The organism is Kitasatospora sp. NPDC058492, from assembly GCF_042720685.1.
In the GTDB taxonomy this organism is placed as follows: domain Bacteria; phylum Actinomycetota; class Actinomycetes; order Streptomycetales; family Streptomycetaceae; genus Kitasatospora.
Map to the genome: position 1 here is coordinate 135,533 of NZ_JBHXMU010000004.1, position 57,671 is coordinate 193,203.

General features: G+C 75.5%; 42 protein-coding genes and 1 riboswitch (2 of these 43 running past the window's edge). Of the genes, 17 read left to right on the top strand and 25 right to left on the bottom strand.

What is annotated here, in order from left to right; translation table 11 throughout:
• Positions 1-215, bottom strand: the 5' portion of a protein-coding gene (locus ACFWPI_RS04405; protein WP_380369126.1) for a lipase maturation factor family protein. Its footprint begins 1,375 nt before the window's first position; the window shows 215 of its 1,590 coding nt (coding positions 1-215); it begins with the start codon at positions 213-215; the stop codon falls past the left edge of the window.
• A 227-nt stretch (positions 216-442) separates the two neighbouring features.
• Entirely contained in the window at positions 443-1,516 is a 1,074-nt protein-coding gene (locus ACFWPI_RS04410; protein ID WP_380336013.1) for a GAF domain-containing protein, read from the bottom strand.
• 426 nt (positions 1,517-1,942) lie between these two features.
• Between ACFWPI_RS04410 and ACFWPI_RS04415 the strand changes: the two genes are divergently transcribed.
• From ACFWPI_RS04415 to ACFWPI_RS04435, 5 genes are all read left to right on the top strand, one after another.
• On the top strand, positions 1,943-3,211 hold the full coding sequence (locus tag ACFWPI_RS04415; protein WP_380369123.1) for an acyl-CoA dehydrogenase family protein: 1,269 nt from the start codon (positions 1,943-1,945) through the stop codon (positions 3,209-3,211).
• A 476-nt stretch (positions 3,212-3,687) separates the two neighbouring features.
• On the top strand, positions 3,688-5,844 hold the full coding sequence (locus ACFWPI_RS04420) for a sensor histidine kinase (RefSeq protein WP_380368998.1): 2,157 nt from the start codon (positions 3,688-3,690) through the stop codon (positions 5,842-5,844).
• Complete coding sequence (locus tag ACFWPI_RS04425; protein ID WP_350874986.1) at positions 5,841-6,272, top strand: roadblock/LC7 domain-containing protein; 432 nt, start codon at positions 5,841-5,843, stop codon at positions 6,270-6,272. Before ACFWPI_RS04420 ends, ACFWPI_RS04425 begins: the two co-directional genes overlap by 4 nt.
• Positions 6,269-6,649 (top strand): DUF742 domain-containing protein, encoded by a 381-nt coding sequence (locus ACFWPI_RS04430; protein WP_063349858.1) that lies wholly within the window; start codon positions 6,269-6,271, stop codon positions 6,647-6,649. Before ACFWPI_RS04425 ends, ACFWPI_RS04430 begins: the two co-directional genes overlap by 4 nt.
• A 53-nt stretch (positions 6,650-6,702) precedes the next feature.
• Positions 6,703-7,278, top strand: a complete 576-nt coding sequence (locus ACFWPI_RS04435) for an ATP/GTP-binding protein (protein WP_063349857.1) — start codon at positions 6,703-6,705, stop codon at positions 7,276-7,278.
• A 143-nt stretch (positions 7,279-7,421) separates the two neighbouring features.
• Here the strand turns inward: ACFWPI_RS04435 and ACFWPI_RS04440 are convergent, their stop codons facing one another.
• The 8 genes from ACFWPI_RS04440 to ACFWPI_RS04475 form a co-directional block, all read right to left on the bottom strand.
• Positions 7,422-7,901 (bottom strand): MarR family winged helix-turn-helix transcriptional regulator, encoded by a 480-nt coding sequence (locus tag ACFWPI_RS04440; protein WP_380368993.1) that lies wholly within the window; start codon positions 7,899-7,901, stop codon positions 7,422-7,424.
• Positions 7,902-8,001: 100 nt separating this feature from the next.
• The gene (locus ACFWPI_RS04445) at positions 8,002-10,020 is read right to left on the bottom strand and encodes a hypothetical protein (RefSeq protein ID WP_380424574.1); all 2,019 of its coding nucleotides are present in this window, start codon (positions 10,018-10,020) and stop codon (positions 8,002-8,004) included.
• Positions 10,021-10,022: 2 nt separating this feature from the next.
• A complete protein-coding gene (locus ACFWPI_RS04450; protein ID WP_380368987.1) occupies positions 10,023-13,844 on the bottom strand; it encodes a DUF5682 family protein in 3,822 nt (1,273 codons plus the stop codon).
• Positions 13,845-13,848: 4 nt separating this feature from the next.
• Positions 13,849-15,063 carry an AAA family ATPase gene (locus ACFWPI_RS04455; protein ID WP_380368985.1) on the bottom strand — a complete coding sequence of 405 codons (1,215 nt, stop codon included), beginning with the start codon at positions 15,061-15,063 and terminating at the stop codon, positions 13,849-13,851.
• Positions 15,060-20,213, bottom strand: coding sequence for a hypothetical protein (locus ACFWPI_RS04460; protein WP_380368982.1), 5,154 nt, complete (start codon positions 20,211-20,213; stop codon positions 15,060-15,062). The genes ACFWPI_RS04455 and ACFWPI_RS04460 overlap by 4 nt, the downstream gene beginning before the upstream one ends.
• Entirely contained in the window at positions 20,210-21,067 is an 858-nt protein-coding gene (locus ACFWPI_RS04465) for a DUF4132 domain-containing protein (RefSeq protein ID WP_380368979.1), read from the bottom strand. Before ACFWPI_RS04465 ends, ACFWPI_RS04460 begins: the two co-directional genes overlap by 4 nt.
• A gap of 191 nt (positions 21,068-21,258) precedes the next feature.
• Complete coding sequence (locus ACFWPI_RS04470; protein WP_380368976.1) at positions 21,259-22,044, bottom strand: ABC transporter ATP-binding protein; 786 nt, start codon at positions 22,042-22,044, stop codon at positions 21,259-21,261.
• Between the two features lie 135 nt (positions 22,045-22,179).
• Positions 22,180-23,205, bottom strand: a complete 1,026-nt coding sequence (locus ACFWPI_RS04475) for an ABC transporter substrate-binding protein (RefSeq protein ID WP_380368973.1) — start codon at positions 23,203-23,205, stop codon at positions 22,180-22,182.
• 105 nt (positions 23,206-23,310) lie between these two features.
• Here ACFWPI_RS04475 and fhuB point away from each other — a divergent pair, with 105 nt between their 5' ends.
• The 3 genes from fhuB to ACFWPI_RS04490 all read left to right on the top strand — a co-directional run bounded on the left by fhuB (position 23,311) and on the right by ACFWPI_RS04490 (position 27,621).
• Positions 23,311-25,476, top strand: coding sequence for a Fe(3+)-hydroxamate ABC transporter permease FhuB (gene fhuB, locus ACFWPI_RS04480; RefSeq protein ID WP_380368970.1), 2,166 nt, complete (start codon positions 23,311-23,313; stop codon positions 25,474-25,476).
• A 21-nt stretch (positions 25,477-25,497) separates the two neighbouring features.
• Complete coding sequence (gene fes, locus ACFWPI_RS04485) at positions 25,498-26,613, top strand: enterochelin esterase (protein WP_380368967.1); 1,116 nt, start codon at positions 25,498-25,500, stop codon at positions 26,611-26,613.
• Between the two features lie 80 nt (positions 26,614-26,693).
• Positions 26,694-26,754, top strand: a riboswitch (guanidine-III (ykkC-III) riboswitch).
• A 12-nt stretch (positions 26,755-26,766) separates the two neighbouring features.
• Positions 26,767-27,621 carry an MBL fold metallo-hydrolase gene (locus tag ACFWPI_RS04490; RefSeq protein ID WP_063349849.1) on the top strand — a complete coding sequence of 285 codons (855 nt, stop codon included), beginning with the start codon at positions 26,767-26,769 and terminating at the stop codon, positions 27,619-27,621.
• A 24-nt stretch (positions 27,622-27,645) separates the two neighbouring features.
• Here ACFWPI_RS04490 and ACFWPI_RS04495 read toward each other — a convergent pair whose 3' ends face one another.
• From ACFWPI_RS04495 to ACFWPI_RS04510, 4 genes are read right to left on the bottom strand one after another with little or no spacing between them, the layout of a single operon-like run.
• A complete protein-coding gene (locus ACFWPI_RS04495; protein WP_380368963.1) occupies positions 27,646-28,197 on the bottom strand; it encodes a Uma2 family endonuclease in 552 nt (183 codons plus the stop codon).
• A gap of 47 nt (positions 28,198-28,244) precedes the next feature.
• Positions 28,245-29,633, bottom strand: coding sequence for a DHA2 family efflux MFS transporter permease subunit (locus ACFWPI_RS04500; protein WP_380368960.1), 1,389 nt, complete (start codon positions 29,631-29,633; stop codon positions 28,245-28,247).
• Complete coding sequence (locus tag ACFWPI_RS04505) at positions 29,630-29,815, bottom strand: MbtH family protein (RefSeq protein ID WP_063349847.1); 186 nt, start codon at positions 29,813-29,815, stop codon at positions 29,630-29,632. Before ACFWPI_RS04505 ends, ACFWPI_RS04500 begins: the two co-directional genes overlap by 4 nt.
• Positions 29,808-37,169 (bottom strand): amino acid adenylation domain-containing protein, encoded by a 7,362-nt coding sequence (locus tag ACFWPI_RS04510; protein ID WP_380368957.1) that lies wholly within the window; start codon positions 37,167-37,169, stop codon positions 29,808-29,810. Before ACFWPI_RS04510 ends, ACFWPI_RS04505 begins: the two co-directional genes overlap by 8 nt.
• A gap of 124 nt (positions 37,170-37,293) precedes the next feature.
• Between ACFWPI_RS04510 and ACFWPI_RS04515 the strand changes: the two genes are divergently transcribed.
• Positions 37,294-38,418: an amidohydrolase gene (locus tag ACFWPI_RS04515; RefSeq protein ID WP_380368954.1), complete on the top strand. Its 1,125-nt coding sequence runs from the start codon at positions 37,294-37,296 to the stop codon at positions 38,416-38,418.
• Positions 38,419-38,581: 163 nt separating this feature from the next.
• On the opposite strand, the gene ACFWPI_RS04520 is transcribed toward ACFWPI_RS04515, so the two are convergent.
• The 7 genes from ACFWPI_RS04520 to ACFWPI_RS04550 form a co-directional block, all read right to left on the bottom strand.
• Positions 38,582-39,346 (bottom strand): AMP-binding protein, encoded by a 765-nt coding sequence (locus ACFWPI_RS04520; protein ID WP_380368951.1) that lies wholly within the window; start codon positions 39,344-39,346, stop codon positions 38,582-38,584.
• A complete protein-coding gene (locus tag ACFWPI_RS04525) occupies positions 39,346-39,570 on the bottom strand; it encodes a phosphopantetheine-binding protein (RefSeq protein WP_063349844.1) in 225 nt (74 codons plus the stop codon). The genes ACFWPI_RS04520 and ACFWPI_RS04525 overlap by 1 nt, the downstream gene beginning before the upstream one ends.
• Positions 39,571-39,575: 5 nt before the next feature.
• Positions 39,576-40,217, bottom strand: coding sequence for an isochorismatase family protein (locus tag ACFWPI_RS04530; RefSeq protein WP_380368947.1), 642 nt, complete (start codon positions 40,215-40,217; stop codon positions 39,576-39,578).
• Positions 40,218-40,230: 13 nt separating this feature from the next.
• A complete protein-coding gene (locus ACFWPI_RS04535; protein WP_380368945.1) occupies positions 40,231-41,922 on the bottom strand; it encodes a (2,3-dihydroxybenzoyl)adenylate synthase in 1,692 nt (563 codons plus the stop codon).
• A gap of 20 nt (positions 41,923-41,942) precedes the next feature.
• Entirely contained in the window at positions 41,943-43,094 is a 1,152-nt protein-coding gene (gene dhbC, locus ACFWPI_RS04540; protein ID WP_380369120.1) for an isochorismate synthase DhbC, read from the bottom strand.
• Between the two features lie 278 nt (positions 43,095-43,372).
• Positions 43,373-44,158 carry a 2,3-dihydro-2,3-dihydroxybenzoate dehydrogenase gene (locus ACFWPI_RS04545; RefSeq protein ID WP_380368942.1) on the bottom strand — a complete coding sequence of 262 codons (786 nt, stop codon included), beginning with the start codon at positions 44,156-44,158 and terminating at the stop codon, positions 43,373-43,375.
• A gap of 286 nt (positions 44,159-44,444) precedes the next feature.
• A complete protein-coding gene (locus ACFWPI_RS04550) occupies positions 44,445-45,629 on the bottom strand; it encodes a CapA family protein (RefSeq protein ID WP_380368939.1) in 1,185 nt (394 codons plus the stop codon).
• A gap of 299 nt (positions 45,630-45,928) precedes the next feature.
• Here ACFWPI_RS04550 and ACFWPI_RS04555 point away from each other — a divergent pair, with 299 nt between their 5' ends.
• The 3 genes from ACFWPI_RS04555 (at position 45,929) to ACFWPI_RS04565 (ending at position 48,927) form a co-directional block, all read left to right on the top strand.
• Positions 45,929-47,152, top strand: a complete 1,224-nt coding sequence (locus ACFWPI_RS04555) for a M48 family metalloprotease (RefSeq protein WP_380368936.1) — start codon at positions 45,929-45,931, stop codon at positions 47,150-47,152.
• A 31-nt stretch (positions 47,153-47,183) separates the two neighbouring features.
• Positions 47,184-47,606, top strand: coding sequence for a MarR family winged helix-turn-helix transcriptional regulator (locus tag ACFWPI_RS04560; protein ID WP_063349838.1), 423 nt, complete (start codon positions 47,184-47,186; stop codon positions 47,604-47,606).
• Between the two features lie 109 nt (positions 47,607-47,715).
• Complete coding sequence (locus tag ACFWPI_RS04565) at positions 47,716-48,927, top strand: PP2C family protein-serine/threonine phosphatase (RefSeq protein WP_380368933.1); 1,212 nt, start codon at positions 47,716-47,718, stop codon at positions 48,925-48,927.
• A gap of 14 nt (positions 48,928-48,941) precedes the next feature.
• On the opposite strand, the gene ACFWPI_RS04570 is transcribed toward ACFWPI_RS04565, so the two are convergent.
• Entirely contained in the window at positions 48,942-49,748 is an 807-nt protein-coding gene (locus ACFWPI_RS04570; protein ID WP_380368930.1) for a GNAT family N-acetyltransferase, read from the bottom strand.
• Between the two features lie 96 nt (positions 49,749-49,844).
• Positions 49,845-50,264 carry a MerR family transcriptional regulator gene (locus ACFWPI_RS04575; protein WP_380368927.1) on the bottom strand — a complete coding sequence of 140 codons (420 nt, stop codon included), beginning with the start codon at positions 50,262-50,264 and terminating at the stop codon, positions 49,845-49,847.
• Between the two features lie 120 nt (positions 50,265-50,384).
• Between ACFWPI_RS04575 and ACFWPI_RS04580 the strand changes: the two genes are divergently transcribed.
• Positions 50,385-51,374, top strand: a complete 990-nt coding sequence (locus tag ACFWPI_RS04580; protein ID WP_380368924.1) for an NAD(P)-binding domain-containing protein — start codon at positions 50,385-50,387, stop codon at positions 51,372-51,374.
• Between the two features lie 3 nt (positions 51,375-51,377).
• Here the strand turns inward: ACFWPI_RS04580 and ACFWPI_RS04585 are convergent, their stop codons facing one another.
• Entirely contained in the window at positions 51,378-52,166 is a 789-nt protein-coding gene (locus tag ACFWPI_RS04585) for an SDR family oxidoreductase (protein WP_363366819.1), read from the bottom strand.
• A 115-nt stretch (positions 52,167-52,281) separates the two neighbouring features.
• On the bottom strand, positions 52,282-53,211 hold the full coding sequence (locus ACFWPI_RS04590) for an NADP-dependent oxidoreductase (RefSeq protein WP_380368919.1): 930 nt from the start codon (positions 53,209-53,211) through the stop codon (positions 52,282-52,284).
• A gap of 166 nt (positions 53,212-53,377) precedes the next feature.
• Between ACFWPI_RS04590 and ACFWPI_RS04595 the strand changes: the two genes are divergently transcribed.
• The 4 genes from ACFWPI_RS04595 to ACFWPI_RS04610 all read left to right on the top strand — a co-directional run.
• Positions 53,378-54,808, top strand: coding sequence for a LuxR C-terminal-related transcriptional regulator (locus tag ACFWPI_RS04595; RefSeq protein WP_380368917.1), 1,431 nt, complete (start codon positions 53,378-53,380; stop codon positions 54,806-54,808).
• Positions 54,809-54,821: 13 nt separating this feature from the next.
• A complete protein-coding gene (locus ACFWPI_RS04600) occupies positions 54,822-55,304 on the top strand; it encodes a protein-tyrosine phosphatase family protein (RefSeq protein WP_380368914.1) in 483 nt (160 codons plus the stop codon).
• Between the two features lie 252 nt (positions 55,305-55,556).
• Positions 55,557-56,312 carry a (5-formylfuran-3-yl)methyl phosphate synthase gene (locus ACFWPI_RS04605; protein ID WP_063349831.1) on the top strand — a complete coding sequence of 252 codons (756 nt, stop codon included), beginning with the start codon at positions 55,557-55,559 and terminating at the stop codon, positions 56,310-56,312.
• 8 nt (positions 56,313-56,320) lie between these two features.
• Positions 56,321-57,671 carry the 5' portion of an aldehyde dehydrogenase family protein gene (locus ACFWPI_RS04610; RefSeq protein ID WP_380368909.1) on the top strand. It continues 53 nt past the right edge of the window, so the window shows 1,351 of its 1,404 coding nt (coding positions 1-1,351); the start codon lies at positions 56,321-56,323; its stop codon lies beyond the right edge, outside the window.

A 57,671-nucleotide genomic window follows, 5' to 3' on the forward strand; every position in this document is an offset into this window, starting at 1 on the left:
AAGAAGCGGTCGCTGTAGTGGAGGTGGAACAGTCCGGGCGAGTGGCGGAACGGGACCCGGGCGGTGAAGCGGGGCACCGGCAGCATGCCGTCGCTGCCGATGAGGGCGCGGAACTGTGCGGCGGCGGCGAGGAATCCGATCAGGTAGAGGCCTGCGAGCAGGCGTTGGACGAGCAGTCGGCTCAACCAGTAGTCGGGGGCGGCGAACCAGTCCATGCGGCCCATGCCTACCATCGGCGGCCGCCGGGCGGGACGCGGCCGGGGCGCGGGCGGGGACGGTTCACCCGCTCGGGCCCGCCCCCGGACGGCACCGTGGCGGGGAGCCTCTCCTCGGGGGTGAGAGGCGCCCCGCCACGGTGGTGGGTGGTGCGCGGTGGTACGGATCGACGAGCAGTGGTGCGGAGGGGGACGGCGACGCCGCACGCGGACGGCGGGTCGGCGGCTCAGCTCGGCAGGACGAGACCGGACTCCCCGGCGATGCCCGGGCGGCCGACGGGGGTGGCACCGTTCTGTTGGAGCCGGTCGACCAGCAGGGCGGCCAGCGTGCCGAGTTCCTCCTCCGTGCGGGACTGCGCGGTGACGTCCATGCCGACGGTGAGGACACCGTTGACCTGGCCGGTGCGCGCGGCCCGCAGCGGGGTGCAGGTGAAACTGAAGATCTGCTGGCCGCGCTGGACGTCGGGGCGGCCTGACTGGATCCGGACGTCGTTGAGGACGGTGCTGCGCCCGGTGTGGTAGGCCTCGACGATGACCTGCTGGAGGCCGGCGGCGCCGAGCTGCGGGTAGGCCAGGCCGATCGCGCCGTACGCCACCGGGGCGCCGAAGGTGTCGGCGTGCTGGGCGTTGGCGTAGCGGATCTCCTGACCGGGGCCGTCGGTCAGCATGATGGGGAACGGGGAGCCGTCGAAGGCGGCGAACATCTCCTGCTGCTGGGCGAGCAGGTTGTCGCGCAGCCGGATCTCGGAGAGCAGTGCCTCGGCGAGGTGCTGGATGTCGCGCAGCCGCTCGCGCCCCCACTGCCGGGGTTCCCGGTCGAGGACGCAGACGGTGCCGATGACGGTGTTGGTGTCGTCGACGAGCGGGGCGCCGAGGTAGGCGCGCACGCCCAGTTCGTCGACGACCGGGTTTCCGGAGAACCGGGGGTAGGCGAGGATGTCGTCGAGCGCGAGGGGGGACCGCTGGGCGACGACATGCGGGCAGAAGCCGTGACTCAGCGGCATCTGACGGGTGGGAAGGTCGAAGGCGATGCCCCGATCGGCCCAGGAAGCGCCTTCATCGACCGCGACGTCGTTCGAGTTTGGCGGAATGTAGAGCCCCCGGAACATCTGGCGCTCGTCGTTGATGAAGTTGACCATCGCGATGGGAGCGCGGGTGATGCTGGCGGCCAGGTGGGCGAAGCGGTCGAAGGCCTCGTCCGCGGACGGTTCGTTGAGACCAAGGCTGCGCAGCCTGCGGGTCCGCTCGGACTCCCCGGCGGCACCCGGGAACTGGCCTTGAGTGCTCATCACATCAGTCATGGCGCACATGTAATCAGACATCCGGGCGGTTCGGTGCTCCCGGTCCGGCTCATCACCGTTGCTGATGGACAGTCAAAGCCGCATGTGAGCGGCCGCTCAGCAGGTTGCCACGGCGGGGCAAGATCACTTCCCACTCAGAGCCATGGCAAAACTCCTCAGCGTAAGGACGGGCCGATTTCCGCCAATCCAAGATCGACTCTGGGTCAGCACAGGAGGCCCATACGACAATGAGCCCTGCCGAAGACACGGGCGGCATTCCCAACCCCGGGGAGGACGCCCCGAGTTCCGCATGCACCGATTGCAAAGGGGCAGTCGGCCGCCACCACCTCGAACCCCCACTCATTCCCGGGGAGCGGCTGGAGCGACTTCGACAGCACGGACGGAGGCACGGCACATCCACTGACAAGAGAGGACCCCAGCATGGCGATGGACTACTTCACCGACGAGCGCCACGAGAGTCTCCGAGCGGAGGTCCGGGAGTTCGCGGAGAAGGAGGTACGCCCGCACGTGGCCCGAATGGAGGCCGAACGGACCGTCGAGTTCGAACTGTCGCGGGAGATCGCCCGGCGGGGCTGGATCGGGGTGACCATTCCGCGCGAATTCGGCGGACTGGGACTGGGGCACCTCGCCAAGACCATCATCGTGGAGGAACTCGCCCGGATCAGCGGCGCCATGGGTGCGATGGCGCAGGCCTCACAGCTCGGAGTCGCCAAGGTCATCCACTTCGGCTCGGACGCCCAACGGCGCAAGTGGCTGCCGAGGTTCGCCTCCGGCGAGTCGCTGCCGACCATCGCCGTCACGGAACCGGAGTGCGGCGGCCACGTGCTCGGCATGTCCGGCACCGCCCGCCGCGAGGGCGACCAGTACGTGCTCAACGGCCGCAAGTGGTTCGTCGGCAACTCCCACATCGGCGACGTGCACGGCGTGGTCTTCCGCACCGGCGAGGGCAGCAGGGGCCTGTCCGCGTTCCTGGTCGAGAGCGAGCGCCCCGGCTTCCGCGTCGGCGAACTCGGCTCGCAGAGCGGCCTGCACGGCTTCAGCTTCGGCGAGATCGTCTTCGAGGACTGCCGCATCCCCGTCGGCAACCGGCTGGGCCTGGAGGGCCAGGGCCTGGACGTCGCCTACTCCTCCTCCACCCTCTACGGCCGGCTCAACCTCGCCGCCGTCGCGCTCGGGATCCACACCGCGATCGTCCAGGACACCGCGCGCTTCGCCGAGGAGCGGGTGCTCTACGGCAAGCCGATCAACCGACTGCCCAACATCGCGCTGAAGCTCGGCGAGATGCAGTCCAGGCTGATGACGGCCAAGTTGGCCGCCTACCACGCCTCGCACCTGCTCGACCACGGCAAGGCCTGCGACGCCGAGCTGATGAACGCCAAACTCATCAACACCGAGTACGCGCTGGACTCCGCGCGCAACGCCATGGAGATCCACGCCGCCCGGGGCCTGCAAGCCGAGTTCAGCATCGAGCGCTACCTGCGCGACGCCACCCACGTCTACCCGCCGGCCGGGACCTCGGACGTCCAGCGGCTGCGGCTCGGGCAGGTCGCCTCCGGCACCTACGGCAAGCAGTGGTCGGCGGAGCTGTCCGACCTGGCGAGCTGGGCGTGGAGCGAACTGTCCCAGCGGGAGGCCGCGGTGGAGCTGCAGGCCATCGGGGGCGGGCAGGTGGTACCGATACCGCTGGCGGGCTGAATCGGTACTGCGCGCCCTCGGGGCCGGACGCCCTCGGAGCCGGGCACCCTCGGGGCCGGGCACCCTCGGGGCCGGGCACCCGAACCGAGAGGGCGGACGTTCGGCACGGCGGCGACTTGACCTGTTCCTGACGACTCTCCGGGAGGTTCTCCCGGCCCCCGGAGAGCCGTCCGCGCGCCGTCCACGTGCCACCCGCGACCGACGTGAGCTGCGACTTTCCGCCGGCGGACACTCCCCCCGGACTCCTCCACCATCGTCACCACCCGTCCACAGATCGTCAGTTGATGTTGCGATGAGGGCACCTGGGACTGATAGCGTTCCTGCCGTCGGCGGCCGTGCTGCACCCCCGCCCGGACGATGACACCGCGTCACCCCGTCCGGCCACCCCGGCCGTGGCGCCCTGAAGCCCCGGCCGGACCGCGTACAGGCCGGCCCGCCGTTCGGCCCAGCGACTCGGCCCTGCAACAAGGAATCAGATGCCAGGCATATCGGCCCCCCGCACGGCCCACCGCGCCGGCCGGTCCGGCTCGCTCCGCAGCTCGCTCCTCGCCCTCGTACTGGTGCCCAGCCTGGGCCTCGCCGCCGCCTGGGGCTACGCCGCCTACCTGCTGCGCGGCACCGAACACCGCACCGCCCTGATCGCCGGAAGCGCCGTCGTCGCCCTGGTCCTGCTGATCAGCCTGGCCCACGGCATCCGGACCGCGCGGGCCCTGTCCGCCCGCCTCGGCGCACTGCGCACCGACACCCTCTCGCTCGCCCAGGACGAGATCCCCGAGGTCGTCGGACGGCTGCGCGCCGGGGAGCCCGTGCCCACACCGCCCGCCTGGTCACCGTCCCGCCGGACCGGCGACGAGGTCCAGCAGACCTCCGACGGCCTCGCCGCCGTCCGCCAGGCCGCCGTCGCCGCCATCATCCACCAGGCCCAGGGCCGCGAGGGGACGAAGAAGGTCTTCCTCAACATCGCCCGCCGCACCCAGATCCTGATCCACCGACAGATCAGCATGCTCGACGCCCTGGAGCGCGAGCACGAGGAACCCGAGCTGCTGCGCGAACTGTTCGCGGTCGACCACCTCGCCACCCGGATGCGGCGCAACGCCGAGAACCTCGTCATCCTCGGTGGTGCCCTGCCCGCCCGGCGCTGGCGCAACGCCGTGCCCATGGTCAACGTGCTGCGCAGCGCCGTCTCCGAGACCGAGAACTACGCCCGCGTCGTCGTCCAGGGCGTGCCGCGCGCCTCACTCAGCGGACAGGCCGTCGCCGACGTCATCCACCTGATCGCCGAACTCATCGAGAACGGCACCACCTTCTCCCCGCCGTACACCCAGGTGCAGGTCTCCGCGCAGGAAGTCCCCAAGGGCCTGGCGGTCGAGGTCGAGGACCGCGGCCTCGGCATGGGCGAGGACGAGTACGAGCGGCTCAACGACTACCTGGCCAACCCGCCCGAGCTGGACGTCTCCGCCCTCGGCGACGACCTGCGCCTCGGCCTGTTCGTCGTCGCACGGCTGGCCGCCCGGCACGACATCCAGGTCACCCTGCGGCCCTCGCCCTACGGCGGCACCCGGGCCGTGGTGCTGGTGCCGTCGGTGCTGCTGGAGCAGGCCGACCAGCCGGCCGCCATGGCCGGACTGCCGTCCGGCGCGCGGGTCACCCGGACCCCTGTCCCCGAGCCCGTGCGGGCGGCGGGCGGCAACGACCCCGGCGGTCCGGACGGGGGGCTGACCGGCGCGCTCGCCGGAGTGCTCGGCGGGCTGATCGGCACCGGGCCGGGCGCTCCGACGCCCGGGGCCGAGCCGGGTGCGCCCGGCGGGCCCGGGGCTGGTGGTGTGGCCAGTGGCCTGGTGGTGCCTGGTGTTCCCGGGGGGCCTGGTGTTCCTGGTGCGGGTGGCAGCGGTGTGATCATCGGCGAACTGCTCGCCCAGTACCCCCTGGACGGCGGCCCGACCGAGGGAACCGCCCCCGGCCCGGCCAACGGCGGTCTGCCGGTCGGCGCCGAGATACCCGGTCTGCCCGGGGCCGTGGTCGTCCCCCGGCCCGTCTTCCCGCGCCCGTACGAGGTCCCGTCCGACATCCCGCCCGGTGGGCCGCCGGCCGACGGCCGTGCTGCGGACGTGCCGGCCGGAACCACGGCCGGAACCACGGCCGGGCCCACGACCGGGCCCTTCGACGGTGCCACCGCCGAGCCTCCTGCGCCCGCGCACGGACCCGCCCAGGAGGAGCACTCGGACCACGGCCCAAACGGCGAACTGCGCACCCCGCGGGTCCTGCCGCAGCGGGTCCGCAACGCCAGCCTCGCCGAGCAGCTCCGCGAGGCCCACGCTCCCGGCGCCATGCTGCCCCCCGTGGTCGGCCCGCCGCCCCCGGCCGGGCCCTGGCACGGAGCCACCGGAGCCGCCGGACAAACCGGGGCCACCGGAGGAACCCGGGCCGCCAGGGCCGACGAACCGTCGCCACAGCGCTCCCGCACCACCATGGCCGCCATCCAGCGCGGCACCCGGACCGCCCGCGCGGCCGACCCCGACGCGCCGACCACCCCCACCGCCCCCCAGGCGCCCGCCGCGCCCCACCTCCCGGCCGCACCTTCCGCCGCCTGGGAGGCCTCCGCCGTTCAGGAAGCCAAGGAACAGCAGCGATGACGCAGCACACCGACACCCAGCGCGACCTCAACTGGCTGCTGGACCAGCTGGTGGCGCGGGTACCCGAGACCCGGCACGCCATCGTCCTCTCCGAGGACGGCCTGCTGGTCGGCACGTCCCAGGGCCTCGACCGGGCCGACGCCGAACACCTCTCCGCCGTCGCCTCCGGTCTGCAGAGCCTCGCCCGCGGCGCCGGCCACCGCTTCAACGGCGGCCGGGTCCGGCAGACCGTGGTCGAGATGGACCAGCTGTTCCTGTTCGTCACCACCGCCGGGCAGGGCGCCCGGCTCGCCGTCCTCACCAGCGAGCAGGTGGACGCCGGGCTGATGGCCTACGAGATCAACATGCTGGTCAAGCAGGTCGGCCAGTACCTCACCGCGGCACCGCGCAGCGACGCAGGCCAGGCCGGCGCGGGTGGCGGTGCGTGACCGCCGACGCCGAGGAGGCCTGGTTCTACGACAAGGACGCAGGCCATCTGGTCCGCCCCTACGCGATCACCAACGGGCGCACCGGCCCGGTCCGTGACGGATTCGCGCTGATCACCCTGGTGGTCACCTCCGACCCGCGTACCGACACCAGCCGGCTCACGCCCGAACCGGCCGCGATCCTCGACCTGTGCCGCGAACGCCCGCTGGCCGTGGCCGAGATCGCGGCCACCCTCGACCTGCCCGTCAGCGTCGTCAAGGTGCTGCTCGACGACCTCGCCGAGGCCCGGCTGATCCTCACCCGCGCCCCGGTCCAGCTCGCCGAGGCGCCGGACATCTCGCTGATCCAGGCCGTGATCGAGGGCGTCCGCCGGCTCTGACCCGGCGGACCCGACCGCCCCGCACCTCTCAGTCCCACTCCAGGAGACCCGAATTGACGACCCAGAGCCTGGTGCCGGGCGCGGTCAAGATCCTCGTCGCCGGCGGCTTCGGCGTCGGCAAGACCACCATGGTCGGCTCGGTCAGCGAGATCGAACCGCTGCAGACCGAGGAGCGGATGACCCGCGCCAGCATCGGGGTCGACAGCCTCGACGGCGTCCAGGGCAAGTCCACCACCACCGTGGCGATGGACTTCGGGCGGATCACCGTCCGCGAGGACCTGGTGCTCTACCTGTTCGGCACACCCGGCCAGTTCCGGTTCTGGTTCATGTGGGACGACCTCGCGCTCGGCGCCCTCGGGGCGATCGTCCTCGCCGACACCCGGCGGCTCGAATCCAGCTTCGCCGCCGTGGACTTCTTCGAGCAGCGCGGCATCCCGTTCGCGATCGGCGTCAACTGCTTCCACGGCCGCCGCGACGCCAGCCCCGAGGACGTCCGGCGCGCCCTCGACCTCGGCCCCGAGGTCCCGATCGTGCTCTGCGACGTGCGGGAGCGGGCGTCCAGCAAGGAACTGCTGCTCGCCCTGCTCGACCAGGTGCACCGCAACGCCCTGTCCGCCGGGCGGCGTTGAGCGTCCGGGCCGTGCGGGGTCGCCGGGGGTGGCGCCGGACTTGATGTCGGGGTCGGGGTCGGGGTCGGGGTTCAGGCGTTGGCCGGGGTTCAGGCGTTGGCCGGGGTTCAGGCGTTGGCCGGGGTTCAGGCGTTGGCCGGGGTTCAGGCGTTGGCCGGGGGGCGGCCGGTGAGCCCGGCCGGGTCGTCGAGTCCGGAGAGGGCGTGGACCAGCGGCGCCAGCTCCGGCACCTCGGCGGCCTGCGCCAGGGTCGCCTCCAGGGTGGCGTCGTGCACCGGGCGGGCGGCCGTCAGCAGGGTGCGGCCCTCCGGCGTCAGCTCGGTGTAGATCCCGCGCCGGTCGTCGGCGCAGAGGTAGCGGCTGAGCAGCCCACGGTCCTCCAGCCTGGTCACCAGGCGGGTCGTCGCGCTGCTGCTCAGCGCCGCGGCGCGGGCCAGCTGCTGCATCCGCATGTGCCACCCGTCCTGCCGCGACAGGGCGTCCAGCACCGTGTACTCGACCACCGAGAGCCGGTGCTCCGCCTGCAACGCCTTCTCCAGCGCCGCGTCGATCAGCCCGTGCAGCGCGGCGAGAGTCCGCCAGCCACGGGCCCGGACCTCGGCCGCGTCGTCGCGGATACCCATCGCTCGCCTTCCCTTCCACTTCCCTGCACGTCTCGTGACGTCTTCCCTGGGACAAGTATGCCAGCCGGCGCGGATTAGCTGTCTGTGCAAATAGTTTTCCTTATACCTCCCCTCGATGCCGGTCCATGGCGAGCTCCCCGGCCCAGGCGGCGGCGCAGAGCGCGGCGGCCAGTTCCTCCGTGTAGGAGGCGGCCGCCAGCCAGGACCCGGCGAAGGCGTCGTGGTCGTCCGGGACAACCCGGCCGAACACGTCGCGGCGCCGGTCGGCCGCGGCAGCCCGCAGGGCGTCCAGGAGATCGGCGGCCGTCACCAGCCCGGCGGCGCGCAGCAGGCTCCCGTCGGCGGCCGCCGTGGCCGCGCTCGGGGCCAGGGCATGGCGCCCGGTGGTGACCGCCTGCTCGACCCGGCGGCCGAGCACGTGGACGGGCGGACCGTACGGGGCCTCGCTCGGGAGACCGACCGGAAAACCGGGCACGGCATCGGTGGGGGCGGCGGTCCGGAGGTTGGTGGTCTGAAGGTCGGCAGCCTGGAGGTCGGCGGTCTGGAGGCGTTCGAGGCCGAGATTGACCCGGTCGGCCCGGTCCGCGGGGACGGCGAGCGAGGGAAGGCCGGGGTCCTCGGGGGCCGTCGAGGGCTCCGGGGGTGTGCCGATCGCGAGCAGGCGAAGCTCCGGACGGTCCGATCGCTCCAGACGGCCGATCACCCGCAGCCGCAGGCCGGGCGCGGTGGCGAGCAGTGCGAGGTTCGCCCGGAAGGCCAGCCCCGGGTGCTCGTGCCCCGTGCACAGACCGACCACCAAGCCGCCGTCGACACCATCGGCACCGCCCTCGCAGCGCGCCAGCAGCCTCGGCACCCCGCCCGGGCCGACCGGAGCCGGGCCCAGCAGAGTCACGTCCAGGAACAGCAGGTCGCTCCCGGCCGGGCGGCCCTCGTACGGCAGCGACTCCGCCGCGAGCGCCCGCGCCACCTGGGCGGCCGCCGGTTCGGCCCAGAGCGCGGCCACCGGCTCCGCCGTCCACGCCGCGCCCGCCGCCCGGACCGCCCGGACGGAAGCACCCGCGCCCAGCCGCCCGGCGGCGGACCGGGTGGCGCCCTGGACGGCCAGCCCGGCACGGCTGAACTCCCGGTGGCTGAGCGGGGCCTCCCCCAGCCGGACCGTCCGGTTGCCCGCCCCGACCGCCTGCGGGGCGGCGGCCGCCGCGTCACCGTGCGGCATCACCTCGGCCACCGTGCTGAGCCGGCCCCCGGCGTCCACCGCCCAACTCACCACCCCCGCATGCGTGGCCGTCAGCACCGGCTCGGTGAACAGCCCGTACAGCCGCAAGCCGCCCTCCTCGCCGTACGCCTGGCGGGCGGTGCCGCGCAGCTCGGCGACCGGGCCGGAGCCGGTGCTCAGGGCGGTGGTGAGGTCCAGCAGCTCGCGCAGACCGGCCACCAGGTCCGCCAGCCGGTGCTCCGGCGCCCCGGACCGGGCCGCGCGCACCCTCGTCACCACCACGACCGCCGCAGCCGCCGGGCGGTACAACCCCGCCAGCCGCGCCCGGTGGGCCGCCCGCAGCAACTCGGCCTGCGCGACCGCCCCCGCGCCGCTCACCCCGGCGGCCAGCACGGCGCACCCGGCCCGGTGGAGGTGGCGGGCCGCCGCCACCTCCACCGGGGTGGGCCCGGCCTCGGGCTGCGCCTCCTGTGACTTCTGTGACTCCCGTGGCTCCCGTCGCTCCTGCGGCTCCTCCGAGGGCGCTGGGGCCGCCTCGGTCGGCGCGACCTCCTCGGGCTCCTCGGGCTCCTCGGGCTCCTCGGGCTCCTCCGCCAGATCGGCCAGCTCGGCCAACGGGCAGAGCATGACCGCAGCGGCCCGGTGCACGCAGGCCGGGGCCAGCAGGCAGCCGCAGCGGACGCCGGCCGCATCCGCGACCACCGCGCCCGGGGCGTGCAGCACGAGCGCCGTCTCCTCGTCCACCTCCACCCGCCACTCGTCACCGCAACGGGTCACCGGCCGCTCCGCCAGCTTCGCCGCCGCGCCGTCCAGCCGCTTCTGCAACCGGGCGCTCAACCCGGCCACCACCTCCGCGACCACCTCCGGCCGGACCGCCGGCCAGCCGCTCGTCCGCTCCGCCACGCTCATCGCACCTTCTCCCCCACCCAGCGGGCCAGTTCCAGCGGACTCAACGCCGCCACGGGCATACCGGCCGCGACCAACTGGCCCGCGACCGCCTTCGAATAGCGGGCCGTCCCCGTGTCGTCCAGCGCGGCGCAGCCGAGCAGGTGCACACCGGAATCCACCAGTGCCCGGGTCTGGGCCAGCAACCCGCCCACCGGGCCGCCCTCCTCGAAGTCGCTGACCACCACGACCAGCGTCCGGGACGGCACCGTCACCAGCTTCCGCGCATACCGCAGCCCGCCCGCGATGCTGGTGCCACCACCGATCCGCACCTCCAGCAGCACACTCAGCGGATCCTCCACCCGCTCGGTCAGGTCGACGATCTCGGTGGAGAACGCCACGAAGTGGGTGCTCAGCGAAGGCACCCCGGCCAGGATCGACGCCGTCAGCGCCGCCCAGACCGTCGACGCCTCCATCGACCCGGAGACGTCCACGACCAGGATCAGCCGCCAGTCGGCCGCCTGCCGGGCCCTGGTCCGGAACACCGGACGCTCGGGCACGATGAGTGTGCCGCCGTCCCCCGACGGGCGGGCCGTGGCGAGATTGGCGCGAATGGTCCGGTCCAGGTCCAGTCCGCCACCCGGCCGACGCGTCGGCCGCGGCACGCTGATCCCGGTCAGCGCCGGACGCAGCCTGGTCGCCAACGCGCGCGTCAACTCGTCCACCAGACGCCGCACCAGCGGACGCAGCCGCGCCACCCTCGCCTCCGGCAGGCCGCCCGCATGCTCCAACACCGTGCGCAGCAAGTCGACCGACGGGCGGACGGCACCCGGCTCGATCGCCTCCAGGACGTCCGTCCGGCCCTGCGCCACGGCGGCCGCCAGCACCTCCTCCCGGACGCCCGGCCCGAACAGCGCCGACAGTTCCTCGGCCCACTCCCGCACCCCCGGGAAGGGCGCCTCGCGGCCGCCCCGCCCGGACCGCCCGTCCAGGCCCGGGCCGGAGCCCTCGCCTCGCCCGCTGCCGTACAACTCGTCCAGGGCGGTGGCGAGTCGGGCGCACCGCCCGCTCAGGCCACCGCTGCCGGGGCGGCCGAGGAGCAGCCGCCAGCGCTCGGCCGGGGCGAGGGCGTGCCGCGTGGCGACGGGCACGGAAGGGAGCGGCTCGACGCGGTGCGGTGGCTCGGGCGCCGGATCGCCCCCGGGCGCCGACAGCAGGCCACGCCGGGCCAGCGCCGCGCGGGCGGCCAGATCCGCGCGGACCCAGCCGGCCACCACCGCCGGCGGGACCTCCTCGGGCAGGCCCGCGAGCCGGGTGCCCAGGCGTTCCTCGACCAGGACCAGCAACCGGTCCCGGGCGGCCGGGCTGAGCGTGTCGAAGCCCCCGCGCAACGCCGGCAGCCGGTCCAGGAAGGCGGCGTCGGGCAGCGAGGTGATCCGCTCCAGCACGGGCTCCAGCGCCTCCGGCGCGGTGGCGAACAGGCCCTCCGCCGCCGTCAGCAGGCCGACCAGCCCCCGCCCGAGCGCGTGCCGGGCCTCCGGGCCGGTCGCCCCGTCCACCCACGAAGCCGCCCGCCCGCCCAGCGCCTCCGCCCGCTCCCGCCCCAGCAGCACCCGCACCGCTCCGGCTGCGCCTCGCACCAACGGACTCCCCCGGTCCGCGAGTTCGGCCAGCACGTGCCCCAGCCGCAACCCGCCGTCCAGATCCGCCCGCCGCGCCAGCTCCACCAGCGCCCGCGCATCCGCCGGATCGTCCGACCCGCCCAACCCCTCCAACTGCCGCACGGCCGCCACGGTCAACACCTCGCCCACCGCCCCCAACCGCCCCGTCGGCCCGGCCGACGCCCCGCCCGCACCGGGCAACGGCGCGGAGCCGTCGGGGAACGCGGCGAGGTGCGCCGGCTCCTGCCGGCCGGGCTCGGCGGACCCGCCGGGGGCGGCGCCCAGGTCGGGCGACGACACGGGGGCGCCGGGGGTGTCGCGGGTGTCGCGGGTGTCGGGTGGGGGGTAGCCCGGGAGGTGGCCGGCGGTGAGGCGGTCGAGGAGGGCCAGGGCGTCGAGGAGTTCGGGGAGGGTGCCGGAGGACGGGAGGACGGTGGCGAGTTGGGTGAGGCGGGTGTCCGCGAGGGCCGGGAGGCCGCAGGCGGCCGCGTCGGTGAGGCCTTGGAGGACCTCGCGGGCGGTGGGGCCGTCGGCCTGCTGTTCACGGCGGAGGCGTTCGCGCAGGGTGCCTTCGGCGGCCTGCGCGGGGGTCACGCCTCGGGCGCCCGCGACGGTGAGCATGGCGGCAGTGGCCGGGGTCCAGTGGAGGCGCCAGCGCGTGCCGATGGCTTCGGTGCCGCCCGCGCCGGTGGTGGTGACGGGGTCGGCGTAGGGGACCCCGCAGGCGGTGAGGCGGTGGAGGAGGATCTCGCGGCGGCGGTCGAGGGGGGTGCGCAGCGGATCGAGGCGGAGTTCGCGGGGCTCGGGGTCGGCGGGGCCGGGGAGGCCGAGGTCGGCGAGGAGGGTTTCGACGGCGGGGGCGAGCCCGCTGCGCGGGGCCGCGGGGGTGGCGCGGCCGGTTCGGGTGCCGACCAGGACGCGTTCGAGGGCGCGGGCGACGGCCCGGCCGCGGCCGAGGGGTTCGCCTTGGGCGAGGACGGTCTGGACGGCTTCGACGAGTTCGCCGCGGCCGGGGGCGGCGTGGCCGCGCAGGCGGGCGAGGTCTCCGGCGAGGCGGACGATCTCGCGGGCGTCGGCCGGGCCGGAGGGGTGGTCCTGGCTGCGCAGTGCTTCGCAGATCCGGACGGCGGTGGTGGTGAGGGCCCGGGTGAGGCGGTCGGGGTCGCCGCCGGCGTCGAGGACGGTGTGCTGCCACTCGGGATCGCGGATGCCCGCCGGATAGCCGGAGCGGGCGTCGAGCAGCGGGTAGGTGTAGGGGATCAGGGAGAGGGCGTGCCCGAGGTGGTCCGGGTGCGGCGGTTCCTCGGTGGCGGCGGGCCCGTCGAGCAGGGCGGGCGCGTGGAAGGCGCCGACGACGGCGGCGACCCGGCGCCCGTCGGCCGCCGCGGCCCGGATCCGGGCACGCATCCAGGCTTCGCGCCGCAGGTCGTACGGGTCGACGCCGGGGCCGGTCTCGGCGTCGCGGCGCAGCGCCCAGCCGACCAGCAGGGCGGCGCGCCGGACGGCGTCGGGGGTGGAGCCGGGGGCTGCGGTCTCGACGAGGCGGTCCCACAGGTCGTCGTCGGAATCGCGCCCGGTGAGGCGGTGGCGCAGCGCGTCGGCGACACCGGGGGCGCCGGGGGCGGGCTGTTGTTCCTCGTGGGGCGTGGTGCGGTGGGCGAGCGGGAGGTCGCAGGCGAGTGTCTCGACGCCGTTGCGCCGGGCCCAGCGCAGGGCGACCAGCTCCGGGGAGAAGTCGGCGAACGGGTAGAAGGCGAGTCGACCTGGGCCGGAGTCGGCGGCGGGGCCCCGGCCGCCCTCGCGGCCGGCCGGGGCGGCCGCGAGGGCGACGGGGGCCTGGGTGTCCTCGTCCGCCAGCCAGCCGAGCCAGGGCTGGAACTCGGCGGGGAGTTCGACCAGCACCACCTCGGGCTTGACGGCGTCGAGCAGCGCGGGGAGGACCGCGCTGAGCGACGGCGCGTGGTGCCGCACGCCGATCAGGTAGGGCCCGGACCGGCCGGTGCCGGAGGCGGCCAGCCGCTCGGCCTCGGCCCGGACGGCCGGGCGCGGGTCGTCCAGGCCGTCCAGGTGGCCGGGGCCGAGCGGACGGACGGGGCCGGCCTGGTGGTCGGGGCCGGCCTGGTGGTCGGGGCCGGCCTGGTGGTCGGGGCCGGCCGGGGCGGGCGTCACCGTGCTGGTCATCGCCTCATGCCTCCAGGGCCGAGCGGAGGTCCCACAGGGTGCGCCAGGTGCCGGCGCCCTGTTCGGCGCGCCGGCGGACCGGCCCGTCCCAGTAGCCGAGCAGCCGGGCGGCGTCGGCCGGGTCGTCCTTGCGGACGACGCCGATGAGTTGGCCGGGGAGGCGGCCGAGCAGGTCGCCGCCGTCGGGCAGGTAGGCGGCGGTGACGCCGAGCGCGGTGGCGACCGAGACGGCTTCTGCGGTGCTCATCACGGTGGACGGGCGCTCGACGTCCCAGCCTTCGGTGGAACGGCCGGTGCGCAGGTCGCGGAAGGCGGTGACGAGGGCCTCCAGGACGGCGTCGTCCACCGCGTAGGGGGCTCCGGCGCGGGCGACGGCGACGGTCGACTGCCGGCGGACGAGTTCGACCTCGGCGGCGAGGCTGGCGATCGGGCCGACCGTCTCGAAGTTGAACCGCCGCTTGAGCGCCGCGGACATCTCGCTGACGCCCTTGTCCCTCAGGTTGGCGGTGGCGATCAGGGTGAAGCCGGCGGCGGCGTGCAGCTGTCCGTCCGGGGTGCCGGCCAACTCGGGTACGGAGAGCCGCCGTTCGGAGAGCAGGGAGACCAGCGCGTCCTGCACCTCGGGCAGGCAGCGGGTCACCTCCTCGACGCGGGCCACCGCCCCGGTGGTCATCGCGGTGAGCACCGGAGAGGGCACCAGGGCGTCCCGGCTGGGCCCCTTGGCGAGCAGGAGGGCGTAGTTCCAGCCGTACTTGAGCTGGTCCTCGGTGGTACCGGCGGTGCCCTGGACGGTGAGCGCGCTGGTGCCGCAGACGGCGGCGGCGAGCAGTTCGGAGAGCATGGACTTGGCGGTGCCGGGCTCACCGACGAGCAGCAGGCCGCGCTCCCCGGCGAGGGTGACGACGCAGCGTTCGACGAGGGCGCGCTCGCCGACGAACTTCTGCTCGATGGCGAGGCCGCGGCGGCCGGCCTTGAGCTTCTCGCCGTCGCTGCCCATGACGAAGGTGACGACGGCGCGCGGGGTGAGCCGCCAGCCGGGCGGGCGCGGGCCGCTGTCGTACGCGGCCAGGAACTCCAGTTCGGCGGCGTGCTTCTCCTCGGGCGGGATGATCTGCCGGCTCGCGGGGGCGGTGTCGGCGCTCGCCTTCGGGTTGCCTGTCGGTGTGCTGCCCGTCGGTGTGCTGTTCGTCGGCGTGGCGCTCATCGGCGTGGTGCTCATCGGCGGGCCTTCCTGCGCTTGCTGGTCTGGAGCTCTTCGTAGCCGGGGGCGTCGCCGTCGAGGGTCCGCTGCCAGGCCCGGGCGAACAGCTCCGGGACGGGCAGGTGGGGCAGCGGGACGCGGTGGGTGGGCAGTTCGTAGAGGGCGGCCTTCCAGGTCTCGGCGGGCAGCGCGGGGGCCTTGGCCTCCTGCCAGCCGCCGGGCAGGAAGAGGGTGCGGCCGGCCCGGGCCCGCTTGGCCTCCAGCACCAGGTCGGTGGCGGCGAGTTCGACGCGGGCGCGCTTGAGCCTGGCCGGCTTCCAGCCCGTCCAGCGGGCGACGTTGCGGTCGGTGGGGTCGGGCAGGGCCAGCAGTTGGAGGTAGAGCACCGCGGCGTCCTCGCCGAGGCCGTGGGCCCGGGCCGCCTCGGCGACCAGGTCGGGGACGGTGAGCTGCGGGTGCTGTAGCCAGGTCTGGCCGTCGGCGGCCACCACCGCCTCGGTGGTGGCGGCTGCCAGGCGCTCCACTTCGCCGCGCAGGACGGCCTCGATGGCGCCCCGCTCGGTTTCCAGCCAGTAGCTGGCCCCCAGCCCGCCGAGCAGTTCGAGCACCGGGTCGTCGGGGCCGGTGAGCCCGGCCGGGCGCAGCCAGACCCGCTCGTACTCGTCGTGGTAGGGCGTCAGGACGAGGGCCGGGCCGCAGTCGACCAGTCCGTTCGGGTCGGCTCCGCCCGCGGCCGGCAGGCCGAAGTGGGTGCGCAGGACGGCCGACATCGAGGCGCCCTTGGTGGTGTGGACGAGGTGGAAGTCGAGCAGCAGGTCGGGGTCGGCGAGGCGGCTTCGCAGCGCGGCGGCGGCCGCGGGCAGCAGCGGGCGCAGCGGGCTGTCGGCGGGCAGGTGGTAGGCGAGCCAGCGCAGGGCGTCGACGGCGCGGCCGAGGTCGCCGGAGGCGGGTGCGGCGCTCTGGTCCTCTGCGAGCAGCTGGGGGGTGGACCCGCCGCCGTCGCTGAGCCGGAAGGCCGTGGTGCCGGTCAGCCAGGGGGTCTGTGCGGGGTTGAGCACCGCCTCGATGTGTTCGATCTGCGCGCCCTTGACGGTGGCCTGGGCGGCCTCGGGGAGGGTGACGAGCCGGCCGAAGTGCCGGATCCAGGCGGCGGCGCCGGCGTCGAGGTCGGGGCCCTCCGTCCAGAGGGTCTTCGGGTCGGCGGGCAGCAGGGCGCCCCAGACGTCGGCGAGGGCGTCCCGGTCGCGGCCGCGCAGCCAGTCCCGAGCGGCCTTGGCCTCGGTGGACTTGAGGCCGTACTCGGCGAGCCGGTCGGCGGGCAGCACCGCGCTGTGCCACTGGAAGAGCCCGGGCGGCGGGCTGAGCAGCAGGGCGGCGCGGGCGGCGCCGATCCCGGTGAGCCCGCCGAAGGCGGTGGCGCGGTCGAGCTGCCAGGGGGCGCCTCCGTGCAGCGCGGCCGCCTGCCGGAACGCGGCGATCCAGGCGGCGCCGACCCGCTCCTCGGTGCCGCGTTCCTTGACGGTGGTGAAGTGGGCGACGGGCCCGAACGCGCCGCTCGGGTCGTGGTCGACGGCGTACCACTGCTCGGTGCCCTCGTGGTGCCGGCGGTGGCCGAGGATGACGACGGTGCGGTCGCCGTGGCGCAGCACCTGCCCCTCGCGGGGGACGGCGGGCTGGTGGCGGTTGGCGCGGTCGGCGGGTTCGCCGAGGACGATCTCGCGCAGGGTGGCGCCGCGGTCGGCGAGCACTCCCTCGGTCAGTTCGCCGAGGAGCAGCAGGAGGCTGGAGCGGTGGGCCGGTTCGGTGAGCGGGGCGGCCACCGCGTAGGCGAGGGTGTCGAGACGGCCGAGCAGGTGCAGCCAGCCGTGGTGGGTGCCGCCGTATTGCAGGGTGACGGTGGCCGGGGTGCTCCAGCCCTCGCCGGTGGCGGCCGGCGGGTCTGCCAGGACGGCGGTGACGGCGCGCAGGTTGTTGAGCACCCGCCACCGGTCTCCGCCGCCCCAGTTGGGGCCGAAGCAGGCGACGTCGGGCAGGAGGGTGGTGACGGCCTCGCGCAGTTCGTGGTCGCGGCCGTGCTCGGGCCGGTACTCGGCGGCCTCGGCCTTGGACGGCTTCTCGGCCTCCGGCTGCGGGACGAACCGGGCGATCCGGTCGAGCAGGTCGGCGGCGGTGCGGGCGAGCCCGGCGACCCCGGCGAGCAGCAGCGGGTGGCTGATGCCGGGCAGGACGGTGCCGACCGCCTGAACGGGCAGGGCGCGGCGGGCGCCACCGGACTGGGCCAGCGGGCGTCGGACGCCCTGGGCGGTGATCCAGCGCTGCTCGTCCTCGGGCACGGGCCGGCTGTCGGTCGGCCAGGCGGCGTCGATCAGGCGGGCCGTCTGCTCGGTGTCGACGGCCCGCAGGACGCGTGAGCCCGCCTCGTCGCGGGGCCGCAGGGCGTGCCAGTGGTCGAGCGGGGGGACGAGCGCGGTGCCGGCGGCGGCGAAGTCCCCCGGGCGGCAGGGGCGCAGGTCGATGGTGCGGTCGGTCTCGGCGGCCAGGTCGGGCAGGGTGAGGGCGAGGCCGTCGCGCTGCGCCTCGGTGACGACCGGTTGGGCCCGGCCGGGGAGGGTGAGGCGGCCGACCGGGACGTGGTCCGGGTGGCCGTCGGTGATCGGCAGGACGATGACCTGCCCGTCGGCGGTGGTGGTGGTGACGGCGCGGTCGAGGTCGACCCGGACCCAGCTGCCGAGCACGGTGCCGTCGGTGCCGAGCGGCGTCTGCTCCAGGCCGGGCTGGAGCGGCAGCAGTCGGGTGCGAGTGAGGGTCAGTCGGCCGGCGGCCGCGGTGGCGGCGATCACCGGTGGTTCGGCGGCGCGGCCGAGGGCGCCGGTGTGCGGGTCGAGTTCGCGCAGGACGGCGCCGTCCTGGCCGTAGCGCACTGTCCAGTGGCCGGTGCCGTCACCGAGGACGCGGTGTTCGGCGGGCATCCGGGTGTCGCCGGGGTGCAGCGGGCGTTCGCCGGTGGTGCGGCCGCCGCCGGGCAGCGGGAGGGAGGGGGGCTCGGGATCCCGGTCGCCGTAGTGGTAGCCGGCGATGGTCTCGCCGGTGAGTTCGACGACCTCGCCGGGCCGGCTGGACCAGTAGGCGTGCTGCTTTCCGTCCTGGTACCAGGCGACGAGGAGTTCGCCGTCGACGAGGCGCAGCCGGGGCTGGTTCCAGCGCTCCTTCGCCGGGGGCAGGCGCAGGGTGTGCTCCAGTAGGACGCCCTGCGGGCCGACCACGACGGCCTGGTCGTGGCGGGCGAGGATCAGGTACGGCCAGGCGTCCTCGACGATCAGGCCGGTAAGGCGCCCGCCGTTGAGGCCGGGGGTGTCCTGCGGCTCGGAGTCCGGGCCGGCGGAGTCGGCGCCGGCAAGGTCCGCAGGGTCCACGGGCTTGGCGGGGTCGGCCGGGTCGGCGAGCTTGGCCAGGGCCTCTTCCAGGGCCGGCCAGCCGAGTTCGTCGAGGATGCCGGCGCCGAGCGCCCCGGCGAGCAGGGCGGTGACGTCGAGGGCGGCGATCCGCTCGGCGGCGGCCGGGGCGACGGCCCGCACGGCGGTGCGGTACGGGCTCAACGAGCTCACCAGGTCGGCGGCGCCGGCCAGGCCGCGAGCGGCGGTCAGCTCGTCGGTCCGGAGTTCGGCCCACTCCTCGAACAGGCGGCGCAGCAGCGGCAGTGCGGGCACCTGCCGCTTGACGGCGGTCTCCCAGGCGGGCGGGGTCGCGGCGCGCAGGACGGGCCGGAACCGCGGGTCGGCGGCGACGGCCGCGAGGCCGGCGCTGTCGGGGCCGCACTGGTCGACCCAGTCCTTGAGGTCGAACCGGAGGGTGGCCGACGGGTCGGCGACGGGCACGCCGTCGGCGAGCAGCCGGTCCAGCAGGTCGAGTTGGGTCTGGCTGCGGCGGACGTCGGTGTACAGGTCCACCGGGACACCGTCGGCCCGCAGCCGCTCGGCCATCCGGCCGGCCAGGGCGACGGTGGCGGCGCAGCTGGGCCGGGAGCGCCAGCCGCGCCCGAGGTGGTGGCACCAGCGCTGGAGCCACGCGGCGGCGGGCTCGGCGCCCTCGGCGCGCGGGCCGGTGAGCAGTTGCTCGGCCCCGGTCTCGGCGAGCAGGACGAGCCAGGCGGTGTCGTTCACGGCGGCGTCGGTGCCGGCCGGGTCGGGCATCAGCTCCAGCAGGCGGGCCCGGACCGCCTGGTCGCGCCGGCCGAGTTCGGTCAGGGGGCCGTGCCAGGACTTCCAGAACGCCCCGGGCGCCCGGTTGGCGCCCGGGCCGGCCAGCAGTTCGGCGAGCAGTGCCTGTTCGTGCTCGGCGCGGTCCAGCCCGGCGGCCTTGATCAGTGCGCGGGCGTCCTCGGCGACCCCGGCGTAGGGGGCCATGCCGGCGGCGGAGCGCTCGGTGCAGAGCTGGCGGAAGCGCTGCCAGGCGGTCAGCGCGTCGAGCCGTTCGGCGAGCTCCTTGACGTACTGGCGCAGGGACTTGACGGTGAGCGCGCCGGCCAGGGCGAACTCCAGGAAGACGGCGCGCAGCCGCTCCTCGTCGACCGTCAGGCGGTAGGTGCGCTCGGCCTCGCGGGCCTTGCCGAAGTAGCCGGCGGCGTAGGTCTGGTTGCCGTGGGCGAGGAAGATCCGGCCGACCTCCTCGCAGAAGGTGGGCAGGAAGTGCGGCACGGCGCGGCCGAGGCGGGCGGCGAGCGCCTCGAAGCCGTCCTTGGCGGTGCCGGGCTTGGACCGGGCCTGGCGGGAGAGCCGTTCCATCTCCTTGACCAGGGCGAGCGCGTGGTGCCCGTTGGCCGGGTCGTGGACCAGCGCCCAGGCTGGGAAGCCGAGCGCCTCCTGGCGGACCTGGCCGACCTCGGCGGGCGTGCCGTCGGGGACGAGCCCGAGGAAGTCGACGGCGAGGTCCTCGGCCGGTCCGAGCGCGCCGGGGACCAGCCGGACGATCCGGCGCCCGTCGAGCGCGGGGTGGGTGTAGGCGCGGGCGGTGAGCACGTCGGCGGCGCTGTCGGGGCGGCCGACGCCGGGCAGGGTGCCGGGCGGGAGCACGGCCCCCGCGTCGAGCAGCCGCTCGTGCGGCCCGGCGTCCTGGGCGGCCGTCCGGTCGGCGTCCTGAACGGCCCTCTGGTCGAGTCCGGTGGCGGTCATGCGGCGTCCTCCCCTTCGATGGTGCGGCCTGCGTACAGTGCGGCGGCCATCCGCATGCCCTCGGACCAGGCGATCGGGCCGACCTCGGCGAGCGGCAGCACCCGGCCGTCCGGGCCCGCCCAGCTGAGCGCGCCCGTCTCGCAGGCGTCGTACTCGTAGTAGTCGCCCACCCAGACGCGGGCCTCGACGGTGCGCCCCGCCTCCACCACGGGCTGGACGGCGGAGCCGCCGCGCACCCGGTGGCCGAGCCGGGCGCAGCGCCCGAGCAGTTCGCGCAGCTCGCGGTAGCGGCCGCCGGCGTAGGTGGTGACCTCGGTGCCGGCCGGCCGTTCGTCCGGCCGGTGCCAGACCTCCCGGTAGAGCTGCGGCACGCGCTGGGAGACGCCGAGCTCGACGGCGAACTCGCGCAGGTCGTCGAGGTCCGGGAGCAGCACGGGGTGGGGTATCAGGATCTCGCCGTCGGTGAGCCGGACGGTGTCGCCGTCCAGGTCCACCAGGCCGAGCCCGCGCTCGGCGTCCGCACCGCGCAGGAAGCCGGCGACGGCGCCGTCCGAACCGGTGACCACCAGGTCGCGCAGGACGGCCTGCCAGGCCTCGTCCGCCCAGACCGCGGTCAGCACGGCGGCGGGCACCGGCAGCGAGCGCACCATCCACCGCTCGACGTCCTCCTGGCAGCGCCGCTCGTGCGCGGCCAGCCATTCGGTGAGCTGCCTGAGCTGGGCGACCACCGGATCGTCACCGAGCTTCGACGGCAGGGACTTCAGCTCGCGGCCCGCCGCGTTGCGGCAGACCACCTTGCCCTCCCCGTCGAGCGCGACGCGGTACCCTCCCGCGCCTGTTTCCACCCATGCCACGGACGTCTCCTCCCACCTGCCGGTCAGCGATGCGAGGAACGTAGCGAGGCCCACTGACAAAGCAGCGGCCGGGGAGGCTGTTCCGCGGCTTCCGGGGTGCAAACCCGTCGAACGAGTGAACGGGGCAGGCGGCACGCCGCCTGCCCCGCCACCCGTCTCCCGTCGCCCGCCAGGTCACATCTGACGCATCGTCAAAGTACTGATGCCGACCGGGGGACGATCACCGGAGCGCCGTCGCCGGGGGCGGCGAGCACGTCGCTGTCGATGTCGTACAGCGCGCGCACCAGCGGTGCGTCGACCACCTCGCGGGGCGGGCCGCAGGCCACCACCGAGCCGTCGCGCAGGGCGACGACCAGGTCGGCGTAACGGGCCGCCGCCGCGAGGTCGTGCAGCACCATGACGACCGTCCGCCCGCCGGCGGCGACCTCGCGGACCAGTTCCAGCACCTCGACGGCGTGCCCGAGGTCGAGCGCGCTGGTGGGTTCGTCGAGCAGCACGACGGGCGCGTCCTGGGCGAGCACCATGGCGAGCCAGCAGCGCTGCCGCTGGCCGCCGGAGAGGCGGTCCAGCCGGCGGTCGGCGAGTTCCTCGACGCCGGTGGCGCGCAGCGCCCGCGCGGTGAGCCGCTCGTCGTCGGCCGACCACTGGCGGAAGAGCCCCTGGTGCGGGTGGCGGCCGTAGCGGACGAGTCCGGCGACGGTGACCGCCTCGGGGGCCTGCGGGCTCTGCGGGAGCAGCGCGACCCGGTGCGCGGCCTGGCGCGGCCGCAGCCGCCAGACGTCCTCACCGCCGACCAGCACCCGCCCGCCGTCCGGCCGGTGCAGCCGGGCGACGGCCCGCAGCAGGGTGGACTTGCCGCAGCCGTTCGGGCCGACGACGGCCACCACCCGGCCGGCCGGGACGGTGAGGTCGACGCCGGCGAGCACCGGGCGGCCGGGGCCGTAGCCGGCGGTGAGGCCCTGGATCGTCAACTCCATCGAGGGTTCCTTCGGTTGGAGGGGGCTGCGGGCCGGCCGGGCGAGGTGCCGGCCGGCCGGGCACGGGCGCGGGCCCGGCCGGGTACGAGCCCGAGCGCGGACACGGGCCCGGAACGGGGCCCGAACGCGGGCCGGTCAGGAGGCGGCGAGCGCCTTGCCGATGTCGCCGATGACCACGTCGGCCGCGAGCGGCCCGCCGCGGGTGGACCAGACCGACCCGTCCACGGTGACGGCGTGCTTGTTCTTCACCGCGCCCAGCTCCTGGTAGGCGGGCTTGGACTGGACGTCCTTGAGCGCGGTCTTGCCGTCGTCGGTGAGGGTGGACAGGAACAGCCAGTCGCCGTCGATCTCGGCGAGCTTCTCCAGGCTGAGCGCCGGGCTGTGCGCGTTGCCGTCCTTGTCCTGCGCGGCCGGGCGGGTGAGGCCCATGTCGAGGGCGACGCCGCTGGCGAACTGCTTCTTCTCCATCCAGCTCGGCCCGGTGGGGTTCCAGCGGACGATGGAGACGGCCGCGCCCTTGTTCTTGCCGAGGTCGCCTCCGGCCTTGGCGGCCTTGGCCTCGTAGTCGGCGATCACCTTGTTGCTCTGGTCGAGCTTGTTGACGGCGTTTCCGATGCCGCGGAAGGCGAGCTTCCAGTCGTCGGTGGGTGCCATGGTGACGAGGGTGGCGGGGGTGATCTCGCGCAGCTGCTTGAGCATCTGCTCGTCCTGCATGTCGCCGGCCAGGATGAGGTCGGGCTTGGCGGCGATGACCTTGTCCATGACGGGCTGCAGCAGGTTGCCGACCACCGGGACGCCCTGGACCTTGTCCTTGAGGTAGGCGGGCGGCTCGTTGAGCCCCTGGCCGTTGGTGATGCCGACGGGCTTGACGCCGAGGGCGAGCACCGCGTCGAGGTCCTCCTGGGTGAGGGTGACGATCCGCTGGGGCGCGGCGGGGATCTCGACGGCCTTGCCGGTCGCGTCCTTGACGGTGCGCTTGCCGCCGGCCGCGTCCGCCGCCGGGCTGCCGGCGGCGGCGGAGCCGCCCGCGGAGCCCGAGGATCCGGAGGAGGACCCGGAGGAGCCGCACCCGGCGAGCAGGAGGGCGGCCGCCCCGGTGACGGCCAGCGCCCGGGCCGCGCGGCGGCGGACGGGGTGGAGCGGGCTCTGGGCGAACGGCATGGGTGCCTCCGGGCAGCGGTGGTACGGGGGTTGGGCGGCGTCCGGGTGACCCGGCACGGTGGCGGTGCCCACAGGACGATGCGCTCATTAGGTTAGCCTTACCTTATGACATTGTCGCAAGTGGGCGCCCCCGGGGAGTCCCGCACCGAGCCGGACGCCCCGCCGCCACCGCCGCCACCGCGCGGGGACGGCCGCCGCGCCGCCTGGCCGATCGCCCTCGGCGCGGTCGCGGTCCTGCTCGCCCTCGCCGCGCTCTCACTGTCCGTCGGCGCCGGGGAGGTCGGCCCCGGGCGGGTGCTGGACTACCTGCTGAACCGCCACGGCGCCCGCGCGGACAGCCGGCTCGCCCTCGTCGTCGGCGACCTGCGCCTGCCCCGCACGGCCACCGCCCTGCTGGTCGGCGCCGCACTCGGGGTCGCCGGGGCGCAACTGCAGTCCGTCACCCGCAACCCGCTCGCCGAGACCGGACTGCTCGGCGTCAACGCCGGCGCCTCCCTGGGGGTCGTGCTCGGCATCGCCGTACTCGGCATCCAGACCTCGTACGGGTACCTGGCCTTCGCCTTCGGCGGCGCCGTGCTCGCCAGCACGCTGGTGCTGCTCATCGCGGGCGCCCGGGGCGGGTCGCCGATGCGGCTGGTGCTCGGCGGCTCGGCGGTCGGCGCCACCTTCGGCGGGCTCACCGGCGTGCTGATCGTCAACTCGCCCGAGGCGTACGACCGGTACCGGGTGTGGGTGCTGGGCTCGCTGGCCGGGGTGGAGGGCTGGACGACGCTGCGCCAGCTCGCCCCGGTGCTCGGCGTGGGCTTCCTGCTCGCCCTGCTCGCCACCCGGCCGCTCACCGCGCTCGCGCTCGGCGACGACCTCGCCCGCGGCCTCGGCCACCGCCCCGGCGCCACCCGGGCCGCGGTCGCCTTCGCCGTCACCCTGCTGACCGCCTCGGCCGTCGCACTGGCCGGCCCGATCTCCTTCCTCGGCCTGCTCGCCGGGTTCCTGGGGCGGGCCGTCGCCGGCCCCAGGGTCGGGCAACTCACCGTGCTCGCAGGGCTGTTCGGCGCCACCGTGCTCACCGGGGCCGATGTGCTGGCCCGGGTGGTGGCCCGCCCGTTCGAGGCGCCGGTGTCGGTGATCGTCTCCCTGGTCGGCGCCCCCGCGCTGATCGCGATCGTCCGCTCCCGCCGGACCGCCGCGCTCGGCATGGCCGATCCGGCCGAGCCCGCCCCCGTCCGGCGGTCCGAGCCGCCCGCGCCCAAACCCGACCTGGTGCTGCGGCGCGGCGCCTGGTCGCTGCTGCTCCCCCGCCGGGCGCTGCTCGCCTCGCTCGCCCTGGCCGCGGCGCTGCTCGCCGTCGTCGTCGTGTCCGCCCACGCCGGGCAGAGCGAACTCGGCCTCGGCCGCACCCTCCAGGCCGTGTTCGGCTACGGCGACCGGCTGGACGTGCTGCTGGTGCAGAAGTTCCGGCTCGGCCGGATCGTCGCCGGGCTCGCCGCCGGCGCCGCCCTCGGCCTGGCCGGCTGCCTCACCCAGACCCTCGCCCGCAACCGCCTCGCCACCCCCGAACTGCTCGGCGTCAACGACGGCGCCACCGCCGCCGTCCTGATCTCCGCCACCGTCTCCGGCACCTTCGGCGCCTGGTGGGCCGGCCCGCTCGGCGCGCTGGCCGCCGTCCTGGTCGTCACCCTGGTCTCCGGCGGGCTCGGCGCGCAGGGCTACCGGGTGCTGGTCGTCGGCCTCGCGATGTCCGCGCTCGCCTCGGCCGTCATCCAGGTCGCGCTCGCCCGCCGCTCGCTCAACTCGGCCGGCTCGCTGTACGTCTGGACCTCCGGCAGCCTCAACGGGCGGGACTACGCCGTCGCCACCCCGGTCCTGATCGGGCTGGCCGTGCTCGTGCCGCTCGCGCTGGCGGCGGCCCGGCGGCTGGCGGTGCTGCGCTTCGACGACAGCGTGGCCGCCTCGCTGGGCGTCGACCCGGGCCGGGTCCGGCTCGGCTGCCTGCTGCTGGCCGTCGCGCTGGCCGGACTGGCCGTCGGCGTGTGCGGGCCGGTCGGCTTCGTCGCGCTGGCCGCGCCCGTGATCGCCGGGCGGCTGGCCGGGCCGGCGCGCGTACCGGTCCTCGGCTCGGCACTGACCGGCGCCGTCCTCGTCGTGCTCGCCGACACCGTGGGGCGGGTGCTGATCGGCGGGGTGGAGATCCCCGTCGGCATCGTCACCACCGTCCTCGGCGGCCCCTTCCTGCTCTGGGTGCTGCTCGGCCGCAAGGGCACCCCCGCCTAACCTCCCCGAGGAGTCCCGCAGATGGAAACCCTTCCCCTCGTCGAGCCCGATCCGGCCGACCCCGCCTACCGCCTGGTCACCTTCGTGCACGAGGACGCGTCGTGCGACGGCGTGCTCGCGCTCCTGCACACCGTCACCGACAAGGACCGGCACGCCGGCGACCTCGCCCCGCACCTGATGACCCGCCGCGACGACGGCCGTTGGTCGATCACCTACCGGCTGCGCGCCGACCACCGGGCGTCCTACCAGCTGTACCCGTTCCGGGGGGACGCCCCCGGCACCACCCGGGCGGACTGGCTGCGCGTCCTCGACCACGCCCGCCCCGACCCGCACGACGCCGCCCCCCGGCTGCCCGCCCGCGACGGGCGCCACCCGTCGTCCGTGCTCAGCCTGCCCGACGCCCCCGCCCAGCCGTACGCCCGGCGGCGCGACGGCGTGCCGCGCGGGCGGACGGTGGCCCACGAGGTGGCCGGGCGGCGGGTGGACGTCCACCTCCCCGCCGGTGGCGGAGCGTCCGCCGGTGGCGGGCCGTTCGCGGTGGCCGTGCTGCTGGACGGCGAGATGTGGGGCGAGGTGCTGTCGGTCGGCGACACCCTCGACAACCTCGCGGCGGACGGCGCCATCCCGCCCACCGTCGCCCTGCTCGTCCACACCATGGGCCCCTGCCGCCCCGACGACCTCAGCTGCAACCCGGCCTTCGTCGACCTCCTCGCCGACCGCCTCCTCCCCTGGGCGGCAGCCGAGTTCGGCACCACCACCGACCCGGCCGGCACCGTCATCGCCGGCCAGAGCGCGGGCGGCCTCACCGCCGCCTTCGCCGCGTTCCGACGCCCCGACCGCTTCGGCGGCGCGCTCTGCCAGTCCGGTTCCTTCTGGTGGCCGGACGAGACGGAGTTCGACGAGGGCAGTGAGTGGCTGACCCGCCAATTCGCCCGCGAGCAAAGGCGGGAGGCCCGGTTCTACGTCGAGGTCGGCCTCCAGGAGTGGATGCTGCTCCCGCAGAACCGCCACCTGCGCGACGTCCTCACCGCCCGCGGCTACGACCTCGCGTACCGCGAGTTCAACGGCGGCCACGACTACGCCTGTTGGCGCGGCGGGCTGGCGGACGGGCTGGCGCACCTGCTGGGGCGTGCCTGACGGTTCCCGGCAAATCGGCGAATCGACGAATCGGCGGACCGGCGCGCGGCGACGGGGGCGTGCTAGCGTCCCGGTGGCGGCGCGCCGGTGACCGCCCCGGACGAGATGTGCGCCGTACCCGGCCCGCCAAGACGACGCACCCAGGGAGACGTCATGGCCGCCGGTGCCCCGATCGCCCGTCCGCTCGACGTGCGGTGGATCCACGGATCCCCGTCCGCGAAGCACAACACGGACCCGGACATCCAGGTCCACGCGTACGACGAGCACACCGTCATCCTGCGGCAGAACAAGGCGGTCAACTACGAGGCGCCGTTCCTGTTCCTGCTGTTCGGGGGCGAGCGGGCCGTCCTGATCGACACCGGGGCCACCGCCTCCGCCGCGTACTTCCCGCTGCGCACCGTGGTCGACGGGCTCATCGACCGGTGGCTCGCCGACAACCCCCGCGACGGCTACGGGCTGCTCGTCCTGCACACCCACCCGCACGGCGACCACGTCGCGGGCGACGGGCAGTTCGCCGACCGGCCCGCGACGACCCTGGTCGGCGCCGACCCGGCCACGGCCTGGCCGTACTTCGGCTTCGACCAGGACCCGGACGCCGTCGCGCGGGTGGACCTCGGCGGCGGCCGGGTGCTCGAATGCCTGGCCACCCCGGGCCACCACCCGGCGGCCGTCACCTACTACGACCCGTGGACGGGCCTGCTGCTCACCGGCGACACCGTCTACCCGGGCCGCCTCTACATCGACGACTGGCCGGCCTTCACCCGCACCGTCGACCGGCTGATCGACTTCGCCGAACGCCGCCCCGTGACGCATCTGCTCGGCTGCCACATCGAGATGACCCGCACCCCCGGCGTCGACTACCCCATCCGCACGACCCACCAGCCCGACGAGCCGCCCCTGGAACTGACCGTCGGACACCTCCGGGCCATCCGCACCGCACTCGCCGACCTCGGCGACCGGCCGCGCCGGCACGCCCTGCCCGACCTGATCCTCTGGCCGAGCGCCTGAGCCCATCGGTCAGGCGCTCGGCGATCAGTCCTTGTACGGGACGAGCCGCGCGAGGTCCAGTTCGAAGCCGAACGGATCGGGAACGCTGATCGTCTCGCCGAACTCCCGCTCGGTCCTCGTGTGGTACCGGTCGTGGTTCGGCTCGGAGAACAGCGTGGCCGTCCGCTGCCGCGGGTCCACGATCAGATAGAGCGGGAAGCCCATGCGCGGGTAGTCGCGGACCTTCCCCGTCCAGTCGTTCTCGGGATTGGACGGGGAGACGATCTCGACGGCGATCAGGGCCAGCTCGGCGGGGATGTCGTGGCCGGCCAGGTCGATGACGTCCTCGGGCAGGTACGTGAGGTCGGGATTGCGCACGGAGCCGACCTCGGGTGAGGAGAGATCACTGTTCCCGGTGGGGAAGTAGCCGGGAGGGCAGTGCGCCTCGAACTGGCGTTGGACCAGCGCGAGGTTCAGCTGGTGGACCGACGACGGTGACGCCTGCATGACGATGATGTCGCCGGACAACTCCACCTTGTAGCCGTCCGGGAGACTGCGCCGGGCCTCTTCGAGAAGACGGTAGCGCTCGGGGTTCATGGACTCTCCTCCAGTGCTCCGGCCACCGTACGGCAGCCGGAGCCGATTCAGGGTGCCGGCGCCTCCCGGGGGAGGCGGGTGGTGAGGAGAGTGCCGGCGGCGACCAGGGCGGCGGTGAGCAGGAGGGCGAGGCGGTAGGGGCCGGGTGAGCCGCCGTCGGTGTCCAGGGCGCCGATGAGGGCGGCGGTGGCGGCGATGCCGAGGGCGCCGCCGAGGGTGCGGACGATGGTGAACAGGCCCATGGCCCGGCCCATCGCGGGCCCGGGGACGTCGGCGAAGCCGGCGATCTGGACGGTGAGCACGGCGGTGCCCAGGACGAGCCCGACCGCGAACATCAACGCCCGTACGGCCCAGGGGTTCTCGGCGAAGCCGAGGGCGGCCAGGACGAGCGCGGCGAGCAGCAGCGCGGGCAGCGCGAGGCGGCGGGGGCCGAACCGGGGCAGCAGGCGGTCGACCACCTGGGAGGCGGCCATCAGGCCGATCGCCTCGGGGAAGACGCTCAACCCTGCGTCGAGGGCCGAGGCCCCGAGGGCGGCCTGGTAGAGCAGCGGGAGGACGAACAGGGCGCCCATCAGGCCGGCCGAGGTGAGCAGCGCCAGCCAGGTGGCGGTGCCGAAGGTGCGGTCGGCGAGCTGCCGCAGGTCCACCAGCGGTTCGGCGGCGCGGAGTTGGTGGCGCACGGCGATGCCGAGCAGGAGGAGCCCGGCCACGCCGCCGAGCGCCACCGGGGGCGAGGACCAGCCGTGCGCCGGGCCGAAGCCGAGCGCGTAGGTGAGCAGCCCGAGGCCGGGGGTGGCGAGCAGGAAGCCGGTGGTGTCGAAGCGGCCGGCCGGGGGCTCGTCCGCCGCGCGCAGGCCGATGAGCCCGGTCACGACGGCCGCGACCCCGATCGGCACGTTGACCAGGAACAGCCAGTGCCAGGAGAGGTGTTCGGTCAGGAGGCCGCCGAGCGGCGGGCCGAGGGCGGGCATCAGGGCGGTCGGGACGATCAGGAACCGGCCCAGGCCGGCCCGCTCGTGCGGGGCGAAGGCCCGGAACAACAGGGTCATCCCGACGGGGGTGAGCAGCCCGCCGGCCACGCCCTGGACGGCCCGCGCGGCGGCGAGCGAGCCGAGGCCGGGCGCGGCGGCGCACAGGGCGGAGGCGAGGGTGAACGCGGCCAGGGAGCCGAGGAAGACCCGCTTCACGCCGAACCGGTCGCCGAGCCAGCCCGCCACCGGCAGGCCGACGGCGAGGCCGACCAGGAAGGCCGTCTCGACGGCGTTGGCGGCCGAGACGGGCCGCCCGAAGTCCTCGGCGATGGTGAACAGCGCGGGGTTGACGATGGTCGAGTCCAGGCCGTTCATGCACATCGCGGCGGTGTAGACCACGACCACCGCGGCGCGCCCCGCGAGCAGGGGGCGCGCCGGGGCGGCCTCGACGGCCGGAGGGGTCACAGGTCGGTCCAGTGGGCGGTGATCCACTGCACGGCGTCGGCGCGCTCGCACGGGCCGTGGGAGACGTTCCAGCCGGCCGGGACGGCGGCGAAGGCCGGCCAGAGCGAGTGCTGGCCCTGGTCGTTGACGAGGGCGAGGAACTCGCCGTCACCGTCGAAGGGGTTGGCGGGGGCGTCACTCATCGGAGGACTTCTCCAGGTGGTCGGTGATCACGCGGGCGATGTGCGCGATCGGGGCGGGCAGGGTCATGTCCTTGTGCGAGCAGGCGACGTCGGTGTTGTCGATGCGGCCGGACACGTACGGGATCCAGAGTTCGGGCACCAGGGTCTCGTCGATGGTGTCGACGGTGGCGCGGAAGAACAGCACGTCGCCGTCGAAGGGGCGGTGGTCGTGGCCCCGGACGAGGTGGTTGGTATTGAGGTAGATCCGGTTGAGGGCGGCCACGATGGCGTCGTCGAGCCCGGCGAGCGGACTGCCCTCGCGGCGCAGCAGCTCGGTGACGGCGGCGAGTTCGAGCGGCCGCCCGGCGAGGTCCTCGGGGCCGTAGCCGCCCATGGTGAGCAGCGCCTCCAGCGCCTCGGCCTGGTCGGGGACGGGCAGGTCGCGGAAGCCCTCGGCGGGGTAGGCGTCCAGGATCGCGAGCAGTTCGACGGCGTGGCCGAGGTCCTGGAGCCGGACGGCGACGGCGTGCGCGATGATCCCGCCGGTGGACCAGCCGAGCAGCCGGTACGGTCCCTCGGGCTGGACCTCGCGCAGCCGGTCGACGTAGTGCGCGGCCAGTTCGTCCAGGGTCTGCGGCAGGGGCCGGGCCGCCGTGGCGGCGCCGACGCCCTGGGCCTGGAGGCCGTAGATCGGCTGGTCGGCGGGCAGGTGGCGGATCAGGCCGGTGTAGCACCAGCTGAGGCCGCCGGCGGGGTGGACGGCGAACAGCGGGGTACGGCGTCCGGGCGCGGCGGGGCGCAGCGGGAGCAGGACGTCCAGCGCGTCGGCGCTCTGCGAGCCGGCCGCCAGGGCCGCGTCGAGGGCGGCGACGGTGGGCGACTGGAACAGGGTGCCGATGCCGACGTCCAGGCCGAGCAGTTCGCGGATCCGCCCGGCGAGGCGGACGACCAGCAGCGAGTGGCCGCCGAGGGCGAAGAAGTCGTCGTCGACGCCGACCGCCGCGACGCCCAGCACCTCGGCGAAGAGTTCGCACAGCTGCTGTTCGCGCGGGGTGCGCGGCGGGCGTCCGGCGCCGGTGGCGGGTGCGTCGGGGGCGGGCAGGGCGCGGCGGTCGAGCTTGCCGTTGGCGGTGAGCGGCAGCCGGTCCAGCAGGACGACGGCGGAGGGCACCATGTGGGCGGGCAGCTCGGCGGCGGCGTGGGCGCGCAGGTCCTCGGGGGTGACGGCCGCGACGGCGGCGACGGCGGCGACGGCGTGCGACTCCTCGGGGCTCGCCGTGGTGACCGCGTAGCCGACCAGGCGCTTGTCGCCCGGGGCGTCCTCGCGGACGACCACGGCGGCGTCGGCGACGCCCGGGTGGGCGGCCAGCACGGCCTCGATCTCGCCGAGTTCGATCCGGAAGCCGCGCAGCTTCACCTGCTGGTCGGCGCGGCCGAAGTACTCCAGGACGCCGTCGGCGCGGCGGCGGGCGAGGTCGCCGGAGCGGTACATCCGGGTGCCGCGTTCGCCGAACAGTTCGGCGTACGGGTCGGCGACGAAGCGCCCGGCGGTGAGGTCGGGGCGGCCGAGGTAGCCGCGGGCCAGGCCGGCCCCGGCTACGTACATCTCGCCGGTGACGCCGGGCGGGACGGGCTGGAGGTGCTGGTCCAGGACGTAGACCCGCAGGTCGGGGATGTTGACGCCGATGGTGCTGCTGCTCCCGGCGGCGGCGGTGGCCCGGTCGAGGGCGATGTAGGAGACGTGCACGGTGGTCTCGGTGATGCCGTACATGTTGACCAGGGTGGGCGCGTCCTCCGGGTGGCGGTCGTACCAGTCGTCGAGCCGGGCCAGTTCGAGCGCCTCGCCGCCGAACACCACGTAGCGCAGGGCGAGTTCGGCGCCGGGGCGGTCCCGGTCGGCGGCGCTGAGCTGGTAGAAGGCGGACGGGGTCTGGTTGAGCACGGTGACGCGTTCGCGGGCGAGCAGGTCGAGGAAGGCCGCCGGGTCGCGGCTGACCAGGTGCGGGACGACGACCAGGCGGCCGCCGTGCAGCAGGGCTCCCCACAACTCCCAGACGGAGAAGTCGAAGGCGTAGGAGTGGAAGAGGGTCCAGACGTCGTCCGCGCCGAAGCCGAACCAGTGGTCGGTGGAGCGGAACAGCCGGACCACGTTGTGGTGGGTGACGGGCACGCCCTTGGGCCGGCCGGTGGAGCCGGAGGTGTAGATGACGTAGGCGGTGTCCTCGGCGCGCAGCGGGCGGGTGCGCTCGTGCTGGGCCAGCGGCGTGGCCGGGTGGGCGGCCGACTCCGGTCCGTCGACGAGCAGTTGGGGCACCTGGTGGGCGGGCAGCCGGGGTGCGGTGGCGCGGTCGGTGAGCAGGGCGGCGGGGGCGGCGTCGGCCAGCATGTAGGCGAGGCGGTCGGCCGGGTAGTCGGGGTCGAGCGGCAGGTAGGCGGCGCCGGACTTGGCCACCGCGAGGAGGGCGACGACGAGTTCGAGCGAGCGCGGCAGGGCGAGGGCGACGATGGTGCCGGGGCCGATGCCGTTGGCGGCCAGCAGCCGGGCCAGGCGGTCGGCGCGGGTGGCGAGTTCGGTGTAGTCGAGCTGCTCGTCACCGCAACTGACGGCGACGGCCCGCGGGTTGGCGGCGGCCGCGGCCTCGAACAGCTCGGCCAGGGTGGTGTCCGGGGCCGGGGTGTGCGGGGCCGAGGTGTGCGGGGCCGAGGTGTCCGAGGTGTGCGGGGCCGGGGTGTGCGGGGTGCCGTTCCACTCGACGAGGGCGCGCAGCCGCTCCTCCTCGCCGATCAGCGGGAGCCGGCCGATCGCGGTGTCGGGCGCGGTGGCGGCGGCGGTGAGCAGCCGGGCGAGGCGGGTGGCGAGCCCTTCGACGGTGGCGGTGTCGAAGAGGTCGGTGCGGTACTCCAGGAAGCCGCCGATGCCGCCGCCGGGGAGCTCGCCCGCGTTGAGGGTGAGGTCGAACTTGGCGGTGCCGCTGGGGACGGCGGCGATCCGGGCGGTGAGGCCGCCGCCCAGCGGGTGAGGCTCGTCGGGGCGGCTCTGCCAGGCGAGCATCACCTGGAACAGCGGGTGGCGGGCGAGGGAGCGCGGCGGGTTGAGCTCCTCGACCAGGCGGTCGAAGGGCAGGTCGGCGTGCTCGTGGGCGGCGAGGACGGTGCTGCGGACCTTGCCGAGCAGCTCGCGGAAGGTCGGGTCGCCCGAGGTGTCGGTGCGCAGGACCACGGAGTTGACGAAGTAGCCGACCAGGTCGGCGGTTTCGGGGTCGTCGCGGCCGGCGACCGGGGTGCCGACGGGGATGTCGGTGCCGCAACCGTGCCGGGTGAGCAGGGCGGCGAGTCCGGCCTGGACGGCCATGAAGACGGTGCCGCCGGCGGTCCGGGCGAGCACGGCGAGGGCCGCGTGCGCCTCGGCGTCGAGGGTGAAGGGCACGGTGGCGCCGTGGTGGCCGGCGACGGCGGGGCGCGGGCGGTCGGCGGGCAGCTCCAACTGGTCGGGCAGGCCGGCCAGGGCGGTGCGCCAGTACTCCGACTGCCGCGCGGCGAGCGGGCTGGGCGCCTCGGAGGTGCCGAGCAGCTGCCGCTGCCAGGCCATGTGGTCGGCGAACTGCACGGCGGGCGCCGGGAGTTCCGGTGCGCGGCCGGCCAGCCGGGCGGTGTAGGCGGCGGACAGGTCGCGGACCAGCGGGGTGGTGGACGCGCCGTCGCTCGCGATGTGGTGGAGCAGCAGGAGCAGGGTGTGCTCGGCCGGGCCGTGGGTGAACAGGGTGGCGCGCAGCGGCGGCCGGCCGGTGAGGTCGAAGGCGTGCCGGACGGCTTCGGCGAGCTCGGTGCCGTCGTGCAGTTCGACGGGCGCGGCGGGCAGCACCCGCTGGTACGGCGTGCCGTCCGGCTCCTCGCCGTAGACCGTGCGCAGCACCTCGTGCCGGGCGGCGAGGTCGCCGAGGGCGAGGGTGAGGGCGGTCCGGTCGAGCGGGCCGGTGAGGGTCAGGGCGAGCGGGATGTTGTAGGTGGGGCTGGGGCCCTGGAGCCGGTGCAGGAACCACAGGCCGCGCTGGGCGGGTGACAGCGGCATCCGGTCGGTGCGCGGCACGGGCACCAGCGCGGGGCGGGCCTCGGGCTCGCCGCCGGGGTGCGCGTCGAGCAGGGCGGCGAGCGCGGCCGGGGTCGGGTGGCGGAAGACGTCGGCGAACCCGACGGCGGCGGCGAAGGTCTCGCGCAGCCGGGCGGCGAGGCGTCCGGCCAGCAGCGAGTGGCCGCCGAGGTCGAAGAAGGAGGCATCCCGCCCGGGCGCCTGCGGCAGATCGAGGACGTCGGCGAACAGGCCGCAGACCAGTTCCTCCTGCGGCGTGGCCGGGGCCGTGCCGGGCTCGGCGGCGGCGGGTTCGGGCAGGGCGCGGTGGTCGAGCTTGTCGTGGGCGGTGCGCGGCAGTTCGTCGAGGAGCAGGACGGCGGCCGGGACCATGTGGCCGGGCAGCCGGGCGGCGAGCGCGGCCCGCAGCGCGGCCGGGTCGAGGGCGACGCGGGGGGTGGGGGCGGGTTCGGCGGCGTCCTCCGACATGGCCTCGGCAACGGTCTCGGGGACGGCCTCGGACTCGGGAGCCGCCTCGGACTCGGAAAGCGCCTCGGAAGCTGCCTCGGCAACGGCCTCGGGGACGACGTAGCCGAGCAGCCGCTTTCCCTGCGGACCGGAGCGGGCGATCACCACGGCCTGGGCGACGCCCGGCAGTTCGGCGAGGGCGGCGGCGATCTCGCCGGGCTCGATCCGGAAGCCGCGGATCTTCACCTGGTCGTCGGCGCGGCCGAGGAATTCCAGGGTGCCGTCCGGTCGGCGGCGGGCGAGGTCGCCGGTGCGGTACATCCGGTCGCCGGGCGGGCCGAACGGGTCGGCGAGGAAGCGTTCGGCGGTGAGGTCGGGGCGGCCGAGGTAGCCGCGGGCCAGGCAGGCCCCGGCGACGTACAGTTCGCCGGAGACGCCGTCGGGCGCGGGGCGCAGCGAGCCGTCGAGGACGTAGGCGCGGGAGCCGCGCACCACCCGGCCGACCGGGGCGCCGTCGGGGCCAGGCGTCCAGGCGTAGGCGTCGACGGTGGTCTCGGTCGGGCCGTAGAGGTCGATCGGGTGCAGGCCGGCTGCGGCGGTGAGGCGCTGCCAGAGGGCGGGCGGGGTGGCCTCGCCGCCGACCGCGATGACCGCCGGGCGGTGCCACTCCTCGTCCAGGATGCCTTCGGAGAGCAGGACTTCGAGGTAGGAGGGGGTGACGTCGAGGTAGTCGACGCGCTCCCGGTGCAGGTGGCCGGCCAGGGCGGCCGGGTCGCGGTAGGTGGCGTCGTCGAGCAGGTGCAGCTCGTGGCCGTGGACCATCCACAGCACCGGGTCCCAGGAGGCGTCGAAGGCGAACGAGGCGCTGTGGGCGACGCGCAGGCGTTCGCGGCCGGTGCGGCGCACGGCCGGGGCGATGTGGTCCTCGCCGTGGCCCGCGTACAGGTTGGCCAGCGAGGCGTGGGTGACGACGACGCCCTTGGGGCGGCCGGTGGAGCCGGAGGTGTGCAGTACGTAGGCGGCGTGGTGGGGCCGGGGGGCCGGGGGCGCGGTGGCGGGCTCGGCGTCCGCGTCCCCGGGCAGCACGGTGGGCAGGCCGGCCGGCAGGTCCAGTTGGGCGAGGGCGTCGGCGGTGCCGACCGCGCAGACCGGGCGGGCGTCGTCCAGGACGGCGGCCAGGCGTTGCCGGGGGTGGGCGAGGTCGAGGGAGACGCAGGCGCCGCCGGCCTTGAGCACGCCGAGCATCGCGACCAGGGTGTCCACGCCGCGCGGCAGGGCGAGTGCGACCGGCGCACCGGCGCGCACGCCGAGGGCGTTCAGGCGGTGGCCGAGGCGGTTGGCGGCGGCGTCCAACTCGGCGAAGGTGAGGGCGGTTTTGCCGCTGCGGACGGCGACGGCGGCCGGGGTGCGGGCGGCCTGCGCGGCGAACAGCTCGGGCAGCGTCCGGTCGAGCGGCGGCTCCGCGCGGCCGGCGGTGGCGCGGCGCAGGCCGTCCGGGTCGAGCAGGTCGATCCGGGCGATGGGCGTCTGCGGGGCGGTGAGCAGCAGGTCGGTGAGGGCGTCGAGGTAGCGCAGCAGCCCGTCGCGGTGGGCGGCGAGCGAGGCGGTGTCGTGGCGGGCGGGGTCGGCGTCGAGGACGAGGCGCAGCGCGCCGCCGGGGGCGGGCGAGACGCCGACGGCGAGGTCGTCGACCGGCCCGGCGGCGAGGTTGCGGACGACGCCGGGCAGGCCGGCCAGGTCGAGATCGCCCTCGAAGGCCTTGATGTTGACCATCGGGCCGAACAGCGCGCGCCGCTCGCCGGTCAGCCCGAGGTCGCGGCGCAGGTCCTCCAGCGGGTAGCGCTGGTGGCGGCGGACGGCGCGCAGTTCGCGGACCACCCGGCGCAGCAGCGCCTCGGCGCTGTCGGCGGGGCGGACGGCCAGGCGCAGCGGGAGGACGTTGGCGGCGGCGACGGGGGTGCGCAGGGCGGCCGGTCCGCGGCGGTTGGCGAGCGGCAGGCCGAGCACGACGTCCTCGGTGCCGGCCAGGCGGTGCAGGTAGCCGGCGGTGGCGGCGAGGAGCAGTTCGGCCCAGGTGGCGCGGGCGGTGGCGGCGGCGCGCTCCAGTCGGTCGCGGGTGCCGGCGGGCAGTTCGGCGGTGAGGCGCAGGGGGGCCTGGGCCGGGGTTGCGGACAGCGCGGGCGCCGGGCTGCCCGGCAGGGTCGCCGGGGTGTCGGCGCCGGCCAGGCGGTCGGCCCAGTAGGCGCGGTCGGCCGGGTACTCCTCGCCGTCCCGGTAGGCGGCCTCCTCGGCGGCGACCTCAGCGAGGGTGGCGAACGGGCGTGCGGCGGGCTCGGCGCCGGTGGTGTGCGCGGTGTACAGCTCGGCGAGGCGCTCGCCGAGGAGGTTCAACGCGTAGGCGTCGACGGCGAGGTGGTGGATCCGCCGGTACCACTGGTACCGGTCGTCGGCGAGGCGGATCAGCGCGTGGGTGAACAGCGGGCCCTCGGCGAGGTCGGCCGGGCGGGCGAGGTCGGCGCGCATCCAGGCCTCGGCCTCGGCGGCCGGGTCGTGCGCGGCGCGCAGGTCGAGGTGGTGCAGCGGCCAGCGGCGGCCGGGGCGCGGCTGCTGGCGGGGCGTGCCGTCCGGGCCGGTGACGACGACGGCGCTCAGCGCCTCGGCCTCGTCGACCACCTGCCGCAGCGCGTCCTCGAACCGGGCCTCGTCGAGCGGGCCGGTGATCTCGACGGCGTCGCCGGTGTTGTAGACCGGGCTGTCGGGGTCGAGTGACTGCGCGTACCAGATGGCGGCCTGGGCGGCGAGCAGCGGGACATCGACGGCCTGAGTTTCGACGGCAGGCATGGTTCGGGGTGCTCCTCGGGGTCCGGCGAACGAAACGCCTAGTTAGGTTAGCCTAATCTAACTTCATATGATCTGCTCAACGGCCCCCCAGTGCGGGGGCCCTGACATCCCGGAGGCGCCACCCATGCCCCTGACCGCGACCAAACAGGCCGTCCGCGAACGCGTCCACGCGCACCGCGCGGAACTGCTCGCGCTCAGCCACCGCATCCACGCCCACCCCGAGACCGCGTTCGAGGAGCACCGCGCGGCCGCCTGGTGCGCCGAACTCCTGCGCGCCCACGGCTACGCCGTCACCGCGCCCGCGCACGGACTGGACACCGCGTTCACCGCGAGCCTCGGCAGCGGGCCGGTCACCGTCGCACTCGTCTGCGAGTACGACGCGCTGCCCGGCCTCGGGCACGCCTGCGGGCACAACCTGATCGCCGCCGCCGGCCTCGGCGCGGCACTCGGCCTCGCCCCGTACGCCGACCAACTCGGGCTCACCGTACGGGTGATCGGCGCACCCGCCGAAGAGCGCGGAGCCGGAAAGGCGCTGCTGCTGGAGGCGGGCGCCTTCGACGGCGTGGACGCGGCGATGATGGTGCACCCCTGCCCGGTCGAGGTCGCCGACTTCCGCTCCTTCGCGCTCGGCACCCTCTCCGTCCGCTACACCGGCCGCGCCGCCCACCCGAGCCTCAACCCGCACCAGGGGCGCAACGCCGCCGACGCGCTCACCGTCGCCCAGGTCGCCCTCGGGCTGCTGCGCCAGCACCTGCCGCCGCAGTGGCGGGTGCACGGCATCACCACGGCCGCCGGCACCGCGCCCAACCTGATCCCCGACAGCGCGAGCGCGGAGTACGAGATCCGTGCCTCGGCGGCCGAGGACCTCGCGCAGCTGCGCGCCCGGGTCGAGGACTGCTTCCGGGCCGGGGCGCTCGCCACCGGCTGCGAGGTGACACTCGACCGGCCCGAACCGGACTACCTGGACATGCGCTCCGACCCCGCCCTGCTCGCCCTCTGGCGGGCCAACGCGGCGGCGCTCGGCCGGCCGGAGCCGGTCGAGAGCGGGCCGTTCGCGTGCACCGACATGGGGAACGTCTCCCACGCCGTACCCGCCATCCACCCGGTGCTGGACATCACCGGCGGCGCCTGCGCCCCGCACGAGGCCGCGTTCGCCGAGGCCGCGGTGGGGGCGGAGGCCGACCGGGCGGTGCTGGACGGCGCGGTCGCCATGGCCTGGACGGCGGCGGACCTGGCGGCGAACGCCTGACAGCCGGCGGCTGACGACCGATGGTTGCCGATCGACGGCTGACAGATAACAGATGACAACTTTCAGATAACAGATTTCATCATCTGTTATCTGAAAGTTGTTCGCTGAATGTTGTCATCTGTTCGCCGCGCTCGCCCGCGCCCGCGCCCCCGCCCCGCCCCCTTCAGCTGCCGCCCAGCAGCGCCGCCGGCGTCGCCCGCACCGCCGTGACACCCAGCTCCCTCACCAGCTCCCCGACCTCGCCCGGCCGCTGCGGGTCGGCCAGCACCACGGCGGCGCCGGTCCGCAGCGGCCAGAGGAACTCCCAGAGCGGCAGGCCCAGTTGCAGCACCCGGTCGCCCGGGCCGAGCGGGTGGGCCGCCTGGAGCTCGCGCACCCGGCGGTCGGCCTCGGCGTGGGTGAGCCGGACGGCGTCCGGGCGCCCTCCGGGGCCGTACCCGACACACAGCAGGTGCTGCGGCGTGAGCGCCCGGGGCGGGTCGGTGGCCAGCTCGCCGTCCACGTCCAGCCCGGCCAGCGCCTCCGGCACCCCCTCCCCCAGCACGCAGACCGGCGCGGTCTCCGCGAGCAGCCGCTCCCGGCGTCCGGGCGCGTCCGCCGGGTCCAGCGGCAGGTACGCCGCGCCGGACTTGGCCACCGCGAGCAGCGCGGTCAGCAGCTGCGCCGGGTGGCGGGCCGGCGCCAGGCCGACCACCGCCCCCGGCCGGGCGCCGCGCGCGGCCAGGGCGCGCGCCAGCCGGTTGGCCGCGGCGTTCAGGTCCCGGTACGTGACGACCGCGCCGCCCGCGAGCAGCACGGCGGGGGCGTCCGGGGTCCGGGCCGCCTGCGCCTCGACCGGCCCCACGACGGTGGTCGGCGGGTACTTCGCCGCCCGGTCCGTGCGCGGGGGCGCCTGCGGCCCGGCGGCCTCCAGCAGCACGGTCTCCATCAGGCCGCGCCGAGCAGTGCGGCCCAGGCCTCGACGGCCGGGCGCTCGGCCAGTTGCACGAACGCCACCTCGGCGCCCTCGGCCCGCCAGCGCTCGGCGAGCGCCATCAGCCGGACCGAGTCCAGGCCCCAGTCGGCCAGGTTCTCGTCCAGCGGGACGTCCGCCGGGTCCTCTCCGAGCAGGTCGGCGACCTCGGCCCGGATCCGCTCCACGGTGAAGGCCATGCCCGTCACTTCCCTTCCAGCATCGCGAGGACGGCGTCGGTGGTGGTGACCTGCCCGCAGCGGCCGGCCACCCAGGACAGCGCCGCGCGGTGCTCGTCCGGGCCGAAGTCGGCGACCGCGTCGGCCACCACGCAGGCCGGCAGGTCGCGCATCCAGGCGTCGCAGGCGGTGGCCTGCACCCCGATGTGCGCGTACACGCCGGTGATCACCAGCTGGTCCCGGCCCTGCTCGCGCAGCAGCCGGTCCAGGTCGGTGCGCACGAAGGCGCTGTACTTCCACTTGGTGAGCAGCGTGTCGCCCGGTGCGGGGGCGACGGCGTCGGCGATCGCCGTCGCGCGCGGGTCGTCCGGGATGCCCGGGCCCCAGAAGTCCTGCTGGAGGCCGCGTTCGGCCGGGCTCTGCCCGCCGGGCTGGGCCGAGTAGAGCACCGGCATGTCGTGGGCGCGCGCCGCCTCGGCCAACCGGCCGACGTTCCCGAGGAGTTCGGGCACCGGCGCGGCGGCGGCGTCGAAGGCGTCCAGGAAGTGGTTCTGCAGGTCGTGCACCAGCAGCACGGCGCGGTCCGGATCGACCGTCCACGCGACCCGGTTGGCGGGCAGTTCGGTGGCGGCGGGCAGGGGATAGGAGGGAATGCGGGGCAGGCCCACGTTGGTCTTTCCTTCAGTGAGTAGGGAGTGCGGCCGCGATGGCGGCGCGCAGGTCCTTCTTGCTGACCTTGCCGATCCCGGTGGCGGGGAAGGCGTCGACGAACTCGACCCGGTCCGGCACCTTGTACTCGGCCAGTCCGCGCTGGCGTACGAAGCGCTTCAACTCGATGCTCTTCGGCGGCTGTTCGCGGTTCTCGGCGCGCAGGACGACGTAGGCGCAGGTGCGTTCGCCGAGGTAGGGGTCGGGCATCGACACCACCGCCGCGTCGTGCACGGCGGGGTGGGCGAGCAGGTGGTTCTCGATCTCCTCGGCGGCGACCTTCTCGCCGCCCCGGTTGATCTGGTCCTTGGCCCGGCCCTCGACCACCAGGTGGCCGGTGGGGGTGCGGCGGACGAGATCGCCGGTGCGGTAGAAGCCGTCGGCCGTGAAGGAGTTGGCGTTGTGCTCGGGCGCGTTCCAGTAGCCGCGGATGGTGTACGGGCCGCGGGTGAGCAGGTGGCCGGTGACGCCGTCGGGCAGGTCCTGGTCCTGGTCGTCGACCACCCGGACCTCGTCGTCCGGGGAGATCGGCCGGCCCTGGGTGGTGGTGATCAGCTCCTCCGGGTCGTCCAGGCGGGTGTAGTTGACCAGCCCCTCGGCCATCCCGAACACCTGCTGGAGCGTGCAGCCGAGCACCGGGCCCACCCTCCGGGCGGCCTCGGCGCTGAACTTGGCACCGCCGACCAGCAGCACCTCCAGGCTGTCCAGGCCCCCCGCGCCGGGGCCGCCCGCGTCGCGCTCGGCGGCGTCCAGCCAGAGCAGGGCCAGCGGCGGCACCAGTCCGGTGATGGTCACGCCCTCGCGCTCGATCAGCGGGAAGGCCGTCTCCGGGTTGGGCCGCGGGCACAGCACCACCCGGCCGCCCGCGTACAGCGTGCCGAGCGAACCGGGCGAGCTGAGCGGGAAGTTGTGGGCGGCGGGCAGCGCGCACAGGTAGACGCTGTCCTCGTCGAGCGCGCACAGCTCGACCGAGCCGCGCAGCGAGTAGATGTAGTCGTCGTGGGTGCGCGGGATCAGCTTGGGCACACCGGTGCTGCCGCCGGAGAGCTGGAGGAAGGCGACGCTCCCGGGCTCCGGCTCCTCGGCCGGACCGGGCCCGTCGCAGGGCACGTCCGCCAGCCGGAGGTGCTCGCCCGGGTCGTCCCCGGCCACCAGGACCAGCCGCAGCGCCGGGCTCTCCGCCTTGACCCGGGAGGCCAGTTCGCGGTAGTCGAAGCCGTTGTCGACGGCCGCGACGACGTAGCCGGCCGCCCCGGTGAAGGAGCAGAAGTAGCCGATCTCGGTGGCGCGGTGGGCCGGAAGCGCGAAGACCGGCAGCGCGCCGATCCGGAACAGCGCGAAGACCACCTCGAAGAACTCGGCCACGTTGGGCAGTTGGACCACCACGCGGTCGCCGCGCCCGATCCCCCGGGCGAGCAGCCCGGCGGCCATCCGGTCGGCGCGGCGGTCGAGTTCGGCGTACGTCCAGCGCCGCCCCTCCCCCGCCGGGTCGACGATCGCGATCCGCTCGCCGTGCGCGGCGGCGCGCTCGCGCAGCATCCGCCCGAAGGTCTCGCCACGCCAGTACCCGGCGGCCCGGTAGCGCTCGGCGAACTCGGCGGGGTACGGGGTGAAGGCGGACTCCTGAAGGGAGACCTGGTCCACAACGGCGAACTGACCCTGCATCAGAAAACTCTCCGGCGCCGTCACTGCGACACCCCCGCGGCGTCCAGGAAGGTGCGGAACTTGGCGCTGGTCTCGGCGAGTTCGTCCTCGGGCCGGGACCGGTCGACGACGCCCGCGCCCGCGTACACCCGCAGGGTCCGCTCGTCCGCCTCCGCGCAGCGGATGGTGACCACCCACTCGCCGTCGCCGTCCGCGTCACCCCAGCCGACCATGCCGGTGTACAGGCCTCGGTCGAAGGGCTCGACCTCGCCGATCACCCGCCGGGCGACGGCCGTCGGCGTGCCGCAGACCGCCGGGGTCGGGTGCATGGCGGTGGCCAACTCCAGGGCGGAGACCGCCGGATCGGCCAGTTCGCCGGTGATGGTGGTGGCCAGGTGCCACATCGCGGCGGTGCGCACCAGGGTCGGCCGCGCCGGCACGTCCAGGGTGCGGCAGTACGGCGCCAGCGCGGCGCGGATCGCATCCACCACGACGGCGTGCTCGTGCAGATCCTTGGGCGATTCCAGCAGCGCGGCGGCGCGCCGGACGTCCTCGCCGAGGTCGGCGCTGCGCGGCACCGAGCCGGCCAGCGGGTTGGCCAGGACGGCCGTTCCGCGCCGGGAGACCAGGAGTTCGGGGCTGGCGCCGATCAGCGTCCGCCCGCCGCCGGCGGGGACGGCGAAGGTGTAGCCGCCCGGGTCGCGGCGGCCCAGCCGCTGGAGGATCGCGGGCAGGTCCAGCGGGCGGTCGGCGCTCAGCTCCAGCGTGCGGGCCAGCACGACCTTGCTCAACTCGCCGCCGCGCAGCCGCTCGACGGCCGCCGCGACGCCCGCGCCGTACGCGGCCGGCTCGGGGATCGGGCGCACCTGCCAGTCGACCGGCTCGGCCGGCGGCGCGGGCAGCGCGATCAGCGGGTCGTCGCGCAGCGCCCCGGCTCTGCGGACTCTCTCGGGGACGGCGAGTTCGACCCGGCTGTCGTGGTCGAACGCCACCGCGCCGACCACCAGCGGCCGTTCGACCCCGGCGCGACGGGCCTCGGCCAGCGTCGCGGCGACCCGGACGGGCAGCGGGCGCTCGTCCTGCGGGACGCGGGCGTGCACCCCCGCGGTGAGCAGGGTGCGGGTCGGCGAGGCGAAGAACGCCTCGTCGGCCGCGGCCCGGTACTGGCCGAGCAGGCCGCTGGCCGCGCCGATGACGGCGTGGTCGGGGCCCGGGGCGGAAGCGTCGGCGGGCCCGGCGGGGGCCGGGGCGGCGGAGGGGGCGGGAGCGGCGTGCTCGGCGACACCCCCGGCGGGGGCGTGGTGCACCGTGGTCACCGTGAAGTCTCCAGTCTGGGACGGTCTGGACGGTCTGCGCGTCAGGGAGGAAGGTCGGGGAGGGAGGTCAGGGCATGGCCGGCGCCCGGGGGTTGCCCGGGGCGCGGAGGGGAGCGGAGGGGAAGGCGGGGGGATGGCGAGGGCGGTCAGGGCGGTCAGGCGCGCAGGGTCGCGCCGCCGTCGACGTAGAGGTCGTGCATGGTGATGTGCCGGGCCCGGTCGGAGGCCAGGAAGACCACCGCCTCGGCGATGTCGGCGGGTGCGGCGATCCGCCCGAGCGGGATGCCGACCCGCCAGGCGCCCAAGTCGCCGTCGATGACCCGCTGTTCGGCGGCCTCGGCGTCCTCGCCCCAGAGCGCGCGCTGCATCCCGGTGTCGGTCGAGCCGGGCGAGACGATGTTGCACCGCACGCCGGAGCGGGCGAGTTCCAGCCCGAGGCAGCGGGTGAACATGGTGGCCGCCGCCTTGGACGCCGCGTACGCGGCCATGCCGGCGCGCGGCACCCCGGCGGCGTTGGAGCCGACGGTGACCACGGCGCCGCGGCCGCGGTCGGCCATCCGGCGGCCGACCGCGCGGCCGGTGTGGAAGACGCCGGTGGTGTTGACCGCGAAGGTCTCCGCCCAGTCCTGGTCGGTGAGTTCGACGACGGGTGCGGTGCGCAGGATCCCGGCGACGTTCACCAGTGCGGCGATCGGCCCGAGTTGGCGCTCGATCAGGTCGACCGTGTCGTCCACCGACCGGCCGTCGGCGACGTCCAGGACGTACGGGTGCACGGCGGGCGACTCCGCCGCGAGGGCGGCGAGCGGGCCGGGGTTGCGGTCCACCGCGGCGACGACGGCCCCCTCGGCGACGAGCGCCCGGGCCACGGCCGCACCGATGCCCTGCCCGGCCCCGGTGACCATCGCGACGGCACCGGCGAATTCGGACTTTTGCACGGACATCCCCTCCGACCAGCAATATTAGGTAAGCCTAACCTAACACATATGTTCGGCTGCGCCGATGCCCTGTGCAGCCGTCAACTCACCGCCGCTCCCTCGACTCCGGCCCGATCGCCGCCGCTTCCGGGCGCGCCGGTACGAGACGTTTCGTCTCGCCGAGATGGTGGACCGAACCTCCCACGGCCACGGTGCCGCAGCGGCTGGAGGGCGGCGAACTGCCGGACGGCGACCGGGAGCTGATGGCGGCTCCCGGTCGCTCACGAGAGGGCCGCGGGCCCCCGGAGGCGACTCAGCCCGTCGCGCCGGTCGCCGGAGCCGACGAGGCCGGAGCCGCCGGGGCCGGGGCGAGGCCGGTGCAGCCCCGGAGGGCGTCGCGGCGCTTGCGGGCCGCCTCGGCGGTGGCGCCGGCGACCGGGACGGGGACGCCCTTGTCGTCGATGGTCGCCGGGGCGAAGGCCTCGCCGGTGACCTTGCCGTCGCGGGTGAGGGTGAGGGTGGTGACGCCGGTCTCGTTGGAGAAGGCGTAGTTGGAGGTGCCGTACCAGAGGAAGTTGCCGAAGCCGTAGCCGATGTACGTGTTGCCGAGCATGCCCGAGCCGACCATGGTGTGGGCGTGGGTGCCGACCACGGCGGTGGCGCCGGCGGTGGCGAGCTTCTTGGCGATGGCGGTCTGCGGGCCGGTGGGGCAGGCCTTGCCCTCGTCGCCCCAGTGCAGGTAGACGAGGACGACGGGTGCCTGCTGCTTGGCCGCCTCGACCGCCTTGACCAGCGCGGGGACGTCCAGCGCGGAGGCGATGCCCGGCTTGTTGGCGCCGGCCCGCCACTTCTGGTTGGTGAGGTCCTCGACCTGGCTGGCGGCGACGACGGCGACCTTCACGCCGCGCACGGTGGTGACGTACGGGGCGTACGCCTCCTTGGCGTTGCGGCCGACGCCGACGACCGGGATCGGCGAGGAGTCCTTGGCGGCGAGGGTGTCGGTGAGGCCGTCGGCGCCGAAGTCGACGGCGTGGTTGTTGGCCATGGAGACGACGTCGACGCCTGAGTCCTTGAGCGCCGAGAGCGCCTTGGGCGAGGTGCGGAAGGTGTAGGTCTTCGGCTCGGGGGCGCCGCGCCCGGTGATCGCCGTCTCCAGGTTGAGGACGGACAGGTCGGCGTCGGCGAGCGTCCGGGAGAGCGGGCCGAGGGCCTGCTCGGGCGGCTGGACGGCGAGCCGGGCCTCGGTGCGGCCCTCGAAGTGGACGTCTCCGGCGAACGCGACGGTGATGCTGCCGTCGGGCCGGGGCGCGGCGTTCTTCCCGGCGGCGGTTCCGGAGGGCGTCGCGCCCGGGCTGGTGGGCGTGCCCGCCGCCCCGCCCGAGGCGGCCGCGGTCGAACCGGGCGCGGCGGCCGGCGCCGGGGCGGGGTCGTCGGGCCCGCAGGCGGCTATGGCGGTCAGGCCGACGAACAGCGCGACGGCGGCCGCGGCACGGCGCATGAGTGGTTCCCCCCGGGTCGATCCAGAAGCGGTCAGCCTACGGCACGGCTTCCGCACCCATCCGCCTCGGTTCCGCAACATTCCGAGCACAACACCGGCTCCATTCCGAGCACGACACCGGATTCCGAGCACAGCACCGGCGGGCCGAACAGCACCGGCGGGCCGAACACCAACGGCGGGCCGAACACCAACGGCTGGAGCACCGGACGCCGAGGACTGAGCGCCGCCCCGGCGCGGTAGGAGATGCTGAACCGCCCCACCCGCCCCCGTCCGCCAGAGCCCGGAGCCGCACCCACCCCATGGACGACACCGAGACCACCGCCTCCGCCCCCGCCGGCCGCCCACCAGTCGACTTCACCCCCGCCGAGCGCGCCCGTGGCCGCGCGCTGCGCCGCGCCCAGCTGCCCTGGGCGCTGGGCGGGCGGCTGGCGGGCCTGGCGCTCACCCTGTTGCTCGGCCTGACCCCGGCCGGCGCCGGCCTGGTCTCGGCCGTCGGCGGCTGGTTCGGCGGCTCCCGGACGGCCGGGGTGCTGGCGGGCGCGGCGGCCCTGGTGGTGCTCGGCCAGGTGTTGCAGCTGCCGTTCGGCGCCCGGCTGCGGGCGGTCCGGACCCGGTACGGGCTGGTGACGCAGGGCTGGGCCGGCTGGGCGGTGGACGCGCTGCGCGGCCTGGGGCTGGCCCTCGTGCTGGTCCTTCCGCTGGCGCTCGGACTGTTCGCGCTGACCGCCTGGTCGCCGCGGCACTGGTGGCTGCCGGCGGCGGGCGCGGCGGCGGTACTGACGGCGGCGCTGTCCTTCCTGCACCCGCTGCTGATCGAGCCGGTGTTCAACCGCTTCACTCCGATGCCGCCGGGCCCGCTGCGCAGCGCCCTGCTGGCGCTGGCCGAGCGGGACGGCGTACGGGTGCGGGACGTCCTGGTGGCGGACGCCTCGCGGCGGACCACCGCGCTCAACGCGTACGTGTCGGGGCTGGGCGCGACCCGCCGGATCGTCGCGTACGACACGCTGCTGTCGACGGCCACGCCGCGCGAGGTGGAACTGGTGGTGGCGCACGAGCTGGGCCACGTGAAGCACCGGGACGTGCCGTTCGGCACCTTGCTGGGCGCGGTGGGCGCGGCCGCGGCCGTGGCCGTGCTGGGGGTGCTGGGCGCCTGGCAGCCGCTGCTGTCGGCGGCGGGGGCGGCGGATGCGGCCGATCCGCGGGCGCTGCCGCTGCTGGCGGCGTGCGCGGCGCTGCTGGGGGCGCTGTCGGGGCCGGCCCAGTGCGCGGTGAGCCGCCGGATCGAGGCCAGGGCGGACCGGCACGCACTCGAACTGACGTCGGACGCCGAGCAGTTCGTCGCGATGCAACGCAGACTGGCGTTGGCGAACGTCTCCGATGTCGACCCGCCGAGGGCGCTTGAGCTACTGTTCGCCACTCACCCGAGTGCGACCCGCCGGATTGCCGCCGCCCGCGCCTGGCAGGCCACTCAGGGGCAGGGAGGCCCGGAGCGGCGCGCGGACCCGGGGGATTCCGTTGTATAGTGCAACAAATATCGAGGAGGTAGGAACGTTCGTGCCCGGCCGCCAGTCGTCCATCGACGCCATCCAGCGCGAGCTGACCGCCTTCGCCCGGCGCGCCCGGCACAAGGCCTCCCAGCTGCACCCCGACCTCTCCCTGGTCACCTACAGCATCCTCGACCTGATCACCGAGCGCGGCGGCTGCCGGGCCGCCGACGTGGCCGCCCACTTCATGCTCGACAAGTCCACCGTCAGCCGCCAGGTCACCGCCCTGGAGAAGCTCGGCCTGCTGCGGCGCGAGGCCGACCCGGACGACCAGCGCGGCCAGATCCTGCGCGCCACCGAGGCCGGGCTCGCCCTGCTGCAGGACGCCAACGAGCAGCGCCGGCTGGCCTTCACCGCCCGCTTCACCGACTGGTCCGACGAGGACGTCGCCCGCTTCGCCGCCTACCTGGCCCGCTACGGCGAAGAGGGCTGAGACTCCCTGCACTGAGACCCCCTGTACGGAGTGCGCCCGAGGGCCTCCGGGGTGCACCCGAGGAGCGCCCGGGGTGCGCCGCACCGCCCCGACGGTGTACAGAGGAAAGGTGCCACTCCGGCAGCGTCCCCGTGACCCGCAGCCCCGCGACCGCCCGCGCGACCGCCGCCGCCCCCGGCGGCCCGACCGTCGCGCGCTGACGGCGCTGTCGCTCGCGCTGATCGTCGTGATCACCGTCGTCGACATCCTCTCCCCCGCACAGATCCACCTCGGCCCGCTGCTGATCGTCGCCCCCGCGCTCACCGCCTCCTACGCCGGCGCCCGGGCCACCGCCGGGGTCGCCCTGCTGGCCCTCGCCGCGCTCACCGTCATCGGCATCCTCCGGGACGGCCTCACCAGCGCCAACATCGAGACCCAGTTGGGCGCGCAGCTCGTCGTCTCCGCCCTGATCATCGGACTGCGGGCGCTGCGCGAACGGTACGAGCGCGAGCTGGCCCAGGTCCGCTCGGTGTCCGAGGCCGCCCAGCGGGTCCTGCTGCGCCCGCTGCCGGACCGGATCGGGCCGCTGCACCTGGCCTCCGTCTACCTGGCCGCCGAGGCCGAGGCGCAGGTCGGCGGCGACCTGTACGCGGCCGCCCGCACCGCCACCGGCACCCGGCTGCTGGTCGGCGACGTCCGCGGCAAGGGCCTGTCCTCGCTCGGCGACGCGGCCCTGCTGCTCGGCGCCTTCCGCGCCGCCGCCCACCTGCACGCCGACCTGCCCGGGCTCGCCGCCTACCTCGACGGCAGCGTCTGCTGGGACCTCGCCCAGCTCGGCGAACAGGCCCGCCGGCGCCGCCTGAGCGGCGAGGACCCGGACGAGGCGGCCCCGCCGGAGGACAGCGGCGAGTCCTTCATCACCGCCGTCCTGCTCGACATCCCCGACGACGGCACGGCGGTCCGGCTGATCGACTGCGGCCACCCGCCCCCGCTGCTGCTGCGCCCCGACGGCATCACCACGCTGGCCGCCCGCCGCCCGGCGCCGCCGCTGGGCCTGGGCGAGCTCGCCCCGGTCCGCTACGAGGTGGAGACCTTCCCGTTCCAGCCCGGCGACCGGCTGCTGATCTACACCGACGGCGTGATCGAGGCCCGCGACGCCGACCGGCGCTTCTACCCGCTCACCGACCGCGTCACCGCCTGGCAGGACGAACGTCCGACCGCCCTGCTCCACCACCTGCGCCGCGACCTGCTCGCCCACGTCGGCGGCCGGCTGGACGACGACGCGGCGATGGTCATCGTCGAGCGGCTCCCCCAGCTCCCCCAGCTCCCCCAGCTTCCCTAGCTCCCCCGGCTTCCCTAACTCCCCTGGCCGGCGTCCGAGGAGGCGGGCGGCTGGTGGACGTACGGGGTCGACGTGGTCAGGATCGCGAATCCGAGCCGTTGCAGGATGGGGCGGCTCTGGTCGCTCGCGTCGACCTGGAGGTAGCGGTACCCGAGGTCGGCGGCGATGCGGGCCCGGTGGGCGACCATGGCCCGGTAGATGCCCCGCCCCCGCCAGTCGGCGACGGTGCCGCCGCCCCACAGGCCCGCGAACTCGGTGCCCGGGTTCAGTTCCATCCGCGCCGCGCACACCGGGCGCTCGCCGGCCATCGCCACGACCAGGCTGACGGTCTCCGGGCTCCGGGCCAGCTGGTCGAGCATCCGCTGCCGCAGGCGGGCGCCGCTGGTGCCGAAGGCCTGCTCGTGGACGTCCGCCACGAGGTCCACCCCGGCCCGGTCGGTCACCGGACGCAGGTGGACGCCCTCGGGCAGGGCGGTGTCGGTGGCGAGGTCCTCGATCCGGGCCACCATCACCGCCTCCTGCGGCTCGGCCGTGAACCCGGCCGCCCGCAGCCGTTCCCCGAGGTCACCGGGCCGGTCGTGGGCGTAGGTCTTCCATTCGAACTCGCGGCCCAGTGCGGTGAAGTACCGCACCTGCGCGGCGATCGCCCGATCCGCCGTGGCCTCGTCGAGGTCCGACCACAGGACGCCGTTCCAGTCGTGGGCGGCGCCGACCTGCCGGATGACGTCGCCGTCCCGCTCGATCCGGGTGCCGGGGCCGTCGGGCTTCGCTTCGCGCCTCAGTCGGCGGTCGAACAGGGCGAGTGTGTCCTCATGATCCATCCGCCCACTCCAGCACAGGGCGGCGTGCCGCGCGATCGGGTTTCTCCCGGCGGCGCGGCCCGGGCCCGGCGGGCGCACGCCACGGGACGACAGGGCTCAGGCCCGGTGGGGAGGGCGGCGGGCGGAATCCTGGTCCGGGCGGGGTGCGCGGATGAGGTCGCTCGGCGCGTCGGCCCCCATGATCGCGTCCAACAGCCCTCGCGCGGCGGCGAGTTCGTCGATCTGGCGGGTGATGCGGGCGCGCTCGCGGGCGAGGCCGGTGAGGAGCTCGGGGCAGGTGGGGCCGGGGCGGCGCGCGCCGGGGCGGGGGAGGCCGGGGAGGATCCGGGCGATGGCGGCGCTGCCGAGGCCGGCGGCGAGGAGGGTGCGGATGCCGTGGACGGTGTCGATGTCGGGTTCGCCGTACTCGCGGTAGCCGCTGGGGCGGCGGGCGGGGGCGAGCAGGCCCTGTTCCTCGTAGTAGCGCAGGGCGCGGGGGCTGACGCCGGTGCGCCGGGCGAGTTCTCCGATCCGCATGCCGTGCCGTCCTTCGTTCGTCCGACTCCGCCATTGACGCCGACGTCGGCTCCGACGCCGGCTCTGACGTCGACTCCGCCGTTGACTCTGACGTCGACGTGAAGGTCTAGCGTAGCCGCCATGCCGACCGAACGATCTTCCGCAACCCCTCTCTCCCCCAACGCAGTTGCCGTCCTCGGCCTGGGCCCGATGGGCCGGGCGCTGGCCCGGGCCCTGCTGGCCGCCGGGCATCCGGTGACGGTGTGGAACCGCACGCCCGGGCGGGACGCCGAACTCCGCGCGCTCGGGGCGCGGTCCGCCGCGACGGCGGCGGAGGCCGTCGCCGCCGGACCGCTCGCCCTGCTCTGCGTCCGGGACCAGGCCGCCGCCCAGGCCGTCCTGGACTCCGCCGGAGCCGCGCTGCGCGGCCGCACGCTGGTGAACGCCACCTCCGTCACACCGGACGACGCCCGCGCGAACGCCGCCCGGGCCGGGGCCGGCGGCTTCCGGCTGCTCAACGCCGCGATCCTCACCCCCGCCCCGACCATCGGGCGGCCCGAGGGCGCCGTGCTGCTGAGCGGCGACGCCGGGGCCTTCGCCGCGCACGAGGCGGCCCTGCGCACCCTCGGCGGGGGCGTCCGGCTGCTCGACAGCGGGAATCCGGGCCGGGCGGCGGCGTTCGACGCGGCGCTGCTGGACCTGTTCTGGACCACCGTGCACGGCTACCTGCACGCGCTGGCGCTGGCCCGCGCCGAGGGCATCGGCGGCGCCGAACTCGCCCCGTACGCACAGGGCCTGCCCCGCCTGCTGCCGGCCCTGATCGACGAGTTCGCGCAACGGGCGGACCAGGGCAGCCACCCGGGTGACCGCAGCAGCGTGGCCTCGGCGGAGGCCGGCCTGGCGCACGTCGCCCACACCGCCCGGGCGCGCGGCCTGGACACCGCCGTGCTGGACGCGGCACTGGGCGTCACCCGGCGGGCGGTCGCGGCCGGTCACGGCCCGGACGGGGTGTCCGCCCTGGTCGAGACCGTCGGGACCATCAAGACCGCCGGGGCCGCCGGGGCCGCCGGGACCATCGAGACCGCCGGGGCCGCCGCGACCGCCGGTGGCGTCGAGCACACCGAGGGCTGACGGCTACTGCGCGAGGTAGCCGCCGTCGACGGGCAGCACCGCGCCGGTGATGAAGGAGGCGTCGTCGGAGGCGAGGAACAGGACGGCCGCCGCGACCTCCGCCGGGGCCCCGAGGCGGCCCATGGGGTGGCGCTTCTCGATCGCGGCGAGGTACTCCGTCCCGCCGGGCTCGTCGTACAGGCGGGCGACGCGGTCGGTGGCGATGGTGCCGGGGGCGACGGCGTTGATCCGGATGCCGCGGTCGGCCCATTCGACGGCGAGGTGCCGGGTGAGGCCGGAGGCGACGAACTTGGCGGGCCCGTAGACCGCCTGGCCGCGCTGGCCGGCCTCGCCGGAGATGGAGGAGACGCAGACGATCGCCCCACCGGGCCGTTCCTGGGCGGCCATCGCCTGGATGCCGTACTTGCAGGTGAGGAACATGCCGCGGCCGTCGACGGCCATGACCTGGTCCCACTCCTCGGCGGTGGCCTCGGTGACCTCCATGAGCGGGATCACCCCGGCGTTGGCCACCAGGACGTCGAGGCGGCCGTACCGTTCGACGGCGGCGTCGACCATCCGGCGGGCGTCCTCGTCGCTGGCCACGTCGCCGACCACCGTGCTGACGGCGTGCGGGAACCGGTCGGCCAGCCGGCGCAGGCCCTCGGCGTCGATGTCGGTGCCGACCACCGAGGCGCCCTCGCGTACGAAACGTTCGGCGACGGCCCGGCCGATGCCGTTGGCCGCGCCCGTCACCACGCAGGACCGCCCGGCCAGGCGGCCCGCCGACACCCCTGATGTGTTCTCAGTCACCATGCCACCGGACTCTACCGACTCCACGTCAGGAAGCCCGGTGCATCGACCAGTTGATCAATGCACCGGGCCGGCCGCCGAACATCGACGACCTCCGGCGCCCCCGGCGCCCATGGCCTCAGACCGTGAGCACGATCTTGCCGCGCAGGTGCCCGTGCTCGCTGAGCCGGTGCGCCTCGGCCGCCTCCGCCAGCGGCAGCACCTGGTGCAGCGGCAGCCGCAGGGTGCCCGCCTCGTGCAGCGCCAGCACGGCGGCATAGGCGCGCTGGTGGTAGGACTCGACGCCCTCCGCCCCACCGCTGAAGCGGACGCCGTACTCGGCGGAGCCCGCGAAGTCGACGATCGTCACCACCCGGTCCGCGGAGCCGGTCAGCTCGATGGAGAGCGGCAGCACCCCGCCCTTGCCCGCCGCGTCCAGCGCCCGGTCCACCCCGCCCGGGGCGGCGGCCCGCACCCGCTCCGCCAGGCCGTCGCCGTAGGCCACCGGGATCGCGCCCAGCTCGCGCAGGTAGGCGTGGTTGGCCTCGCCGGCGGTGCCGACCACGGTGATCCCGCGCGCCCGGGCCAGTTGCAGCAGCAGGGTGCCGACCCCGCCGGCCGCGCCGTGCACCAGCAACGTCTCGCCGGCCCGCACGCCCAGGACGCCGAGCACCCGCTCGGCGGTCTCGGCCGCCACCGGGATCGCCGCGGCCTCCTCCCAGCTCAGCGAGGCGGGCTTGCGGGCCAGCAGGTCGGCGTCGACGAGCGCCTGCTCGGCGTACGCGCCGCCCATGACGGCGCCGAACACCTCGTCGCCGGGCGCCCACGCGGTCACGTCCGGGCCGACGGCCTCCACCACACCGGCCAGCTCGTAGCCGCCGACGTGCGGGAAGGAGACCGGGAAGGCCGCCACCATCGAGCCGCTGCGCACCTTGTGGTCCAGCGGGTTGACGCCCACCGTGCGGACCGCGACCCGCACCTGGCCGGGGCCCGGGGCGGGCAGCTCGACGTCGGTCGGGCGCAGCACGTCCACGCCGCCGTACTCGGAGAAGGCGATCGCCTTGGTCATGGAATGTCCTTGCGGGTTCGGTGAGTTGTTTCTTCCGTCGGCTCCATCCTGGATCGTCCGGGGTGGTCGCCAGGCCCGCCTTTCGGATGGTTCCACCTGTCCGAACGGCCAGGCCGCCACCCCGGCCCCCGGGCTAGGCTGGCCGGCACGGGCGACGGCATCGGCGTTGACAGGCGTTGACAAGGGCGTGCGCAACGAGACGGGCGAGGACGTGGACGGCGGGGACGTGGACAGCAGGGACGGGAACGGCAGGGACGGGAACAGCGTGGACGAGCGGTGGCGGCAGCACTGGGGCCGCCCCGAGGAGGCGCTGGCGCGCGCCGTCGAGGTGCTGCGCACGCCCCGGCCGCACCTGATGGACCGGCTCTCCGAGGTGGTCGCCACCCTCGTCCCGCACGTCGCGATCGCCCAGCTCAGCGGCATCTGCACCTACTCCCCCACGCTCGCCTTCGGCCCGCCCGAGCTGACCGCCGCCGTCAGCGGCCTGGAGCTCGCCAAGCTGGCCGAGACGACCACCTCGGCGACGGCCGACGGCCGGGCCTGGCAGGGCGAGGCGCAGCTGGCCGGGCGGGCGAGGTCCGTCGTGGTGGTCACGGCGTCGGCGTCGGACGCCACCACCGCGGTGCTGGTGCTGGTCCGGGACGGCGGCGCCGACCCGGTGGCGGCCGGGGCGCTCGCCGTCCTCCAGCAGCTGTGGGACTTGGTCACCACCCACTCGCACCACCGCGCCACCGACGCAGGCCCCACCCACGCGGCGGCCTCCCGGGCCTCCGCCAACGCCCGGGCCCGGGCGATCGCCGAGTTCACCGGCTCCCACGGCGCCGCGCTCACCGCGATCCTCGCGCCGCTGCGCTCCGCCGCACTGGACGACGCCACCGCGCGCCGCGCCGCCACCGAACTGGCCGTGACGGCGCTGCTCGACCTGCGCCGGGGCGCCGACCTGGACCGGGCGCTCAGCGAGGAACCCGCCGACGCCGCGTTCGCCCGGCTCGACCAGCAGCTGCGCCCGCTGCTGCGGCACACCCGGGTGCGGCTGGACGTGGCGCCGCCGGCGGAGGCCGGCCGGTCCGTGCCGGCGGACACCGCGCACGCCGCCCGGGACGCCGTCCGGGCGGCCGTGCTCGTGATGCTGGAGCAGGACGCCGTGACCAGGCTGCACGTGAGCTGGCGGTTCGCCGGTGACACGCTGCGGGCGGTGGTGCGGGACGACGGCCCCGGCCTGCTGGCCGCCGACGCGCTGGCCGTCCACCGCACCGCCGACCGGATCGCCGCCCTCGGCGGGCGCTGCGCCATCGAGGCCGTCCACGGCTGGGGCACCACGGTGAGCGTCGACCTGCCGCTCGGCCTGCCCGAACGGCCGCACGCCACCGACCCGCTGGACGGCCTCCAGCCGCGCGAGCTGGAGGTGCTCGACCAGCTGGCCCAGGGCCGGCGCAACCGGGACATCGCCGTGGCGCTGCACATCAGCGAGTCGACGGTGAAGTTCCACGTCGCCAACATCCTGGCCAAGCTCGGCGTCTCCTCGCGCGGCGAGGCGGCGGCCCTGGCCCACCGGGCCGGGATGCCGGGCACCCCGGCCCTGCACGTCGCGTCCTGAGGAGAACCGCGAGATGACCGAGACCACCGAGACCACCGAGACCACCGGGCCGACCGGGCCGACCGGGCCGACCACGCCCTGGGACCCGGCCGCCCCCGGCGTGCTGCGCCTGCCCTCCGGCCGGCTGCTGCGCGGGCGCGGCCTCAGCCGCCCGCTGCCGCCCGGCCCGCACCCCTCCTTCGGGCTCTACCTGCTGGGCCGCCCGCCCAAGCCGCTCCCGTGGCAGGGCCGTTGGGTGCGCTGGCCCGACTTCCGGCTCCCCGCCGACCGGGCGGACGCGGCCGACGCCTTCCGCGAGGTCTGGCGGCGGTCGGCGACCGAACGCGTCGAACTCGCCTGCGTCGGCGGCCACGGCCGCACCGGCACCGCCCTCGCCTGCGTCGCGATCCTGGACGGCGTCCCGGCCGCCGAGGCCGTCGCGTACGTCCGGGAGCACTACGACCCGCACGCGGTGGAGACGCCCTGGCAGCGCCGCTTCGTGGAGCGGTGGGCCTGAGACCTGAACGGCCGTCCCGGCGGCCGGGAGCCGGAATCCCGACCCGGCGACCCGGCCGTACTCGCGTGCGACGGGTTCGAACTGGAGTGTCCGGCGCACCGATGGGTGGCCGCGCCACGGGAGTGACCCGTTCGGGCTCCGCGCGCCCTACCGGGGGTCGCGGGCCGAAGGAATGATGAGCGGATCGCACGTGATCCAGACGACCCCGCACACCGGCCCCGGCCGGTGGACCTGCGGTGGAAGGAGCCCACGTTGTTGCTGCTCATCTCCCCGGACAGTGTCGAGGAGGCCCTCGACTGTGCGAAGGCGGCGGAGCACCTCGACATCGTCGACGTCAAGAAGCCGGACGAGGGCTCGCTCGGCGCGAACTTCCCGTGGGTCATCCGGGAGATCCGCGACGCCGTCCCGGCGGACAAGCCGCTGTCCGCCACCGTGGGGGACGTCCCGTACAAGCCCGGCACGGTGGCCCAGGCCGCGCTCGGTGCGGCCGTCTCCGGCGCCACGTACATCAAGGTCGGCCTCTACGGGTGCACGACGCCCGAACAGGCCGTCGACGTCATGCGAGGAGTCGTCCGGGCCGTGAAGGACTACCGGCCGGACGCGTTCGTCGTCGCCTCGGGCTACGCCGACGCCCACCGGATCGGCTGCGTCAACCCGCTCGCGCTGCCCGACATCGCCCGCCGCTCCGGCTCCGACGCGGCCATGCTCGACACCGCGATCAAGGACGGGACCAGGCTGTTCGACCACGTTCCGCCCGAGGTCTGCGCGGAGTTCGTCCGGCTGGCCCACGAAGCCGACCTGCTCGCCGCGCTCGCGGGCAGCGTCAAGGCGGCGGACCTCGGCACGCTGACCCGCATCGGCACCGACATCGTGGGGGTGCGCGGGGCCGTCTGCGAGGGCGGCGACCGCACCGCCGGAAGGATCCGGCCGCAGCTGGTGGCCGACTTCCGGGCGGAGATGGACCGGCACGCCCGGGAGCACGCGGCCGTCGTCGCCGCCGCGAGTTGACCGCCGGCATGCCGACGAGCCGGCCCGGCCGCCCGCCCGGGCCCGACGGCGGGCGCTTCGCCGTCGTCGACCCGGCGACAGGCGAGGCCTTCGCCGAGGCCCCCGACCAGCAGCCGGACACGCTGGACGCCGTCGTCGGCCGGGCCCGCGAGGCCTGGCGCGGCTGGCGGGCCGACCCCGCCGCCCGCGCCGCCGCGTTGCGTGCGGCAGCCGACGCCGTGGAGGCGGCCGGAGCCGACCTCGCCCCGCTGCTCACCCGGGAACAGGGCAAACCCCTGGCCGAGTCGGCCGCCGAGGTCGCCCGGACGGCGGCCCGCCTGCGCTACTTCGCCGACCTGGCCCCCGCGCCCCAGCCGATCGCGGACGGCCGCCCGGTGCGCAGCGAGATCCGCTGGCGGCCGCTGGGGCCGGTCGCCGCGATCGTCCCGTGGAACTTCCCGCTCCAGCTCGCGGCGGCGAAGTTCGCGCCCGCGCTCGCCGCGGGCAACACGACGGTGCTCAAGCCCTCCCCGTTCACCCCCCTCGCCACCCGGCTGCTGGGCTCCGTCCTCGCCACCGCCCTCCCCGAGGGCGTCCTGACGATCGTCACCGGCCGCGAACCCCTCGGCGCCCGGCTCGCCTCCCACCCGGGGATCCGCCACGTGACCTTCACCGGCTCGGTCCCCACCGGTCGGGCCGTCGCGGCGGGCGCGGCCGCCTCGCTCGCCCGGGTCACCCTGGAGCTGGGCGGCAACGACGCCGCCGTCCTGCTGGACGACGTGGACGTGGACCGGATCGCGGACCGGCTGTTCTGGGCGGCGTTCCGCAACTGCGGGCAGGTCTGCATGGCGGTCAAGCGCGTCTACGCCCCGGCCCGGCTCCACTCCCAGGTGGTCGAGGCCCTCGCGGAGCGGGCGAAGAGCGTCGTCGTCGGCGCCGGACTCGACCCGGGCACCCGGCTGGGGCCGGTCAACAACGCCCCCCAACTGGCCAGGGTCGAGCGCTACACGGCCCGGGCCCTGGCAGGCGGCGCCCGGGCCGCGGCCGGTGGCCACCGACTGGACCGGCCGGGCTACTTCTTCGCCCCGACGATCCTGGCCGACGTCCCCGCCGACAGTCCGGTGGTGACGGAGGAGCAGTTCGGCCCGGTCCTGCCGGTGCTGCCGTACCGGAGCGTCGACGAGGCCGTCGAGGCGGCCAACGACACCGGATTCGGACTGGGCGGCTCGGTGTGGGGGACGGACCTCGACCGGGCCGAGGCGGTGGCCGACCGGCTGGAGTGCGGGACGGCGTGGATCAACCACCACGCCGAACTCTCCCTCGCCCAGCCCTTCGCGGGCATCAAGGAGAGCGGTGTCGGCGTCGCGGGCGGGCCGTGGG

Bases quoted from the DNA above. Each gene is read 5' to 3' on its own strand.
- ACFWPI_RS04415 (WP_380369123.1), top strand. From the start codon at position 1,943: ATGGACTACTTCACCGACGAGCGCCACGAGAGTCTCCGAGCGGAGGTC.
- ACFWPI_RS04570 (WP_380368930.1), bottom strand. From the start codon at position 49,748: ATGGATCATGAGGACACACTCGCCCTGTTCGACCGCCGACTGAGGCGC.
- fes (WP_380368967.1), top strand. From the start codon at position 25,498: ATGGAAACCCTTCCCCTCGTCGAGCCCGATCCGGCCGACCCCGCCTAC.
- ACFWPI_RS04545 (WP_380368942.1), bottom strand. From the start codon at position 44,158: ATGTCCGTGCAAAAGTCCGAATTCGCCGGTGCCGTCGCGATGGTCACC.
- ACFWPI_RS04495 (WP_380368963.1), bottom strand. From the start codon at position 28,197: ATGAACCCCGAGCGCTACCGTCTTCTCGAAGAGGCCCGGCGCAGTCTC.
- ACFWPI_RS04505 (WP_063349847.1), bottom strand. From the start codon at position 29,815: ATGAGTGACGCCCCCGCCAACCCCTTCGACGGTGACGGCGAGTTCCTC.
- ACFWPI_RS04590 (WP_380368919.1), bottom strand. From the start codon at position 53,211: ATGACCAAGGCGATCGCCTTCTCCGAGTACGGCGGCGTGGACGTGCTG.
- ACFWPI_RS04470 (WP_380368976.1), bottom strand. From the start codon at position 22,044: ATGGAGTTGACGATCCAGGGCCTCACCGCCGGCTACGGCCCCGGCCGC.
- ACFWPI_RS04440 (WP_380368993.1), bottom strand. From the start codon at position 7,901: ATGGGTATCCGCGACGACGCGGCCGAGGTCCGGGCCCGTGGCTGGCGG.
- ACFWPI_RS04555 (WP_380368936.1), top strand. From the start codon at position 45,929: ATGGACGACACCGAGACCACCGCCTCCGCCCCCGCCGGCCGCCCACCA.
- ACFWPI_RS04575 (WP_380368927.1), bottom strand. From the start codon at position 50,264: ATGCGGATCGGAGAACTCGCCCGGCGCACCGGCGTCAGCCCCCGCGCC.
- ACFWPI_RS04455 (WP_380368985.1), bottom strand. From the start codon at position 15,063: ATGAGCACCACGCCGATGAGCGCCACGCCGACGAACAGCACACCGACG.
- ACFWPI_RS04535 (WP_380368945.1), bottom strand. From the start codon at position 41,922: ATGCAGGGTCAGTTCGCCGTTGTGGACCAGGTCTCCCTTCAGGAGTCC.
- ACFWPI_RS04585 (WP_363366819.1), bottom strand. From the start codon at position 52,166: ATGGTGACTGAGAACACATCAGGGGTGTCGGCGGGCCGCCTGGCCGGG.
- ACFWPI_RS04520 (WP_380368951.1), bottom strand. From the start codon at position 39,346: ATGGAGACCGTGCTGCTGGAGGCCGCCGGGCCGCAGGCGCCCCCGCGC.
- ACFWPI_RS04410 (WP_380336013.1), bottom strand. From the start codon at position 1,516: ATGACTGATGTGATGAGCACTCAAGGCCAGTTCCCGGGTGCCGCCGGG.
- fhuB (WP_380368970.1), top strand. From the start codon at position 23,311: ATGACATTGTCGCAAGTGGGCGCCCCCGGGGAGTCCCGCACCGAGCCG.
- ACFWPI_RS04460 (WP_380368982.1), bottom strand. From the start codon at position 20,213: ATGACCGCCACCGGACTCGACCAGAGGGCCGTTCAGGACGCCGACCGG.
- ACFWPI_RS04420 (WP_380368998.1), top strand. From the start codon at position 3,688: ATGCCAGGCATATCGGCCCCCCGCACGGCCCACCGCGCCGGCCGGTCC.
- ACFWPI_RS04525 (WP_063349844.1), bottom strand. From the start codon at position 39,570: ATGGCCTTCACCGTGGAGCGGATCCGGGCCGAGGTCGCCGACCTGCTC.
- ACFWPI_RS04550 (WP_380368939.1), bottom strand. From the start codon at position 45,629: ATGCGCCGTGCCGCGGCCGCCGTCGCGCTGTTCGTCGGCCTGACCGCC.
- ACFWPI_RS04600 (WP_380368914.1), top strand. From the start codon at position 54,822: ATGACCGAGACCACCGAGACCACCGAGACCACCGGGCCGACCGGGCCG.
- ACFWPI_RS04450 (WP_380368987.1), bottom strand. From the start codon at position 13,844: ATGACCAGCACGGTGACGCCCGCCCCGGCCGGCCCCGACCACCAGGCC.
- ACFWPI_RS04515 (WP_380368954.1), top strand. From the start codon at position 37,294: ATGCCCCTGACCGCGACCAAACAGGCCGTCCGCGAACGCGTCCACGCG.
- ACFWPI_RS04580 (WP_380368924.1), top strand. From the start codon at position 50,385: ATGCCGACCGAACGATCTTCCGCAACCCCTCTCTCCCCCAACGCAGTT.
- ACFWPI_RS04510 (WP_380368957.1), bottom strand. From the start codon at position 37,169: ATGCCTGCCGTCGAAACTCAGGCCGTCGATGTCCCGCTGCTCGCCGCC.
- ACFWPI_RS04425 (WP_350874986.1), top strand. From the start codon at position 5,841: ATGACGCAGCACACCGACACCCAGCGCGACCTCAACTGGCTGCTGGAC.
- ACFWPI_RS04490 (WP_063349849.1), top strand. From the start codon at position 26,767: ATGGCCGCCGGTGCCCCGATCGCCCGTCCGCTCGACGTGCGGTGGATC.
- ACFWPI_RS04475 (WP_380368973.1), bottom strand. From the start codon at position 23,205: ATGCCGTTCGCCCAGAGCCCGCTCCACCCCGTCCGCCGCCGCGCGGCC.